The sequence below is a fragment of the Rathayibacter sp. AY1A5 genome (assembly GCF_002930875.1).
In the GTDB taxonomy this organism is placed as follows: Bacteria; Actinomycetota; Actinomycetes; order Actinomycetales; family Microbacteriaceae; genus Rathayibacter.
Genome location: NZ_PSTM01000003.1, coordinates 114,385 through 171,116, shown reverse-complemented (window position 1 = coordinate 171,116; position 56,732 = coordinate 114,385). Strand labels below are relative to the sequence as shown.

Genomic DNA, 56,732 nt, shown 5'->3' with positions numbered 1-56,732 from the left:
GTGCACGATCGAGACGCCCTTGGCCTTCGTGAGCGCCACGACCAGCGGCTGCTGCCAGTCGGTCATGAAGCCGGGGTGCACGTCGGTCTCGATGATGACCGGCTTGAGCTCGCCGCCCGGGTGGTAGAAGCGGATGCCGTCCTCGGCGATCTCGAACGCGCCGCCGACCTTGCGGAAGACGTTGAGGAAGGTGGTCATCTCCTGCTGGCGGGCGCCGCCGACGAAGATGTCGCCGTCGGTCGCGAGGGCCGCGGCCGCCCAGGAGGCCGCCTCGTTGCGGTCGAAGAGCGCGCGGTGGGAGTAGCCGGTGAGCCGGTCCACGCCCTCGATGCGGATCACCCGGTCGGTGTCGACCGAGATGATGGCGCCCATCTTCTGCAGGATGTTGATCAGGTCCATGATCTCGGGCTCGATCGCCGCGCCCGAGAGCTCGGTGATGCCGGAGGCGCGCACCGCGGTCAGGAGGACCTGCTCGGTCGCTCCGACGCTCGGGTAGGGCAGCGACACCTTGGCGCCGTGCAGGCCCTCGGGGGCCGACATCCGGATGCCGGAGGGCAGCTTCTCGATCACCGCGCCGAAGTTGCGGAGGACCTCGAGGTGGTAGTCGATCGGGCGGTCGCCGATGCGGCAGCCGCCGAGGTCGGGGATGAACGCCTCGCCCAGGCGGTGCAGCAGCGGGCCGCAGAAGAGGATCGGGATGCGGCTGGAGCCGGCGTGCGCGTCGATGTCGGCGAAGTGCGCGGACTCGACGTTGGAGGGGTCGAGGATCAGCTCGCCGATCTCGGCGCCCTGCTTCACCTTGACGCCGTGGACTTCGAGCAGGCCCTTCACGACGCGGACGTCGCTGATGTCGGGCACGTCGCGGAGGGTGGAGGCGGTCTCGCCGAGCAGCGCCGCGACCATCGCCTTGGTGACGAGGTTCTTGGCCCCCTTGAGCTCGATCCGGCCCACCAGCGGTCGCCCGCCGTTGATGGTGATCCGCTCGGTCGTCATTCCCACCCGTGCTCCCGACGCCTTGGCGTCCTGCAGGGCCTTGGCGTCCTGAAGAAGTGTGTTCACGCTATTTCACCGGCAATGTCTTGGGCCGCCAGCTCTCGCGGCGGGTCTCGAATTCGGAAATGAGCGCTTCGTCGCGCAGGGTCAGGCCGATGTCGTCCAGGCCCTCGATCAGGCGCCATCGAGTGTAGTCGTCGATCTCGAAGTCGAAGGCCTCGCCACCGGCGGTGACCGTACGCGCAACCAGATCCACCGTCGGTTCTATTCCCGGGTTGCTCTCGATGATCTCCCACAGCCGCTCGACGTCGGGCTCCGAGACGACGGCCGCGAGCAGTCCCTGCTTGCCGGCGTTGCCCCGGAAGATGTCGCCGAAGCGGGGGGAGATGACGACCCGGAAGCCGAAGTCGCGCAGCGCCCAGACGGCGTGCTCGCGGCTGGAGCCGATGGCGAAGTCGGGGCCGGCGACGAGGATGCCGGCGCCGCGGTAGCGCTCCTGGTTGAGGACGAAGTCCGCGTCCTGCCGCCAGCCGTGGAAGAGCGCGTCCTCGAAGCCGGTCTTCGTGATGCGGCGGAGGTAGATGCCGGGGAGGATCTGGTCGGTGTCGACGTTGGCGCGCTTCAGGGGCGCGGCGATCGCGGTGACGGTCTCGAACTTCTGCACGGTCAGACTCCTGCTCTCTCGCGGACCGGCTCCAGATCGGAGGGACTGGAGAGGGTGCCGCGCACGGCCGTGGCCGCGGCGACGAGGGGCGAGACGAGGTGGGTCTTCGCCCCCTTGCCCTGACGACCCTCGAAGTTGCGGTTGGACGTGGAGGCCACGCGCTCCCCCAGGACGAGCTGGTCGGTGTTCATCCCGAGGCACATCGAGCAGCCGGCGAAGCGCCACTCCGCGCCGAACGCGGTGACGATCCGGTCGATCCCCTCGGCCTCGGCCTCGAGCCGCACCCGGGCGGAGCCGGGGACGACCATCACGCGGACGCCGGGGGCCTTGGTGCGCCCCTCGACGACGGCAGCGAAGGCCCGCAGGTCCTCGATCCGCGAGTTGGTGCAGGAGCCCATGAAGACCACGTCGACCGGGATCTCCTTCATCGGCGTGCCGGGCTCCAGCGCCATGTACTCCAGCGCTCGCAGAGCGCTGGCGCGCTCGTTCGGATCGTCGAGGACGTCAGGGTCCGGTACCGCCTGCGAGAGCGAGACGCCCTGGCCGGGGTTCGTGCCCCAGGTGACGAACGGCTCGAGCGCGTCGGCGTCGATCACGACCTCGGCGTCGAACACGGCGCCCTCGTCGCTCGGCAGCGTCCGCCAGTAGGCGACCGCGGCGTCCCAGTCCTCGCCCGCCGGAGCGTGCGGGCGGCCGTGCAGGTAGGCGAAGGTCGTCTCGTCCGGCGCGACCATGCCGGCCCGCGCACCCGCCTCGATCGACATGTTGCAGATCGTCATCCGGCCCTCCATCGAGAGCGCGCGGATCGCGGAGCCGCGGTACTCGAGGATGTAGCCCTGGCCGCCGCCGGTGCCGATGCGGGCGATGACCGCGAGGATGATGTCCTTGGCCGTCACCCCCTCCTTCAGCGTGCCCTCGACCGTGATCGCCATCGTCTTGAAGGGTTGCAGCGGCAGCGTCTGCGTCGCCATCACGTGCTCGACCTCGCTCGTGCCGATGCCGAAGGCGATCGCGCCGAACGCGCCGTGCGTGGAGGTGTGCGAGTCGCCGCAGACCACCGTGACGCCGGGCATCGTCAGGCCCAACTGGGGGCCGACGACATGCACGATGCCCTGCTCGACGTCGCCCAGGGAGTGCAGGCGGACGCCGAACTCGCCGGCGTTGCGGCGCAGCGCGTCGATCTGGGTGCGGCTGATCGGATCCTCGATGGGGCGTCCGATCTCGAGGGTCGGCGTGTTGTGGTCCTCGGTGGCGATGGTGAGGTCCGGCCGGCGCAGCGGGCGCCCCGCGGCACGCAGGCCGTCGAACGGCTGCGGGCTGGTCACCTCGTGCAGCAGGTGCAGGTCGATGTAGAGCAGGTCGGGAGCGCCGTTCTCGCCCGCGACGACGACGTGGTCGTCCCAGACCTTCTCGGCGAGGGTGCGCGGCTTCTCGGCTCTCCTGCCGGTCCCTGCTCCACTCGACGCGGGCGCGGCTGTGCCGGGTGTGGTCTCGATCATGACGGTTCCTTCTCCTCCTGGAGTCGCTGCTCGGCCGGGCGAGGCACCGCGACGAGGGAGGCCGTCAGTTCGAGGTCTCGTCGCGGCACGGAAGGAGGTGCGGGCCACTCAGCATGGACCGAGAATAGCACCGCGCTCCCCCGCCTCCCGGGCGGGCGCGGCACGGAGTCGCCCGGCTCAGGCGCGGGCGTCGAGCACGGCGTCGACGACGACGACGGTGACGTTGTCCCGTCCGCCGGCCTCGACCGCCGCACGCACGAGCGCCTGAGCGAGGTCGGCAGGGTCGCCGGAGTCGCGGCGGGCGAACAGGGCGGCGATCCGCTGGTCGGAGAGCTCCTTCGTCAGCCCGTCGGAGCAGAGCAGGTAGCTGGCGCGCGGCACGACGGGCAGCGTCCAGACGTCCGTCTCGACCTCCTCGTCGGCGCCGAGGGCGCGGGTGACGATGTTGCGGTCGGGATGCGACTCCGCCGACTCGGGGGTGAGCAGGCCGGCCGAGACGAGCTCCTGCACGGCGGAGTGGTCCACCGTCAGCTGCTGGAGTTCGGCACCGTCCCAGCGGTAGACGCGGGAGTCCCCGACGTTGAACAGCGCCCAGCGGGCCGGGCCCGCGGGCTCGGGGAGCACGAGCATCAGCCCGGTCAGCGTCGTGCCGCAGAGCGCACCGCCCACGTCGAGCGCGCGCACGGCCGTGTTGGCGCCCTCCACCAGGTCGAACACCGCGTCCACCGGACCCAGGCTCGTCGGCCGGTTCTCGCGCAGCGCCTCGACGGCGGCTGCGCTCGCGAGGTCCCCTCGTGCGTGCCCGCCCATCCCGTCCGCGACTGCCAGGAGCAGCTCGTCGGCGAGGAGGGCGTCCTCGTTGACACGGCGGACGGCGCCGACGTCGGTGCTGCTGCTGACGGCGAGCCGCAGCGCCCCCTGGGGCAGGTCGACCGTGGTCGTCGTCATCGCGGGATCACTTCTCCTCGGCGGAGGACCGGGCGTCGTCCGCGACGACCTCGGGGTGCCCGTCGTGCAGCTGGATGTGGCGGTGCTCGCGGCGCATCTTCGCCAGGCTCGCCAGCGTCGCCACGGTCATGCTCAGCACGATGACCACGAGCGAGGTGATCGTGTCGATGTCCCACACCGGCACCGGCTCGCCCCCGTTGAGGAAGGGCAGGTCGTTCTCGTGCAGGGCGTGCAGGACGAGCTTCACGCCGATGAAGGCGAGGATGAACGCGATCCCGTACTTGAGGTACTCGAGCTTGTCGATCAGCCCGCCGAGCAGGAAGTAGAGCTGGCGGAGCCCCATCAGCGCGAAGACGTTCGCGGTGAACACGATGAAGGGGCTCTCGGTGATGCCGAAGATCGCCGGGATCGAGTCGAGCGCGAAGAGCAGGTCGGTCGAGCCGATCGCGAGGAACACGATCAGCATCGGCGTGAAGTGGCGCGTGCCGTCGATCGTGGTGCGGATCCTGGAGCCGTCGAACGAGTCCGAGATCTTGACGCGGCGGCGCAGGAGCCGGATGAGCAGGTTGTCGGTGCCCTCGTCCTCGTCCTCCGCGCCGAACGCCTGGTTCCAGGCCGTGTAGACCAGGAACGCGCCGAAGAGGTAGAAGATCCAGCTGAAGCTCTCGATGAGCTGCGCGCCGAGCAGGATGAAGACGCCGCGGAAGACCAGCGCGATGATGATGCCCACCATCAGCACCTCCTGCTGGAGCTTCGCCGGCACCGCGAAGCGGCCCATGATGATGACGAAGACGAACAGGTTGTCGACCGAGAGGCTGTACTCGGTCAGCCAGCCTGCGACGAACTGGCCGGCCAGCTCGCCGCCGCCGAGGATCAGCATCAGCAGCGCGAACACGAGCGCCAGCGACACGTAGAAGCCGACCCACAGCCCCGACTCCTTCAGGCTCGGCACGTGCGGGCGCTTGTAGACCAGCAGCAGGTCGGCGGCGAGGATCAGGCTCAGGACGACGAACGAGCCGATCACGAACCAGACGGGCAGATCGAGCATGAGGGCCTTCCGAGTGGGTGGGGGCCGAAAGTCTCTCCCCGGGGAGCGGACGGCCGTGCCGGTCCGCGTCACCCGTCCCGCCCCCGGCGCCGCGCAGGGGCGGTGCGTACTGACGGGAGCGGAAAGGCGGGATACTCCCCTTCGCGGATGCGATCCTAGCGCCGATCCGGCGGGATGCGGCCCCGGGGAGGCGGAGCGGGAACGAGGCGATCGGCGCGATGCGTCGAGCGGGTGCCGCGTGGCGAGCACCCGGGTGTTAAACGAGAAGAACCCCCGGTCAGACCGGGGGTTCTTCTCGTGTTGCCGTGGTGACCCCAGCGGGATTTGAACCCGCGTTACCGCCGTGAGAGGGCGACGTCCTAGGCCGCTAAACGATGGGGCCGCGTTTTTGCAACTCGAAGAGTGTTGCACACGGATCCGCATCGACGCAAATCGAGCGCCCGGCCCATCCGGTCTCCGCTCGGCCCCGGCCTTGCCCGCCGCCCGCCGAGGCGGTTGGCTCGGGGCATGAGACTGACGAAACTCGAGCACGCCGCCGTCCTGATCGAGGAGGACGGCGCCCGGCTGGTGATCGATCCGGGGTCCTTCACCCGGCCCGTCGAGGGGACGACCGACACCGTCGCCGTGGTGCTCACCCACGAGCACGCCGACCACTGGACCCCGGAGCAGCTGCAGCGCCTGCGCGACGCGGCCCCGTCGCTGCGGATCCTCGGCCCGGCCGGGGTCGCCGCCGCCGCCGAGGGCTTCGACGTCGAGACGGTCGCCGACGGCGATGTCGTGACGGTGGGCCCGTTCGAGCTGCGCTTCTTCGGCTCCCGTCACGCGGTGATCCACCGCAGCATCCCCGTGATCGACAACGTGGGCGTCCTGGTGAACGGCCGGGTCTACTACGCCGGCGACTCGTTCACAGTGCCGGAGGGCGTCGATGTCGAGATCCTCGCTGCTCCCTCGGGAGCACCGTGGATGAAGATCGCCGAGGCGATGGACTACGTGCTCGAGCTCGCCCCGCGGCACGCCTTCGCGACCCACGAGCAGGTGCTCTCGGAGGCGGGGCGCTCGCTCGGCCACGACCGGCTCGGCTGGGCGGTGCGCGAGGGCGGCGGCGAGTACCACGCCCTCGAGCCGGGCGACGTGCTGGAGCTCTGACGGCGGGACTCGCCCGCGATCACTCGTACCATCCGGGCGCCCGCTCCTCGTGCCGTGGCTCACCGGACCGGCGGAGCCGCCGTCGCCCGAGCGCGAGAAGCAGCAGGGAGAGGCCCCGAGCGAGGATGCTCGGCGGGACGGCGACGAGGAGCGCCGGGCCCGGAGCGACCGCCTGCAGGACACTGCTCGCGCTCGGCTGCCCGTCGGCCACGCCGACCACGAGCGCTATCGACGGCGACACGACGATTAGGGCTGCCAGCCACGCTGGAACCAGGACGAGGGCCGGAGCGAGCGACGGTGTCGACGTCGATCGCCGAAGTGCCAGCGCCGCACACGGGAGGACGAAGACGAGCGCTCCAGGAAGGAGCCCGACCGCCGCGAGGAAGAGGAGGAGGGAGGCGAAGCCGGGTTCCACGAGCGCTCCGAGTCCCGCCAGCGCCGCCGTCACGCCGACCGGGAGGAGGGAGACGGCTGCGGCCCACCCGAGAACGCGCAGCGCGCGGGGCTCCGCGCCATCGGAGACGTCGATCACGAGGTCCTCGAGGGGGCCGGCGAGCGTCGGCCGCCGGTGAAGCGAGGGGTCGACGACCCCTCACGGCCTGCTGGAGTCCTGGCGGTGCAACGACGACGGCCGGGCCGGGGGCGCGCCCCGGCCCGGCCGTCGATCCGATCCCTCACCGGATCAGTAGTACTCGCCCTGGCGGTAGTCCCAGGAGTTGAACTGCTCGGCGAGGTTCAGCATGATGCGCTCGTAGTCGAGGCCGCGGCGGATCAGCACGGGGCCCGGGGTGATCGAGCGCTCGCCGCCCTGCACGGGGATGAGGGCGCCCGAGGCGTCCACCATCGAGACCATGACGCCCTGCTCGTGGCGGGAGTCCTCGTCCTTGTCCGGCTGGATCGAGGAGACGTAGGAGTCGGCCGAGACGATGACGTCGGCCTCGTTCTCGATCCGCTCGCCGATGTTCGCGACGCGGCCGCGGTTGCCCACGCCCGAGGGGTTGGCCGAGCTGGCGAAGGTGAGGGTGCGGTCGCGCTCCCACATGGTGGCGACCAGCTGCTCGGCCGGGCGGCCGAAGCGGATGACGAAGCAGCTGGTGCCCCGTCCGTCGCGGACCAGCTCGCGGGCGTCCTCGTCGATCAGGTCGACGGCCTCGGCCTTCCACGGGAGGATGCAGCCGAGCAGGACGTCCTGGTCCCAGTGCTTCTGGTAGAAGGCGAGGACCTCCTCGTTGAGCTCGGCGAGCTCGGTGAGCTGCTCGATGCTGGAGCAGAGCACGACGCCCGGCTTGTTGCGGTTGCGCTGCTTGGCCGAGAACTTGCGCTCGAGGCCCGCTCCGTCGGTCGTCATCAGGATGTAGCCGACCTTGGTCGCGCAGACGACCAGTCCACCGGGGGCGTAGAGCGCGTCCACCGCTTCCGCAGGAGCCTGCTCACGCCATTCGATCACCGTCGTGCTGGTCATTCTTTCCCTTTCGTGGTGTCCAGAGACGCCATGGGCGGGGCCCCGGCCGAGCGGAAGCCTAGCGGATCGCCTCCCGTCGTCCGCGGCGGTGATGCCGCGAACGGACGCGCACCGGGCTCCGGATCGACTCCGGTGCCCGGTGCGCGCCCGTCCGCGCCGCGCGCGCCGACGGGACGGCTCAGGCGAGGGCCGTGAGCGAGCCTCGCGCGAGCGTGTTGACGGTCAGATGGAAGCCGACCAGCGAGGCCGGAGTCGACTCGTCGACCGGCAGCGTCGGCACTCCGAGCGCGTGCACCGTGAAGAGGTAGCGGTGCGGGCGGTCACCGGGCGGCGGGGCCGCACCGGCGTAGGCGAGCGACCCGAGGTCGTTGAGCGCCGGGCGCCCCACTTCCGTCGAGCCGGCGGCCAGCTCGGTGACCTCCTTCGGGATGTCGACCAGGACCCAGTGGTGGATGCCGCCGAGGGTCGGCGCATCGGGGTCGAACACGGTCACGGCGTACGACTGCGTGCCCTCGGGGCCGGCGCTCCAGCGCAGGGACGGGCTGGTGTCGCCGCTCCCCTGGGCCTCGGCGAGCCGCTCGCCGTCGGTCACGTCGTCGCTGGACACCTCCAGGGGCGCCGTCGCGGGCAGGAAGTCGAGCGGGTGCGGGGGCGTGCTCCTGGTCAGATCGGTCATGTCGTTCTCCTTCTCTCTCAGTCGGTGACTCGGCCGCGGACGCCGTCGAGCCAGTAGTCGGAGTGGCGGTCCGCGGTCGCCGCGTCGCGGAACGAGTACGTCTTCAGCAGCCAGCGGAAGCGGGTCTTGTCGCGGTCCTGGACGTCGACGAGCTGACGGCTGTGCAAGCCGTCCTGGTTCGCGATGATCAGCAGGTCCGCGTCGCGGATCCGGTGGTACTGCTCGCTGACCTTCGAGAGCGCATCGCGGAACTGCCAGAGCGCCCACAGGTGCGGCAGGTCGTCCGGGTCGGCCGGCACCGTCCGGGTGTCGTAGTAGCGGAAGCTGTGCTCGTTCTCGAGCAGAGCGTGCTGGTCCGACACGATCTGGTTCTTGTTCTGGGCGCGCGAGAGCTCGTCGAACGGGGTGATGTAGACCGCCTCGCGCAGGAGCGCCTGGTTCTCGGGTGAGATGAAGCGCAGGATCTCGCGGCCGTCGACGTACTTCGTGTAGACGAGGTCGGTCTCGGGCGTGCGCAGTCCCAGGAGCGAGATGAAGTCGGCGCGCACCGGGTGCGCGGTCCGCTCGTTGTGCCAGTACAGCTCGCCGTCGGTCTTCTGCGTCTGGGTGTTCGAGAAGCGGTTGTCGGCGTAGACGTCCTGGAAGAAGTCGCCGTTGTTGCGGGTGGCGTACGCGAGCAGCGGCGAGCCGAGGTACTGCGACTGCAGCTCGAGCAGGCCCTCGCCGACGAACGTCAGCTTCTTGCGGTACTTGTCCTCGAGCGCGTCGTCCTGGTCGAGCCAGGGGATCTCGTCGTCGACCGGGTTGTTCGAGATCAGGTGCGCGTAGGTGATCTTCTCGTCGCGCTCGCGCCGGATGCGGGCGAGCGCGTCGACGAAGCCCTGCGGGACGTCGCCGCTGTCGATCAGCGCGGCGATCGCGTCGCGGAAGCGGTCGTAGTCCTTGTAGGGGTCGATGGCGACCGCCAGCAGCGACTGCTGGAGGGTCGATCTGTCGGAATCGGAGAACGTGTAGATGGGCTGCATTGCTTCACTCCTTGCACGTGGATGAGGGATGCCGCCGGCGGGCTCGTCCCGGACTTCCTCTGTCACTCCGCTTCCGCGGTGACGGCCCTCCTCTCCTGTCGTCGCATCGAGACGGCCCCGATCGTCTGCGCGAGGACCGCGAGGACGACGAGGACGATGAGGGTCGGCGCGGTCCCTCCCGTGAGGGGGACGAGTATCCCGGCGCCGACGAGCAGGACGGCCTGGAGGATCCCCTGGTTGCGCTCCAGTCCGCGCATCACCGCGACCCGGGCGCCGTCCTCGAGCCCGTTCATCGCCGGCGCCAGGGCGATCATCGTCGCGGGCCGCACGAAGCCGCCCGCGATCCCGAGCAGGGCCAGGCCGGCGATCGCGGCGCCGAGCACCCCGAGGGTGGTCAGGGCGAGGCCCAGCACCTGGGTGAGCGCCGTCAGCCGGAAGACCAGGGGCGTGCCGGCGATGAGCGGCGAGAGCCGGGCGGCGGCCAGGCCGGCGAGCGTGTAGAGGCCGAGCACCAGGCCGAACGCGGGCAGCGTCAGACGCAGCTCCTGGAACAGCAGCAGCGGGATCACGAAGGTGTAAGCGGCGAGCAGGACGGCGCGGTTCACGGAGTAGTAGAGGGACCAGAAGCGCACCGCGGCGGGCAGGACGGCCGGCCGCACGGCGCGCGCCGCCACTCCCGAGGCGGCGCTCGCGCCGAGCGGCAGGCGGGCAAGGAGCACCACGGCCAGCGCGGCGCACGACACGAGCGCGCTGAGGAGGAACGGCAGCCGGTCCCAGAGCGCGAGCGAGGCGGCCCCGAGCACTCCCGCGCCGAAGGAGGCGAGGAACATTCCGCTCTGCACCCGCGTCTCCTGGCGGCGAGCATCGGCTCCGGCGCGCAGCGAGGAGGCCAGCGCGGCGTCCCGCCCGGCCGTCAGCGAGAAGCCGCAGCCGGCGAGCAGCTGGCTGATCACGACGGCGACCGGATCCGCGTCCAGCACGATCACGACGAGGCCCAGTGCCTTCACGCCCTCGCCGACGACGAGCGCGCCCGCCGAGGACAGGCGGCGTGTGAGCGGCGAGAGCGGGCCGTCGGCGAGCGCCGCCACCACTCCGTAGAGCGCCAGCAGCAGCGCCACGGCCAGGATCGGGTAGCCCCGCGCCAGCAGGAACACCGCGACCACGGGCAGGTGGAAGTAGGCGCGCGAGACGATCCGGTAGACCGTGATCAGCCCGGCGGCGCTGCGGCCGCGCGGGGCGTCCCCGCGCCCGAGGTCAGACAAGGGAGGGCACGACGACGCGCAGTGCGTCGGCGCCCACGTCGCCCTGACGGACGATCGACGCGCCGCCCACGAGGGAGACGATCGTGCTGCTCATCGTGGAGTCGGGGGCGGTGGTGCTGCGGATCAGGTAGTCGCTGTCGCCGCCGAGGTGCTCCGCGGCGAGGTCGAAGTCGACGAGTCCGGTCGACACCGTGCCGCTGATGTTGGCGGAGGTGGCCGCGAGCGGCAGGCCCGCGAATATCGAGAGCAGGTTGATCGGGGCGCTGAGGTTGTGCACGACCGACACCGTGTCCTGGCCCGAGGTGACCCAATCCGGGACGACGGGCTTGCGGCGCAGGATGACGTTCAGCGGCCCCGGCCAGAACGCTGCGACGAGCGCGTCCATGTCGGCCGTCTCCGGGGCGAAGGCCCAGGTCGCCCAGTCGCGGGGCGCGGAGACGAAGAGGGTGAGCGGCTTCGCGCCGTCCCGCTTCTTCATGTCGTAGAGGCGGAAGCAGGCGCTGCGCGAGAAGGGGCTGGCGAACACGCCGTAGTTCGTGTCGGTCTGCGCGATGACGGTCGCGCCCTCGCGGAGCTCCTGCCCGACGCGCCGGAGCTCGTCGAGATCGGTCGCGTCGATGATCTGTGCCGTCATGGGTAGTGCTCCTGCTGCGCTCGGGCGCGTCCGGGCGGGGCCGGATCGCGTCGCTGTCGTGTGGCCCGCTGACGGCGGCGCCCCACGGAGGGCGCCTGGCGGGTCGGACGGCGGAGGCCGTCCGGATGCGGGTGACCACGGAGGAGAGATGCGGCTGCGTCCTCCCCCCGAGGACGTCTGCCCGGTGAAAGTAGCAGGGTGCGCATCCGGCCCGGGTGTTCGCGACGCTGCATGACGAAAGAAGTCGTCGACGTCGGGGAGCAGGGTCGGGGATCGGTATGTTCCGCTGACGCGCCGCATCTCCGCGGCGTTCTCCCGGCTCCGCGGATCCGCGCGATCGTCCGTCTGGCGGCGCACCACGGCCGGGGCTGGACGGCTCGCGGCGACCCGGTCTCCGGGCCCTCCCGCTCCTCGACAGAAGGACCGCCCATGACCGACTACTGGCCCGTGCTCCTCATCCTGCTCACGATCGTGGCCGTCGTGGTCCTGATCGTCGTGCTGAAGGTCGAGCCGGTGATCGCCCTCCTCGTCTCGGCCCTCGGGCTCGGCCTCGTCTCGGGGCAGGGCGGCGAGGGGACGGTGACCGCGATGACGTCCGGATTCGGCGCGGTCCTCGGCGACATCGGCCTGCTGATCGCGCTCGGCCTGCTGCTCGGATCGCTCCTGGAGGCGCTGGGCGTGGCCCCGCTGCTCGCCCGCTGGCTCGTGAAGCGCTTCGGTCGGCGCGCGCTCCCGGTCGCCTACGCGCTGACCCTGGGCGTCGCCTTCCCCTCGATCTACTCCGACGTGCTGGTCGTGATGAGCGCACCGCTGACTCGTCTGGCCTCGCGGGGGCTCGGTGCCGGTGGCTACGGGCTGCTGGCCGGCTCCTCCATCGTCGGGATGATCGTGGGCGTGGTCTTCGTCGTCCCCGGAGCCGCCGCGCTGGCCACGGCAGGCATCGCGGGCGCTCCCCTGCCGTCGATGGTCGCCATCGGCGCCCCGCTGGGCATCGTCACCATCGTGCTGACCGTGCTGGTGTACAGCGCCCTGGTGAAGCGCGGCGGCTGGCGGGACGAGCGCGACCTCGAGGGCGGGGCGGTCCCGGGGCCCGCTCTCGAGCCCGAGGCGGGCGCGGCCACGGGAGGCACGGCGCTCGCGACGCGGCGGGTGCCGCTCGCGCTGGCCGTCGCTCCGATCGCCCTCACCATCGTGCTGATCGCCGCGAACTCGCTCACCCAGCTGGCCGAGCTCGACGTCCCCCTCCTGCGGTTCCTCGGCGACGCGCACATCGCGCTGCTGGCCGGCTTGGTGCTGGCCTACGCGACGGCACTGCGGACGCTCCCGAAGGGCGCCGTGGCCACGGCACTGGGCGGAGCACTGACCCGCAGCGGCCCGATCGTCGTCCTGACCGGGGTCAGCGGCAGCCTCGCCGCCGTGGTCGGAGGAACCGGGGTCGGCGACGCGCTCGCCGGCGCCTTCGACGGGCGGGCCCTCTCGCCGATCCTGCTCACCTGGGTCGTCGCGGCCGTGCTGCACGCGGCGATCGGCTCGGTCTCGACGGCCGCGATCACCGCGGTCGGCATCGTCGCCCCGCTGATCCCCGTGCTCGACGTGAACCCGGCGCTGATCGCCCTGGCCGCCGGCTCCGGCGCGCTCTTCCTCGGGATGGTCAACGCCAACGCGTTCTGGCTCTTCAAGTCCGTGCTCGGCCTCACCGTGCGGGGCACGTTCACCGCCTACTCGCTGACGCTCTCGATCGCCTCGGTGATCTCGCTGCTGGCGCTGCTGGTGGCGGGAACGTTCGTCTGAGCGTCGGCCGGCCCCCACGAGGCCACGCTCGCGAGGTCGGCGCCGAACTCGACCCGGAGGCGCACGGGCGCGCCCCCGCGCAGCACGCCCGGCAGCCAGAGGCGGGCGTCATCCCACATCCGCTCGAACGGCACCTCCTCGACCGGGACGAAGGCGGCGGCGAGCTCGCTCGACTCGGTGACCTCGCCGGTGACGCGGCGGCAGAGGAAGACGTGCGAGCGCTGGCTCCAGGCCGGCCGGTGCGGGAAGGAGTAGTCGAGCACGCCGCGCGGCTCCAGATCGGCCGCTCGGGCGACGAGCCCGGCCTCCTCCTGCAGTTCGCGGACGGCGGCGGCGACGGGCGACTCGCCGGGCTCGAGCTTGCCGCCGGGAGCGACCACGCGCCCCTCGCCGAGGCCGCGGCGCTTCCGGCCGAGCAGCACCTCCGCGCCCCGCGGGCCCTCGCGGAGGACGTAGACGACGCACACCTCGGGCAGTCCCACCGCGCACCTCCGCTCGCCGGGGCCGGGAGCCCGGCACCGCCGTCGTAGGCTAGCCCGGTGACGACGACCGCGCTCGAGCGCTTCCAAGCCCTGCTGCGCGTCGAGACGGTGTCCCACTCGGACGAGACGGCCACCGATTGGAGCCGCTTCGAGGCGTTCCGCACGCTCGTCGCCGAGCTCTACCCGGCACTGCACGCGGCCCTGGACTTCGAGACAGTCGCCGGGCACTCGCTCCTCTGTCGCTGGCGCGGCGAGGAGCCGGGCGAGCCGGCCGTCCTGATGGCGCACTACGACGTGGTCAGTGTCACTGCCGCGGAGTGGTCGCACGCCCCCTTCGCGGCCGAGACGGTCGTCGGAGCCGACGGGCGCACCTCCGTGGTGGGCCGCGGCGCCCTCGACGACAAGGGCTCGCTCGTCGCCCTCCTCGAAGCGGTCGAGGCGGCCGTGCTGCGGGGCGAGCGGCCCCGCAACGACGTCTACCTGCTCTCCACCCACAACGAGGAGACGGCGGGCGACGGCGCCCCCTCGGTCGTCGCCCTGCTGGGCGCGCGCGGGGTGCGGCCCCGCCTGGTGCTCGACGAGGGCGGGAACGTGCGGCGCGGCATCCTGCCCGGAGTCACGACCCCCCTCGCCGTGATCGGGGTCACCGAGCGCGGGATCATGAACCTCGAGCTGACCTGCCGCGACGCCGGCGGCCACGCGTCCGCCCCGCCGCCCCCGCCCGGCCTGCTGGCGACCCAGCGGCTCGCCCGGGCGATCCACCGCCTCACCGAGAACCCGTTCCCCTCCACCCTCCCCGAGCCGATCGCCGAGCTGGTGCGCGCGGCCGCCGACCACGCGGACGCAGCCCACGCCGTCTGGTACAGCCGGCCCCACGAGCATCCGGACGCCGTCATCGGCGCGCTCGCCGCCCACTCCAACCGCTCGGCCGCGATGCTGCGGACGACCGTCGCGATCACCGAGCTGCGCGGCAGCACCGGCGCGAACGTCCTCGCCTCCAGCGCCAGCGCGACGGCGAACGTGCGGATCAACCCCGGAGGCACGGTGGCGGGCGTGGTCGAGCGCATCCGCGCCGTGATCGACGACCCCGAGGTCGAGGTCGAGGTGAAGGTCGCCCACGAGCCCTCCCCCGTCTCGCCCACCGGCGAGCGCGGCGACGGCGGACCCTACGACCTGCTCCGCGCGGTCGTGCAGGAGTCGTTCCCGGAGGCGGTCGTCGCTCCGTACGTGCAGACCGGCGGCAGCGACGCGCGGCACTTCCACGCGATCAGCGACCACGTCTACCGCTTCATCCCGTTCGAGATCAGCCCGCGGCAGCAGCTCGGGATCCACGGGGTCGACGAGTCGGTCGAGGCCGACCAGTTCGAGCGCGCCATCGAGTTCTACGCGCGGCTGCTCGCCCGGCTCTGATCGCGGCGGTCCTCCGGGGTCCGGGAGGACCGCGCAGCGACCGGCAACCTGGGAGAACCGTTCGATGACGCGCCGACCGGTGTTGGCCCGGAGTTCACCCCGCGATGATGGACTGATCGCAGCGGGGTCGCCTCCGCTGGAGCAGTGCGCAAGTGCCGACGCCGGGTCGCGTGATCCGGCTCCCGCCGATCGTGGAACCCGAGGATCATGTCCCTCCGCCAGGCCGAGTACCCCCGGCCCAACCACTTCATCCTTCACCTGAGCGACACCCACTTCATCGCCGGAGACGGCGGGCTGTACGGCTCCGACGTCGACAGCGAGGCCCAGCTGCGGCTCCTGTTCGACGAGCTGGAGGCGTCCGGCGGCCGGCCCGAGGCGATCGTCGTCACCGGCGACCTGGCCGACAAGGGCGAGCCGGAGGCGTACGCCAAGCTCCGCGCGGTCGTCGAGCCCGCGGCCGCCCGCCTCGGCGCCGAGGTGATCTGGGTGATGGGCAATCACGACGACCGTGCCGCGTTCCGCTCGGGCCTGCTCGACCAGCTCCCGACGACGCAGCCGATCGACCGGGTGCACGACGTGAACGGGCTGCGGATCATCGCGCTGGACTCGACCGTCCCGGGCGCCCACTACGGCGAGATCTCTGGTGCCCAGCTCGACTGGCTCGCGGAGGAGCTCTCCAGCCCCGCTCCGCACGGCACGATCCTGGCGCTGCACCACCCGCCGGTGCCGAGCGTGCTCGACCTCTCGGTGCTCGTGGAGCTGCGCGACCAGACCGCCCTCGCGGAGGTGCTCGAGGGCTCCGACGTCCGCAGCATCATCGCGGGCCACCTGCACTACTCGTCGACGGCGATGTTCGCCGGCATCCCGGTCTCGGTCGCGTCGGCCACCTGCTACACCCAGGACCTCAACGTGCCGATGGGCGCGACCCGCGCCCGCAACGGCGCCCAGGCGTTCAACCTGATCCACGTCTACGACGGCACGGTGCTGCACTCGGTGGTGCCGATCGGCGCCTCGACCGAGGTGTCCTACGTCTCGGCGAACGAGACGCAGCGGATCCTCGCGGACCACGGCGTCGAGATCGCCGCGGCGACGGCGGCCCCGGTCGCCCGGGACGAGGAGCTCTACCCGCCGCTCGTGGAGCGGGTGGGCGTCAGCGCGTAGCGACGCGACGGGGCGTCGGGGTCGCCCCGACGCCACCGGGCGCCGCGTCGACCGCGTCCTCGGACACGGCCGGCGGTGTCAGCGCCCGCCGGCGCGGTCCCGCGCGAACAGCCATCCGGCGAAAGCCAGCGCCGCGGCCAGCGCGACGCCCACGCCGACGCCCGCTCCCACTCCGATGCCCGGGAACACGAGCGAGCTCGCCAGGCCGAGCAGCAGCCCGGCCACCGCTCCCCCGACGGCCCAGCCCACGGTCAGTCCTCGCGCTCCCACGGAGCCGGGATCGGGTAGTACTCCTCGAGGAACCCGATGACGGCCTTGGTGCGCGCCTCCGCCGAGATCTCGGGGAAGCTGCCATCGTTGAGGCAGAAGAAGTCGACTCCGCGGTTCTTGAGGAGCTTGCGCATGTCTTTCAGCCCCTGGTGCATCGTCGTGTCGACGTACTTCACCGAGGCGTTCTCCTGCACGACCGCGCGGCCGGTCATCAGCGCGTAGTAGTGGTAGAGCGAGTTGGTGACGGAGACGTCGCTCGCGGAGCGGAAGCGGCTCGCGGCGGTCGCGGTGAACTCCGGCTCGAACTCGGCCTCGAGCTCGGCCATCACGGTCTTGCGGAGCGGCGTGGCGGCGTGCTCGAGGTGACGGGTCGTCATCGCGCCGAAGCGCTCGCGGAGCAGGCGCCGGTTGACGCGGGCCGCGTTCTCGAAGCCGCTGCGGGAGGCGTTGGAGTCGCCCATGCCGATGCGCGTCGTCGCCTCGATGAACTTCGTGATGCCCCCGGGCGAGAAGAAGATCGACGGGTCGACCGGGCGCCCGAAGAACATGTCGTCGTTGGAGTAGAGGAAGTGCTCCGCCAGCCCCGGGATGCGGTGCAGCTGGCTCTCGACCGCGTGGGAGTTGTGCGTCGGCAGCACCGAGAGGTCGCGGAAGTGGTCCTCGCTGCGCACGAGGGTGACGTCCGGGTGCTCGTCCAGCCAGCGCGGGCGAGGGGAGTCGGTGACGATGTAGATGTGCCGGATCCACGGCGCGTACATGTAGACGCTGCGCAGGGCGTACTTGAGCTCGTCGATCTGGCGGAAGCGCGCCGGAGCGTCGTCGCCCTCGCCCACCACGTAGCTCGCCATGCGGGCCGCACGGGCGCGCTGGAACTCCAGGTCGGTGCCGTCGACCCACGAGAAGACGATGTCCACCTCGAAGCGGATGTCGCTGACGAGCGGCTCGAACATGCCCTCGAACGTCGGCCAGGTGCGGCCGTACGCCTCGACGTGGGCGTCGATGGCTTCGGCGACGGGGAGGCTGTTGCGCATGAGCGCGTTCTCGGCGGGAGTGATGATCTCCTCCTCGCCCACCTTCCACAGCTCGAGGCGGACGCCGCTGCGGGCGCCGTAGCGCAGCGATCCCGTGGAGGAGACGCGCGGGCGGAAGAGCTTGAAGACGGAGGCGCGCGGATACGGCGCGAGCACGCCCTCGGCCAGGAGCTGCGGCGGGGTGCCCCGCTTGTCGACCGTCTTGGCGTAGAAGGGCTCGGTCGCGAAGGCGCGCGCCAGCAGCGTCGCCAGCTCGGCGCCGAGCACGCGGTCCACCGCGAGGAAGGGCGAGCCGTCGGTGCCGCGGATGAGGCGGTAGGGGAATTCGGCGGCGTCGAGGACCTCGCCGATGGCGATCAGATCCTCGGTCCAGGCCGCACGGGGCGTCGTACTCGAGTTCACCAGCGAGAACAGGCCGGCATGGACCACGACGTCGTCGCGGTCGAAGTGGCGCGGGCGCAGGAGCGGTGACGGAAGAGCACGGACGGAAGGCATGATTCACATTATCCGCCGTGGATTTCGTCCGTGTGACCGGGCCGTCGGCTTGACAGCGACCGCGGGGCCGCACGGTCAGCGCGAGAGCGACCCCAGACGGTCCCCCGCCTTCTCCGCGGCCTTCGCGGCCCGCCTGGCGCGGTGCCGCTCCTCGGCGGCGACGACCCCCAGCGCGAAGGCTCCCTCCCCGCTGCGATCGGCCTCCTCCAGGATCAGCGCACGGGCGGCGAGCGCGTCGCGCTCCTCCCCCAGGGCGTCGGCGAGGTCCTCTCCCGCCTCGGCGAGCGAGCGGCGCCGGGCGCCGACGGCCTCGGGGACGACCGCCCGCCACGCCTCCACGGTGTAGCGGAGCCGCTTCGCCGCCTTCCGCAGGTCGTGACGAGCCTCGAGCGAGCCGCCGGCCGCTGCGGAGCCCGCCGCGGAGATGCGCGCGAGGTCCTTCGCGACGGAGCGGCGCACCAGCGCCGTCGCGCTCGAGCCCGCCCGCGCGGTGCGGGGCGGATCCGCGAGCAGGGCGTCGAGCGAGGCGAGGAGCGCGAGGTAGCGGCCGCCGCGCAGAGTGCGGTCGACGCGGCGCAGCGCCGAGGCGTGCCGGTGCTCGATCTCCTCCAGCAGGGCGGTGGGGGTGCTCGGGGCGCCCTCGACGGCCGCCAGGGAGGTGCGGAACCGCTCGGCGAGCACCTCCTGGTCGCGGGCCGCGCCGAGGACCCCTCCCAGCCAGCGCAGCTCGTCCCGCACGGGGTCGGTCGCCGCACGGTCGAGCACGGAGCGGGAGGCGGCGAGGACGGACCGGAGCCGGCGCGCGAGCACGCGCATCCGGTGCAGGGCGTCGTCGGCCTCGAGGCGCACCCGCGGGTCGACGGCGCGCAGCTCTCGCAGGAGCGAGCGGACCGCGGCGAGCGCCGCCTCCCCGCCGTTCCGCGGATCCGGGACCGTCTCCTCGATCGGGCCGCCGGTGGCCCGGGCGAGCTTGGAGGCGCTGGCGGCCGGGCGGGCGCCCGCGGCGAGGAGGCGCTGCTCGATCGCGTCGAGGACCCGCTCGCCCTCGTCGCCCGGGACGTCGACGAGCTCGACCTCCCACTCCCTCCAGCGCCGCTCGCGGCCGGTGCGCTGGTCGCGCGCGGTCACCAGGTCGTCGGCGATCTCGGCGAGCTCCCGCCCGTGGGAGTCGAGGGCGCGGGTGATCGAGCGGACCGTCTCGAGCAGCGCCAGCGGCTCGAGCGGCGCGCGCCCCACCTGCCCGAGCACCGGCTCGCGGACGGCGGACGGGACCGTGCGCGAGGCCGTGAGCTCCGCGTGGATCTCGGTGCGGCCGGAGGAGCCGGGCAGCTTGACGTGCCAGCCCTGGTCGGATCCGCCCTCGCGGCGGCGCAGCGTGATCCGCGCCCGGGACAGAGCGCGCTCGGCGGTGTCGAAGTACTCGGCGCGGAGGGTCACCGGCTCCTCCGTGCGGACGCTCGCGACGCTCGCGGTGCCGGACAGGTCGGGCAGCCGGGTGCCCGCGTCGACGTCGTACTTGCGCTCGACCTCGGTCTGCACTCTCCGCGCACCGCCCGCCCGGGACGTCGCCGACTCGTTCTCCGCACCGCTGGCCATGCTCCATTGTGATCACGCCCGGCGCCGCTGCGGCACCCCGGGCGGCCAGGGGCGCCCTCGCCCTAGGGTGGAGCGATGACCGCGCCCGTTCCGCCCGTCGCCCGCCGCGTCCCCCTCGAGCGCCGCCACCACGGCGACGTGGTGGTCGACCACTACGAGTGGCTGCGCGAGAAGGAGAGCCCCGAGGTGATCGCGCACCTCGAGGCCGAGAACGCGTACACCGAGGCGGTGCTGGCTCCTCTCGCCCCGCTGCGCGAGCGCCTGTTCGAGGAGATCCGCTCGCGGACGAAGGAGACCGACCTCTCGGTCCCCGTCCGGGAGGGCTCCTGGTGGTACTTCTCGCGCTCCTACGAGGGCCGCCAGTACGCCGTGCACTGCCGGGCGCCGATGAGCGGGCCGGACGACTGGACGCCGCCGTCGATCGCCGAGGGCGGCCCGCTCGAGGGCGAGCAGGTCGTCCTGGACGGCAACGCGGAGGCGGAGGGACACGACTTCTTCTCGCTCGGCAGCTTCGACGTCTCGGCGGACGGCCGACGGCTGCTCTTCGGCACCGACGTCGAGGGCGACGAGCGCTACACCCTCCGCATCCGCGACCTCGAGACCGGCGAGGACCTGCCGGACGTCATCGAGGGGACCGGCGGCGGAGCGACCTTCGGCGCGGACGCGCGCTTCGTCTTCTACCCGACCGTCGACGAGTCCTGGCGCCCCGACACGATCTGGCGGCACGAGGTCGGCGCCGGGACTCCGGACGAGGTCGTCTTCGCCGAGCCCGACGAGCGCTACTGGATCGGCGTGGGCCTCACCCGCAGCCGCCGCTTCCTCGTCATCGAGATCGGGAGCAAGATCACGAGCGAGTGCCTGCTGCTGGACGCGTCCGACCCGACCGGCTCCTTCCGCTCGGTGTGGCCGCGCCGCGAGGGCGTGGAGTACGAGGTCGAGCACGCCGTCGTCGACGGGCGCGACCGCCTGCTGATCGTGCACAACGACGGCGCCCTCGACTTCGAGATCGTCGAGGAGCCGGCCGACCTGTCGCTCGACGCCGACGCCCGGGCCCGCGAGCGCCGCGTGGTGGTGCCGCACCGCGAGGGTCGCCGGATCGAGGGCGTCGACGCCTTCGCCGGGCACGTCGTCGTCTCGTACCGCGCCGACGGAGCCACCCGGCTCGGGCTCCTCCGCGAGGACGGCGCCGGAGCGCGGCTCGAGGAGATCGTCTTCGACGAGCCGCTCTACGACGCGGGCCTGGCGGGGAACCCGGAGTGGGAGCAGCCCTCCCTCCGCCTCGCCTACACCTCGTTCGTCACCCCCTCGACCGTGCTCGCGCTCGACGTCGCGACGGGCGAGCGCACGGTGCTCAAGCAGCAGCCGGTGCTCGGCGACTACGACCCCGCGCTCTACGTGCAGAGGAGGGAGTGGGCCGTGGCGGAGGACGGCACGCGGGTGCCGCTCTCGCTCGTCTGGCGCCGCGACGCCGCCGATCCGGACTCGGCCCCCGCGCCGCTCCTCCTCTACGGCTACGGCTCGTACGAGGCGAGCATCGACCCGGGCTTCTCGATCGCGCGCCTCTCGCTGCTCGACCGCGGCGTCGTCTTCGCCGTCGCGCACGTCCGCGGCGGCGGGGAGATGGGCCGCTCCTGGTACGAGAACGGGAAGACGCTGGCGAAGCGGACGACCTTCACCGACTTCGTCTCCGCGGCGCGGCACCTGGTCGACGCGGGCTTCACCACTCCGGACCGCCTGGTCGCGCAGGGAGGGTCGGCCGGCGGCCTGCTGATGGGCGCGGTCGCGAACCTCGCCCCGGAGGCGTTCGCCGGCGTCCTCGCGCAGGTCCCGTTCGTCGACGCGCTCACCTCGATCCTCGACCCGTCGCTGCCGCTCACGGTGATCGAGTGGGACGAGTGGGGCGACCCGCTGCACGACGCCGAGGTGTACGCCTACATGAAGTCGTACTCGCCCTACGAGAACGTCCGCGAGGGCGTGCAGTACCCCCGGATCCTCGCGACGACGAGCCTCAACGACACCCGGGTGCTGTACGTGGAGCCGGCGAAGTGGGTGGCCAGGCTCCGCGAGGTCGGCACTCCCGCGCTGCTGCGCACCGAGATGACCGCGGGACACGGCGGAGTGAGCGGACGCTACGAGCGCTGGCGCGAGATCGCGTTCGAGTACGCCTGGACGCTGGACGTGCTCGAGCTGGCCTGAGCGCCCCGCCGCAAGCCCCTCCGCCCGTCGTCCGCGGCCAGTAGGGTTCGGGGTGCCGACGGAGGGAAGACCATGAGCGCAGGCCTGTCGATCGACCGCATCGCCGCATGGGTGGCGGACCAGAGGTGGTACGCGAGCAAGGGGCGGCGCCCCGAGCTGGAGGTCCGCGGCGCCTGGTCGCTGCACCCCGGAGAGGCGGAGGTGGTGGACCACCTCTTCATCGACCGGGCAGGCACCAGCCCGGTGCTGTACCAGGTGCCGGTGACCGTCCACGCGGCTCCGGTGCCCGGGCTCGAGGACGCCCTCGTCTACTCCGACGACTCGCACTACGTGTACGACGCTCCGCGCGACCCGGTGTTCGCCCGCGCCCTGCTCGGGATGATCGCCGACGGCGGCCGCTCCGACGAGGACGGCGCTCAGGGCGGCGCCCGCGCCGAGGGCCACCGGCAGCCGGGTGCCGCGATCGGGGCGTTCGCGTCCTCGAAGGTGCTCAGCGGCGAGCAGTCGAACACCTCGGTGATCGTCCGCACCACCGCCGACGACGGATCCGACGCGACCCCGGTGATCGTCAAGGTCTTCCGCGCCCTCCACCACGGCGACAACCCGGACGTGACGGTGCAGTCGGCGCTCAACGCCGCCGGGAGCGCCCTCGTCCCGCCCGTGATCGGCAACGTGACCGGCGAGTGGGACGACGAGGGCGAGGAGACGGGCCGCGCCTTCGGGCACCTCGCCTTCGCGCAGGAGTTCCTCCCCGGGGTCCAGGACGCGTGGCGCGTCGCCCTCGAGGCGGTCGCCGCCGACTCCGACTTCACCGGACCCGCCCGCGAGCTGGGCCGCGCCACCGCCGAGGTGCACGCGACGCTGGCGGAGGTCATGCCGACCGAGGACACCACGTCCGAGGTCGTCGAGCGGATGGTCGCGGCCATGCGCCGTCGCCTGCGCATCGCCTCGGCCGAGGTCCCCGTGATCGCCGAGGACTCGGAGGCGATCGAGGCCGTGTTCCGCGCCGCCGAGACCGCGCCGTGGCCGAGGCTCCAGCGCATCCACGGCGACTACCACCTCGGGCAGGTCCTGTCCGTGCCCGATCGCGGCTGGGTGCTCCTCGACTTCGAGGGCGAGCCGCTGCGGCCCATGCACGAGCGCCGTCTTCCCGACGTGGCGCTGCGCGACGTGGCGGGGATGCTGCGCTCCTTCGACTACGCGGCGGGTGCGCACGAGCAGGCCGAGCCGGGCGCCTCGAGGGCGGCGTGGGCGGCGGCGAGCCGTGCCGCGTTCCTCGAGGGCTACGCCGAGCAGGCGGGCGACGCGGTCACCGCGCACCGGGCGGTGCTCGACGCGTTCGAGCTCGACAAGGCCGTCTACGAGGCGATCTACGAGGCGCGCAACCGGCCGGAGTGGCTGTCGATCCCGGTCGCCGCGGTGCAGCGCCTCGCCGGACGCTCGTAGGGTGGCAGGCATGAGCGACGACACCGACGACAAGAAGCCCCTGGACCCGCTGAGCGACTTCAGCATCCCGGGCGACACCGATCTGCACACGACCGGCGATGCCTCGGGCGCGGACGGCGACGAGGTCGCGGAGCCCGAGCGGACGAGGACTGAGCCGCCTGCTCTGCGGGGCCGGCCGTCGGCTCCGCGGAGCCGACGGCCGGCCTAGCGCAGCGGGGCGAGCGGCTCGACCGCCGGCCCCTCCAGCACCGTCCCGTCGGCTGCGAAGCGGGAGCCGTGCAGCGGACAGTCCCAGCTGCGCTCCGAGTCGTTCCAGGTGACGATCCCGCCCAGGTGCGGGCACACCGCCGACACCGCGCAGCGCCGCCCCTCCACGGTGGAGACCGCGACGGGCTGCAGGCCGTCGCGGGCGAGCGAGCCCTGGCCCTCCGCCGGCACCACCCCGGCCGAGCGGGGCGCGCGGAGCGCTGCCGACCAGCCGCGGGCGTACCAGGCGCCCACCGCCAGCCCGGCGCCGAGCCCCTCCGCCATCACCCGCGGCAGCGTGGGCCGGCGGTGCAGCGTCCTCGCCCAGGCCGGCGTCGCGCCCTCGAGGTCGGCGACGAGCGTCAGCGCGGCCTGCACCGCGTTGGTCATCCCCCACTTGTCGTAGCCGGTCGCCAGGAAGATCCGTCCGCGGCCCCGCGGCAGCCAGCCCACGAACGGCACGCGGTGGAACGGCTCGTAGTCCTGGGCGCTCCACTGCGCGACCGGCTCCGCCCCCGGGAAGGACCGCCGCGTCCAGGCGACCAGGTCGTCCACCGCCTCCGAGGTGACGGGCCTGCGCCCCACCGGGTGGCCGTTGCCGCCGATCAGGAGGAGCCGCTCGCCGTCGCGCTCGGCGTCGCGCACCGAGCGGGACGGCTCGTCGACCGAGAGGTACATGCCGTCGGGGATCGGCGCGTCGGTGCGGAACGCGACCGCGTACGAGCGCAGCGCGGCGATCTTGGCGAAGTAGAGGCCGCGGTCGAGGATCGGCGCCCCCGTGAGCAGGTAGGCCCGGTCCCCGGTCACCGGGCCCGCGCTGGTGCGGACCCGGACGGGAGCGGTCGCTCGCATCCCGAGGGCCCGGACGCCCTGCACCAGGCTGCCCCCGGCGGCGCGGAAGTCGGCGGCGAGCGCGGTGAGGACGTCCATCGGGTCGAACTGGGCCTGGTCGTCGAGGGTGACGGCCGCCGTGCTGGGGAACGGCACGTCGAGCTCGCCGACGAGGCGGGTCGCGAGGCCGAAGCGGCGCGCGGTCGCGTGCTCCTTCAGGACGGCGTCCACGCCCTCGGGCGTCTGCGCGTAGCTGTAGGCGGTGCGCCTCTGCACCGGCACGCCCGCGCCCTCGCAGTAGTCGAGCAGCCAGCGGAAGCCCGCGAGGTTCGCCGCGACGTAGGCCTCGGTCACCGCGGGGATGTTGCGCTCCGAGATCCGGGAGAGGTGCGCTCCCTGCAGGAGGCTGAGCTTCGCCGTCGTGTTCCCGGTCGTGACGGCGCCGACCTCCCGCGCCTCCAGCACCAGCACGCGCCGGCCGGTCCGCTGCAGGAGGAGCGCGGTGACCAGCCCGGTGAGCCCGGCGCCGACCACGACGTCGTCGTAGTGCGCGCCCGGGACGAACTCGTCGGAGGGGATCGGAGCCGCGCCCGCCCGCCAGAGGGAGCGGGGCCGCGGGGCCGTCGTGGTCGTGTCCTCCGGAGTCATCGGGAGTCCCTCCGTTCAGGGGCCGGACGGCCCGCGAGCGACGCTACGCGGAGCCTCCGGGACCGTCACGGTGTTGACACGTCGCGGGACGCGGGCTCAGAGCCAGCCCCACCGCTTGAAGAGCCGGTGCAGCACCACGCTCGAGGCGAGCATCGCCGCGAGCGCCGCCGGGTACCCCCACGCCACGTGCAGCTCGGGCATCACGTCGAAGTTCATGCCGTAGATGCTCGAGATCATGGTCGGCGCGAAGAAGATGGCCGCCCAGGCGGAGATCCGCTTGACCTCGTCGTTCTGCTGGTTGCCCACCTCCGCGAGCTTCTTCATGTCCTCGTTCTGGCGCTGGGCGACGAGGGTCGCGTTCACCGCCAGGATCTCCCGCAGCGTGGTGCGGAAGCCGTCGACCCGCTCGGTGACGAGCGCGACGTGGTCGGCGACGTCGCGGATGTAGCGGCGCAGCTCCACATCCGACTGGAACACCTCGAAGTCGGTGACGAGCCGCCCGAGCATGCCGGTCAGCGGAGCGACCGCACGCTGGAAGTCCAGCACCTCCTGGCTGAGCTCGTAGATGCGTCGGGACACCGCCGGGTCGCCCTCGAAGACCTGCGCCTCGATCTCGTCGATGTCGTTCTCGAGACCGGCGACGACGGGCGAGTACTGATCCACGACGGCGTCGAGGATCGCGTACAGCACGGCGACCGGGCCGACGCGCAGCAGCTCCGGATCGGCCTCCATCCGCCGCCGCACCAGCGAGAGGTCGGGCTTCTCGGAGTGGCGGACCGTGACGACGAAGTTCGACCCCACGAACAGGTGGAGCTCGCCGAAGTCGACCTCCTCGCGCTGGTCGGAGTAGCTGGCGGCGCGCAGCACCACGAACATGTCGCTGCCGTACCGCTCGAGCTTGGGCCTCTGGTGCGCGCTGATCGCGTCCTCGAGGGCGAGCGGGTGCATCGAGAACTCGTCCTCGAGCGCGGCGAGCTCGGCCGCGTTCGGCCGGTACAGCCCGATCCACGCCATCGCGTCGGGCAGCTTCTGCAGGGCGGCGAGCGCCTCCGGGATGCTGCCGGGTGAGACGACCCGGCGGCCGTCCTGGTAGATCGCGTTGTCGACCGTGCTGGTGCGGGCCGGCTCGTCGTCCGGGCGCAGACGCTGGATGGGAGCGGTGTCCTCGGCGGCGGCGCGGGTGCGCGAGCCCAGACCCAGGATCGTCGCGGGGACGCGGGGCAGCTTCACGACCATCTCCTCTGCTCGACCGACGCCCTATTGTGCACCTCCCGGTGAACGGGAGGTGTCCGCTGCGCCGCCGGTGTCGGAGGGCCTCACTAGCCTGGAGTCGCTCCCCCGGACGACGCAGAGGAAGGACGACCGTGAAGCTGCTGCACACCTCGGACTGGCACATCGGCCGCACCTTCCACGGGCACTCCACGACGGCGGCGCTCGCGACCGTGCTCGAGGCCCTGGTCGAGACGGTGCGGGCCGAGCGCGTGGACGCGGTGCTGATCGCCGGCGACGTCTTCGACTCCGCCGTGCCCGCCGCGGAGCACTACACCCTCCTCACCCGCACGCTCGAGGCGATCCGCGCGGCCGGCGCCGAGGTCGTCCTCACCAGCGGCAACCACGACTCCCCCGCCCGGCTCGGCTTCCAGGCGGGGCTCCTTCGCGGAGCGGGCGTCCACGTCCTCACCGACCCCGAGGCGTACGCCGAGCCGGTCGTGCTGCGCGACGCGTCCGGGCTCGAGGTCGGCGTCCACGGCATCCCCTTCCTCGAGCCCGCCCTCTACCGCCACCGGCACCCGGAGGAGCAGCTGCGCCGCCACGAGGACGTGCTCGCCTTCGCGATGGCGCGGGTGCGCGCCGCCGCCGAGGCGGCGGGCCGTCCCTGGGTCGTGCTCGCGCACTGCTTCGCGGTCGGAGCCCCGGCCGCGGTCCTCGAGCGCGACATCACGGCGGGCGGGCTCGACTACGTCTCGGTCGAGCACTTCGCCGCGGCCGACTACGCGGCGCTCGGGCACATCCACGGACGCGCCGAGCTGCTGCCGGGCGTGCGCTACTCCGGAGCGCCGCTGCACTACTCGTTCGGCGAGGCGTCGAAGCCGCGCGGCGCCTGGCTGGTGACGATCGGGCCCGAGGGGCTCGAGGGCGTCGAGTGGTCGCCGCTCCCCGTGCCGAGGAGGCTCAGCGTGATCGAGGGCGAGCTCGAGCAGCTGCTGCGCGATCCCTCCCTGGCCGAGGTGGAGGGCGACTGGGTCTCGGCGGTGCTCACCGATCCCGTGCGCCCGCTCGACGCGATGGCGCGCCTGCAGTCGCGCTTCCCCGGCTGCGCCACGCTCGAGCACCGGCCCCCGCACGCCGCGGCCGAGCCGCGCGCGTACGCCGAGCGGATCCGCGGGCGGAGCGACGTGGAGGTCGTCGACGACTTCCTCGCCCACGTCCGCGGCGGTCACGGCGCCACGGAGACCGAGCGCGCCCTCACCCTCGACGCGCTCGCGGCCGTCGAGGCCGAGGCTCTGCGGTGAGGATCCGCCGACTCGCCTTCGCCGGACTCGGACCGTTCCGCGCCGAGCAGTGCGTCGACTTCGACCGGCTCGAGGACGTGGGCGTGTACCTCATCGCCGGGCGCACCGGAGCGGGCAAGTCGACGATCCTCGACGCGATCGCGTTCGCGCTCTACGGCTCGGTCCCCCGCTTCGACGGCACCGCCTCGCGCCTCCGGAGCGACCACAGCGGCCCCGAGGACGAGACCTTCGCCGAGCTCGACTTCGAGGCGGCGGGGCGCGTCTACCGCGTCCGGCGCTCGCCCGAGTACGAGCGGCCGAAACGGCGCGGCACCGGCACCACGACCCAGCCGGCGAAGGTCGAGCTGCTGGAGCAGGTCGACGGCGCCTGGGTAGGGCTCTCGTCGAGCGCGAAGGAGGTGGGCGCCGACATCGGCCGGATCGTCGGCCTGACGAAGGACCAGTTCCTCCAGGTGATCCTGCTGGCGCAGAACCGCTTCCACGAGTTCCTGCTCGCGAAGAACGACGACCGGCAGCGGCTCCTGCGCACGCTCTTCGCGACCGAGCGCTTCGATCTGCTCCGCCGCCGCCTGCTCGAGCAGCGCGACGCGAGCGCCGTCGGGCTCGAGGAGGAGCGCGCGGCCGTGACGGCGCTCGCGGACGAGGCCGTCCGGCTCCTCGATGACGGAGCCGAGCCGCCTCTGCCGGACGCCGCCTGGTTCGCCGGGCTGCCGGCGCGGCTCGCCGCTCCGCTCGAGGCGGCCCGGGCCGGCTCCGCCGCGGCCGACGCGGCGCACGAGGCCGCGGGCACCGCTCTCGACGAGGCACGGCGCATCGCCCGGGGCCAGGAGCGGCGCCGGCGCGCCCTCATCGAGGCGGAGGAGCTCGTGGTCGCCGAGGCGCACGTCGAGCAGCAGCGGGCCGCGATCGAGCGCGCGCGCCGGGCCGACGGCGTGCTGCCGCTGCTCCGCTCCGCCCGGGCAGCCGCCGAGAAGGAGCGGGCCGCCCGGCAGCAGCGCGACCTCGCCGCCGACGCCTACGGGGACGCGTCCGGGGGCCCGGCCGCCGAGACGGCCGAACGGCTCGCCGCTGTCCTCGGCGCCCTCGCCGAGGCGCTGGCAGAGGAGCGCCGGCTCCCCGACGCGGAGCGCGTCACCGAGCGGTCCGCACGCGCCGAGCAGGCGGCGGCGACCGCGCTCGCGGGGATCGAGGCGGAGCTGCGCGAGCTGCCCGCCCGCGTCGACGCGCTCGCCGCCGAGGAGGAGTCCCTGGCCGGGGAGGCCGCCGCTGTCCCCACGCGCGTCGACGAGCTCGCCGCGCTCGAGCGGAGGATCGCCGCGGCCCTCGAGCGCGATCTCACTGCGGCGGGTCTGCAGCGGCTCCGCACGGCCTACGCCGACGCGGCGCGCGTCCACGGCGAGCGCGCCGCGGAGCAGGCCGCCCTGATCGCGCGCCGGTTCGCCGGGTTCGCCGGGGAGCTCGCCGAGCGGCTGGAGCCGGGCGAGCCCTGCCCCGTCTGCGGCTCGTGCGAGCACCCCCGCCCGGCCGAGCACGACGGCCCGACGACGGTCGGCACCGACGACCTCGACCGGGCCCGCGTCGCGGTGGAGCGCGCCGCCGCCGCCCTCGACGGCGCCCGCGAGCGCGAGGGAGCCGCGGCTCGGGCTCTCGCGGCGCTCGAGGAGCGTGTGGGCGAGGACGCGGATCCGGAGTCGCTCCGCCCGGCGCACGAGGAGCGGCTCGCCTCGGCGCGCCGCGCCGCCGCCCGCATGGAGGAGCTGCGGCGCGAGCGCACCCGGCTGCGCACCCGGATCGACGCTCTCACGACCGGACGGGACGCCGCTCGCGAGGAGCACCGCGCCCGCGCCGACGAGTCCGCCCTCGCCGCTGAAGCGCTGCGGCTGCTGCGGGAGCGCGTCGAGGCCTTCCGCGACGGCGCGACGAGCGTCGCCTCGCGGGTCGAGCAGCTGAGTGCCCAGCGCCGCCGTGCCGTCGCCCTGGTCGAGGCCGAGGAGGCGGCCGTCTCGCGGTCCGAGGCCGCCGCCGCCGCCCGGGAGGAGCTCGCCGAGGTCCTCGCCGAGCGCGGCTTCACGACCGCCGAGGAGGCCGAGTCGGCCGCGCTGGCCAGCGGGGACCGGGCACGGGCCGAGGCCGTCGTCGCCGAGCACGAGCGACGGCGGAGCGCGACGGAGGCGGTGCTGTCCGACCCGGAGCTCCGCGGACTGCCGGGCACGGCCGTCGACCTCGCCGCCGCCGAGGAGCGCTCGCGCGAGGCCTCCGCCCGTCGCGACGAGGCGCGAGCCGGCCTCTCCGTGCTCGAGCACCGCTCGGAGCGCCTGGCCGAGCTCACCGCGACGGCCGCGGGCCGCCTCGCCGTGCTGGGTGAGCGTCTCCACCGCCACGAGGAGCTGCGCGCGCTGGCCGAGACCGTCTCCGGCCGGGGGCAGAACACGCGCCGGATGGACCTCGAGGCCTTCGCCCTCGCCGGACGCCTGGAGGAGATCGTGACCGCGGCGAACCTCCGCCTCGACGCGATGACCAGCGGCCGCTACGCCCTCGCCCACGACGACTCGCTCGCCTACCGCGGTGCCGCCTCCGGCCTCGGGATCGACGTGCTCGACGCCTTCACCGGCGTCCGCCGGCAGCCCGCCTCGCTCTCCGGCGGCGAGACGTTCCTCGCCTCGCTCGCCCTCGCCCTCGGCCTCGCCGACGTGGTGACGGCGCAGTCCGGCGGCATCTCGCTCGAGACCATGTTCATCGACGAGGGCTTCGGCTCGCTCGACGCCGAGACGCTCGAGACGGCGCTCAGCACGCTCGACGAGCTGCGGTCGGGCGGTCGGACGATCGGCCTGATCAGCCACGTCGACGCGATGCGCGAGCGGCTGCCGATCGGCCTCCGCGTCGCGGTGGGGCCGCGCGGCGACTCGACGATCCTCACCGGCTGAGCGGCCGCTCCCGGGCGAAGGGGCGACGACGGCCCGCTCCCTCCTCTCGCACTGCAGCAGCGAGCGCGCCCGCGCCCGCTGCTAGGGTCGTGCGCAGTGACACGGGGTGCCCGCCAGGGCTGAGAGAAGACCCGTTGAACCTGATCTAGTTCGTACTAGCGAAGGGATGTCGCGAATGAGCATTCGCACGCCTGTCCACCCGACCCTCCCCGCCGACACGGCGCCCGACCCGGCGTCCGTGGGTCGCGATCTCGCCGAGCTCCGCGCCGCCGGGCCCCTGGTGCAGTGCATCACGAACGCGGTCGTCACCGGCTTCACCGCCAACAGCCTCCTGGCCCTCGGCGCCAGCCCGGCGATGTGCGACCTGCCCGGCGAGGCGGGCGTCTTCGCGGGCCTCGCCTCCGCGGTGCTCGTCAACCTCGGCACGCCCGGAGCGGAGCAGCGCGAGGGTGCTCGCGAGGCGGTCGCCGCGGCCGGACGCGCCGGCACCCCGTGGGTGCTCGATCCGGTCGCCGTGGGCCCGCTGCCCGTCCGCACCGCTCTGGCGGTGGAGCTGCTCGAGGCGCGGCCCGCGATCATCCGCGGCAACGCCTCCGAGATCCTCGCCCTCGCGGGAGCCGGTGCGGGCGGCCGCGGCGTGGACGCCGTCGACACCGCCGAGCAGGCGCTCGACTCCGCCCGCGTCCTCGCCCGCCGCACCGGAGGCGTGGTCGCCGTCTCGGGAGCGGTCGACCTCGTCACCGACGGCGAGCGGATCGTCCGGGTCACGGGGGGCCACCCGCTGCTGACCCGCGTGACCGGCGGCGGCTGCGCGCTCGGCGCCGTGATGGCGGCGTTCCTCGGCGCGGGCGCCCGCCCGCTCGACGCGGCCGTCAGCGCTTCCGCGGTCTGGGGCCTCGCCGCCGAGCGGGCCGCCGCCGCGAGCAGCGGTCCCGGATCCTTCGCCGTCGGCCTCATCGACGCCCTCGCTGCCCTCCAGCCGGCCGACGCCGAGGCCGGGGCGCGGATCGCATGAGACTCGACCTCTCGCTCTACCTCGTCACGGACACCGCCCAGTGCGGCCCGCGCGGCGTGCCCGCGGTGGTCGCCGCCGCCGTCCGGGGCGGAGTCACGACCGTGCAGATCCGCGATCACGACGCCCCCGCCGCCGAGCTCGTCGCCCTGACCCGGGCCGTCGCCGCCGTCCTCGACGAGCGCACGACCCTGCTGGTCGACGACCGCGTCGACGTCGCCCTCGCCGCCCGCCTCGCGGGCGCCCGCGTCCACGGCGTCCACCTCGGGCAGTCCGACCTCCCCGTCACCGCCGCCCGCTCGCTGCTCGGACCCGACGCGGTGATCGGGCTCACCGCGAACACCCCCGAGCACCTCGCCGCCGTCCGCGCCCTGCCCGCGGGGACGGTCGACTACCTCGGCGTCGGCGTCATCCGGCCCACCGCGACCAAGCCCGACCACCCCGCTCCCCTCGGTGTCGACGGGTTCGCCGCCCTCGCCGCGGCCACGGCGCTGCCCTGCGTCGCCATCGGCGGAGTCGGAGCCGCGGACGCGGTGCCACTCCGCCTCGCCGGTGCGGCCGGCCTCGCGGTCGTGTCGGCGCTCTGCACGGCCGCCGACCCCGCGGCGGCCGCCCGCCTGATCCGAGCGGAGTGGGACCGGTGACCGCCGGCGCCCGCGTCCCCCGTGTCCTCAGCATCGCCGGCACCGATCCGACCGGCGGTGCCGGCGTCCAGGCCGACCTCAAGTCGATCGGCGCGCTCGGCGGCTACGGCATGGCGGTCGTCACCGCGCTCGTCTCGCAGAACACGCACGGGGTCCGCTCCGTGCACCTGCCGCCCGCCGCGTTCCTCCGCGAGCAGCTCGACGCGGTGAGCGATGACGTCACGATCGACGCGGTGAAGATCGGGATGCTCGCCACGGCCGAGTACGCCGGAGTCGTCGCCGAGTGGCTCGATGAGGTCCGCCCGCCCGTCGTGGTCGTGGATCCGGTGATGGTCGCGACCAGCGGTCACCGGCTGCTCGCTCCCGAGGCGGAGGACGCCGTGCGCGACCTGCTCCGCCGCGCCGACCTGGTGACGCCGAACCTCCCCGAGCTGGGCGTGCTGGCCGGAGAGCCGACCGCCTCCGACTGGCCGGCCGCGCTCGCGCAGGGGGCGATGCTCGCCCGCGCCCTCGACGCCGCCGTGCTGGTGAAGGGCGGCCACCTCGACGGCCCCGCCACCCCGGACGCGATCGTCACCCCCGACGGCCTCGTGCGCGAGGTCCCCGGCGAGCGCGTCGCCACCTCGAACACGCACGGCACCGGGTGCTCGCTCTCGTCCGCGATGGCGACGCTCCTGGCCGGGCGCGACGCCTCCTCCGACGCCCTGGTCGAGGCGCTGACGGAGGCCAAGGAGTGGCTGACCGGCGCCCTGCGCGCCGCCGATGCTCTCGAGGTCGGCTCCGGCAACGGCCCGATCGACCACTTCCACCGGCAACGTCCTCCGGCGTTCTGCGCGGACGTCTGGGAGCGGACGCGGACCCTCCGCGACGAGATCGACGCGCTCCCGTTCGTGCGGGCCCTCGGCGACGGCTCCCTCGGGCGGGAGGACTTCGAGTGGTACCTCGAGCAGGACGCTCTCTACCTCACCGAGTACGCCCGCGTCCTGGCCGTGGCGGCGCAGCGCGCGCCGACCACCGCCGAGCAGGTCTTCTGGGCCGAGGGCTCGGCGTCCGCCCTCGCGGCGGAGGCGCAGCTGCACCGCGACCGGCTCGGGACCCGGGACGCGGCTCCCGCGCCCGTGACCCGCGGCTACACCGACCACCTGCTCGCGGTCGCCGCGGGCGGCGGCTACGGCGAGATCGTCGCCGCCCTGCTCCCCTGCTTCTGGCTCTACGCCGACGTCGGGTCGCGCCTCGCCGCCTCCGGGCACCCCGAGCACCCCTACGCGGACTGGCTGCTCACCTACGGCGACCCGGTCTTCGCGACGGCCACCGAGCGGGCGATCGAGTTCACGGAGCAGGCCGCCCGCGACGCCTCACCGAGGGAGCGCGCCGCGATGAGGGACGCGTTCCTGCGGTCGAGTTCGTTCGAGAAGGACTTCTTCGCCGCACCGCTCGCCCGGACCGGCTGAGCTCTCAGCCGGCCCGGCCGGGTGCGCTCAGCCGGCCCGGCCGGGTGCGCTCAGCCGATCGCCTCGCGCAGGACGTGCATGAGGGCGTCCAGCTGCACCGTGTCGGCCGAGGCCGTCTCGGCGTCCGCGCCGTCGAGCGCCCGGGCGGCGAGACCGGCCTTGGCGTCGATGAGCTCCGCGATCTTCGCGTCGATCGTGTGCGCCGCGATGATCCTCCACGCCGTCACCGGCTCCTCCTGGCCGATGCGGTGCACGCGGTCGATCGCCTGCGTCTGCTCGGCCGAGGTCCACGACAGCTCGGCGAGCACCACGTTGGAGGACGCCTGCAGGTTCACGCCGACTCCCGCCGCGGTGAGCGAGCAGACGGCGACAGAGACGTCCGGGTCCTCGTTGAAGGCGTCGATCTGCGTCTGGCGGAACGCCGCGGTCTGGTCGCCGCGGATGGAGACGGACGTCAGCTCGCGCTTCTCGAAGGTGTCCTCCGCCTGGTCCATCACGTCGATGTGCTTCGCGAAGAAGACGACCTTGCCCACCGAGCGGGCCAGCTGCGAGGCGTAGTCGGCGGCCAGCGCCGCCTTGGCCTGGCCGATCCGGCGCACCATGGTGAAGACGTTCTCGCCGGTCTTGGCCGACTTCGACTCCTCGAGCTCGCTCTGCGCCACGATGCGGATGAACCGCTCGCGCTCGTCGTCGTCGAGCTCGTGCGTGATCGAGGAGGTGACCGCCCTGAAGCGCTGCAGCATGCGGGCGCCGAGCTCGCGCTCGGCCTTCTGGATGGAGCGGCCGAGGTCGTCGTCCAGCTCGACGGGCAGATCGACGATCCGCTTCGACGGCAGGTCGGCGGCGACGTCGATCTTCTTGCGCCGGACGATGCCGAGGTCGATCACGGCCTCGCGCGCCTCCGGGTAGAAGCCCGTGTCGGCGGGGGTGAGGCCCGTCTCCTCGAGGCGGCCCATCAGCTCCGGTCCCGGCTTGGTCTCGTCGATCCAGCCGAGGAAGCGCCAGATGGCGCGGAAGTCGTCGACGTCGTTGATCAGCGGGGTGCCGGTCAGCGCGATCATCAGCGGATCGTGCCCCGGAGTGGTCTCGCGGATCCTCGACGCCAGCGCGAGCACGCTCTGCGAGCGCTGCGAGCGGAGGTTCTTGATGAAGTGCGCCTCGTCGACGACCATGCCGCGGAAGCCCAGGCTCCCGAGCCAGCCGATGTGCCGGTCGAGGATGTCGTAGTTGACGATGACCACGTCGGCGAACGCGTCGAGCGTGCCGCCGTCTCCGTGGATGACCGTGGCGCGCCGCTGCGGCGTCCAGTGCTCGACCTCGCGCGCCCAGTTCATCTTGACCACGTTCGGCACCACCGCGAGCAGCGGGTACGCCCCGACCACCGAGGCGGCCAGGAGGCTCTGCGCGGTCTTGCCCAGACCCGGCTCGTCGGCGAGCAGGAAGCTGCGGTGCCCCTCGCGGGCGCTCTCGATGAAGCGCGCCTGGTGCGGCATCAGCTCGAGGCCGCGCGGCGAGACCCGGTCGAGCTTCGGCGGCTCCGGGAGCTCCATGCTCGCGGCCCGTCCGCCCGCTCCGTACTCGAACGCCTTGAAGAGCGGCCCGAGCAGCTCCCAGTCGTCGAGCCTGCGGCGCGGCGCCGGAGCCGAGGCCTCGGCGATCGAGAAGTCCGGCGGGAGGAAGGGGTTCGCCAGCTGGCGGGCGCGCACCGACTGCGGCACGACCTGGTTGACCGGCACCTCGGGCTTGGGCTCCGGCTCGGTCACGATGAGCAGCTCGTCGGGGCTGAGCTCCGCGCCCGCCTCGAGCAGCCAGTCGCGGCGGAGCTTCTGCGCGGCCGCCGTGACGCCGGCCTCCGATTCGAGCAGCGCGATCAGGCTGGTGTCGCGGGCGGCCGTCTTGGCCAGGATCGTGGCGATGCCGTCGAGGCGCTTCATCTCCTCGGCGCGCTGCGCGTCGCTGAGCGAGGGATCGACCTTGACCCGCTTGCGCTCCTCGCGCATCAGGAGGGCGATAACCAGGAACTTCGTCCGGTTGGTCGGCCCGACCTTGCCGGTCTGGGCCTTCGCCTCCACCTCGCGGACGCGGCGGGCGAGGATCGGGATGATCCCCGCGTTGTCCACGCCGCGCGAACGCGATCGGGGTCGGCTCCCGGCGGCGTTCGACGCTCGTCGCGTCTGACCGGACTGACGCTGGCCGCTGCGAGCCATGCTCCTCCTCGATGTGTGACGGGGGGCGGAGGAAGGGTTCCCGCGCGCTGCCGTCGCCGTGCATCCGCCGGATCGCCTCCGGGGAGGCGTCGGGCGTCGGTGCATCCGGTGGCCGTCGAGAGCTCCGAGCAACGGGTCTGGGACCCGGTCGCAGCATCCCCGGCGTGCGGGTGCGGCGCCAGTCTACTCCTCGGGGCGGTCCGGTCGGCGCTCAGACGCGCGGACGGTCGCGCTCGTCGTCATTCCGGGGTCGGGACGCGGATGACGAGGCCCGCCGCCACGAAGACGCCGACCGCGGCGAGGCTCAGCGAGGACCAGATCGCGTCCGGGAACGCGAACGGCAGCACCGGGTTCCACAGCACGAGCACCGGGACGAGCCCGATCAGCCAGAGGAGTGCGCGCGCCTGGATCGCGAACCAGCCGATGACCGCCGCGAGGATCGCGACCGGGTAGCGGATGAAGTCGTAGGCATCGGAGCCGACGAGGGCGAGCCCGGCCAGCAGCACGATCGCGCCGAGGATCCCGGGCGCGAGCGCCATGCGGGCGCGGTCGCGCGAGGGGTAGCGGGCGGCGGTCGCGCGGGACGGCTTGCGGGTGCTCACCCCTCGATCGTAGGCGCGCGCATACCCCGCCCGGGTACCGCCCGCGGCGCGTAGGCTGGAGGAGTGATCGAGGACCTCAAGAAGCGCTCGCTGCACCGTGCCCGGATCCTGGGCGGCCAGATGCGCGGCCTCGAGCGGATGATCGAGAACGAGGACTACTGCGTCGACATCGTCACGCAGTCCCTCGCGATCCAGAAGTCGCTCGGCTCGCTCAACAAGCTCATCGTCGAGAACCACCTCCGCACGCACATCACCGCGATGTTCGAGGAGGGCGGAGACGCCCGCGAGGCGGCCATCGCCGAGCTCGTGAAGATCTTCGAGCTCTCCAACAACCGCTCGTGACCGCCGGCCTCGTCGCCGCGGCGCGGGTGCGCCCGCTGCTGCTCGACGGGGGCCTGGGCACGGAGCTGGAGGCGCAGGGCGCCGCGGTGGACTCCTCGCTCTGGAGCGCCCGGGTCCTGCTGGAGGAGCCCGGCCGGGTCGTCGCCGCGCACCGCGCCTTCGCCGAGGCGGGCGCCCGGGTCGCGGTGACCGCGAGCTACCAGGTGTCCGCGAGCGGATTCGCAGCCGCGGGGCTGGCCCCGGGCCTCGTCGAGCGCGCCCTCCAGGAGAGCGTCGACCTGGCCCGGCGCGCGCAGAGCGGCTGGGTCGCCGCCTCCGTCGGCCCTTTCGGTGCGAGCCTCGGCGACGGCTCCGAGTACCGCGGCGACGACGGCCTCACCGTCGGCGAGCTCGCCGCCTGGCACCGCCCGCGCCTGGAGACCCTGGCCGCGGCCGGGCCCGACCTGCTCGCCGTCGAGACCATCCCGTCGGTGCGGGAGGTGCGGGCCGTCGTGAAGGCCCTCGCGGGCTCCTCGGTCCCCGCCTGGATCTGCGTGAGCGGCCGTTCGGGCCGCACCGCGTCCGGCGAGCCCCTGGCCGAGGCGCTCGCCGTCGCCGCCGCCTCCGAGGAGGTCGTCGGCGTGGGAGTGAACTGCTGCCCGCCCGGCGACGTCGCCGAGGCGGTCCGCATCGCCCGCTCCGTCACCGGCAAGCTGGTCGTCGTGTACCCGAACAGCGGCGAGGAGTGGGACGCCGTCGAGCGTCGCTGGGCAGGCGACGCGGCCTTCGACCCCGTGCTGGTCGCCTCCTGGCGCGCGGCGGGAGCGGATCTGATCGGCGGCTGCTGCCGCGTGGGACCTGCGGCGATCGCTGCCCTCGGACGAAGCCTGGAGGAGGAGTCGTGACCACCCTGAGAGCCGTGCGCGGCGACCTCACCCGCAAGCACGTCGACGCGATCGTGAACGCGGCGAACTCGTCGCTCCTCGGCGGCGGCGGCGTCGACGGCGCGATCCACCGCGCGGGCGGACCGGAGATCCTCGCCGAGTGCCGCCGGCTCCGCGGGGCCGAGCTGCCGGACGGCCTGCCCGCCGGCTCCGCGGTCGCCACGACCGCCGGCCGCCTCCCCGCCCGCTGGGTCGTGCACACCGTCGGTCCCGTCCACTCGCGGTCGGAGGACCGCAGCGCTGTCCTCGCCTCGGCCTACCGCGAGTCGGTGCGCACCGCCGTCGGTCTCGGTGCGCGGACGCTCGCCTTCCCGGCCGTCTCGGCGGGCGTCTACGGCTGGCCGATGGACGACGCGGCGCGCATCGCGGTGGAGACGGTCCGCGAGGCGACCGCGGACGGCGCACTCGACGAGGTCCGGTTCGTCCTCTTCTCCGCGGACGCCCTCGCGGCCTTCGAGGCCGCCCTGGCCGCGGAATGACGGAAGGGGAGCCGACCCTGCGGTCGACTCCCCCTCCACGGTGCTGCGCTAGGCCGTCTTCGGCCGCGCGAACTCGTCGTAGGGCAGCGTGATCGGGCGGGTCCGCGGAGGCATCCGCACGACCGCCTCGAGCGCCGGGCCCAGTGCCTCGCGCCAGGCGCGGTAGCCGTCCTCGTTGAGGTGCAGGCCGTCCGGCGAGTACTGCTCGAGCAGTCCGCCGTCCTCGCCCGCGAGCACCGGCCACAGGTCGAGGTAGCCCGCGTGCGCCGTGGGCGCGAACTGCCACAGGTGGCGGTTGATCTCGCGGATCTGCGGCGCGAACTCGTGTCCGCGCGGCAGGACCGATGTCACCAGGATGCGCACGTCCGGGAGGTCGCGCCGGAACGTCGCGACGATCGTCTCGATGTTGCGCACGACGTGCTCCGTCGTGCGGTGCCAGGCGAGGTCGTTGGTGCCGATCAGCAGCACCACCGTGTCCGGCTCCTGCGCGACCAGCTCGGCGAGCCGCGCGACGACGTCCGCCGTGGTGGCCCCTCCGACTCCCTCGTCGACGACCGTCGACTCCGTCAGCCACTCGCCCCAGGCTCCCGCCTGGATGATGCTGTCCCCGATGAAGAGGACCTTCCCCAGCTGGAGTCCGCGCCCCGCGTCCGTGCTCGACCGTTCGCTCATCGTGCTCCTCTCGTCGGCGTCCCGGGCGGCCTCGCCGCCGCCGGACCCCTCCATTGTCACCGCTGCACCCGGCGCCCGCCAGGGGAGCGCTCGTCGCCGGAGTCCGGCAGGTCGGCCGCGGTGGCCGTGATGCGGTTGGCCATGCCGTTGAAGATGATGCCGTGGAAGGGCAGGATCGCGAACCAGTAGAGCCTGCCCGCGAGGCCCTGCGGGAAGAACACCGCGCGCTGCGTGTAGACCGAGCCGCCGTCTCCGGAGGGCTCGGCGCGCATCTCGAGCCAGGCCCCGCCGGGCACCTTCATCTCGGCGCGCAGGCGCAGGAGCTTCGGCCGCTCGATCTCCTCGACGCGCCAGAAGTCGAGGGCGTCGCCGGCGTGCAGGCGCGCGGAGTCGCGGCGCCCGCGCTGCAGGCCCACTCCCCCGACGAGGCGGTCCATCCAGCCGCGGATCACCCACGCGAGCGGGAAGGAGTACCAGCCGTTGGTGCCGCCGATGCCCTCGATGACGCGCCAGAGCTTGGCCGGGTCGGCCGGGGTGCGGCGCTCCTTGAGGTCCACGTAGACCGTGTGGCCGGCCCACTCCGGGTCGCTCGGCAGCGGATCGCTGGGAGCGCCGACGACCTCCGCGTTCTGCCAGCTCGTCTCGATCTCGCCCGCCTGCATCTTTCCCAGCGCGAGCCGGACGGCGCGGCGGTAGGAGGTCAGCCCGCCCTCGGGGTCGGGGATGAGCGCGCGGATGTCCTGCTCGTGCACGACGCAGTCGTACTGCAGCGAGGCGATGATGGGCACCGCGAGCGAGCGCGGGATCGGCGTGACCAGGTTGACCCACTGCGAGGCCAGCCACGGGGTGAACACCGGCAGGGACGCGATCGGCCGCTGCGGGAGCCCGGCCTCGACCGCGTAGCCGTTCATCATCTGGCCGTAGCGGAGCACGTCGGGCCCGCCGATGTCGAAGGTGCGGTTGAGCGTGGCGTCCTCGAGCGACGCGGAGCCGATCAGGTAGTGCAGCACGTCGCGCACGGCGATCGGCTGGATGAAGTTGCGCACCCACTGCGGCGCGGGCATGTACGGCAGCACGTCGGTGAGGTGGCGCACCATCTCGAACGAGGTCGACCCGGAGCCGATGATCACACCCGCCTGCAGGGCGATCGTCGGCACTCCCGACTCCATCAGGATCCGGCCCACCTCAGCGCGCGAGCGGAGGTGCTTCGAGAGCTCCTGGCCCTCGGGGTGCAGGCCGCCGAGGTAGACGATGCGGCCGACGCCGGCCGACCTCGCGGCCGTGGCGACGTTCTGCGCGGCGCGGCTCTCGACCTCCTCGAAGTGGGCGTGGTCGTTGCCCGAGCCCATCGAGTGGACGAGGTAGTAGAGGACGTCGACGCCCTCGACCGCGGCCTCCAGCGACTCCGGATCGCCGAGATCGCCCTGGGCGACCTCGACCTCCTCCGCCCACGGCACGTCGACCAGCTTGCGCGGGTCGCGCACCAGGACGCGCACCCGGAAGCCCGCCTCGAGGAGGCGCGGCGTCAGCCGGCCGCCGATGTAGCCGGTCGCGCCGGTGACGAGTGCGAGGGGGCGCGCCGAGTCGGAGGGAGTTTCGCTCATGCGGCCACGGTACGCCGATGGCCCCGGGACCTCTCCCGCTGGTGCGGGCCCGCGGCCCCTGCTAGGCGGCGGCCGGCATCCCGCTCAGTCGATGCCGAGGACCTCGCGGACCTGCACCACGTCGTGGTTCATCTGGCGGATGAGGGGCTCGACGCCCTCGTAGGCGACCTGGCCGCGGATCCGGCCGACGAACGCCACGTCGACCACGCGGTCGTAGAGGTCGAGGGTGTCGAGCGTCTGGTCGAGCACGTACGCCTCGACCTGCTTGGGCGGCACTCCGACGAAGGTCGGGTTGCTGCCGACCGAGATCGCGGCGGGATGCGTGACGCCGTCGGTGGTGAGCCGGCCCGCGTAGACGCCGTCGCCCGGGATCAGGCCCTGCGACTGCGGCGAGAGGTTCGCGGTCGGGAAGCCCAGCTCGCGGCCGCGCTTCGCTCCGTGCACGACCACGCCGCGGACGACGGGCTCGTGCCCGAGCAGGCGCGTCGCGTGCTCCACGTCGCCCTCGGCCAGCAGCTCGCGGATCCAGGTGGAGGAGACGCGGCGGCCGTCCTCGGGCCGCACGTCGTCGATCAGCTCCACCTCGAATCCGTGCTGCCCGCCGAGCACGCGCAGCAGGTCGACGTCGCCCGCTCCCCGGGCGCCGAAGCGGAAGTCGGAGCCGACGAGGACCACACGGGCCTCGAGCGCCTTTACCAGCACCTGCTCGACGAACTGCTCGGGTGAGAGCGCCCGGAACGCCTCGTCGAAGGTGAGCAGCAGCGTCGCGTCCACGCCGGTCCCGGCGAGGAGCTCGAGCTTCTGCTCGTTGCCGACCAGGACGGGCGGGCACTTCTCCGGCGCGATCACGCTGAGCGGATTGCGGTCGAAGGTGACGACGACGGCGGCGAGCCCCTGCTCGCGGGCCCGCTCGTGCAGCCGGCCGATGACGGCCCGATGCCCGGAGTGGACGCCGTCGAACTTGCCGATCGTGACGGCGGAGGGTCCGATCCCGGCCAGGTCGCCGGGGCGGGTCTCGACGCGCATCAGGCGGCCGCCCGGGCCGTGCGCCGCCCCTGCGCGCGGAGCCACCAGAGGCCGAGCACGGGCAGGACGAGCGGGATCAGCAGGTAGCCGGCGCCGAAGGCCGCCCACACCGTCGACTGGCGCCCGAACGGGTCGGCGCTCGCGAGCCCGAGGAGCTGCGGAGCGAGGAGGCTGAGCGCGCCGACCACGAGCACGCCCACCAGCTCGAAGGTGATCGTCACCCACGCGACGCGCTGCCAGGTGCGGCCCGGGACGATCAGGGCGACCGTCGCGACGATGTACACGACGGCCGAGAGCGCCGAGAGCGAGAACGCCAGCGGCGCCTCGTCGAACCGGTCGATGATCTGGAAGACGGAGCGCCCCGTCGCGGCGAGCGCGAGGATCCCGTAGACCACGACCAGGAGGCTGCCGATCCCGCGCGAGCGGGCGGAACGGGTCGGCTCTCCGCTCCCGGGGGCCGAGGGGACTGAGGGGTCGTGAGCGGCCCGTCCGGACGCATCGCTGGCTGGTTTCGACATCGCACGTCCATGCTAGGCGCTCGCCGGGCCGGGCCCGGTGGCGGGCCCGATCAGGCGCTCTGGAAGAACCAGATCTGGTGCATCCGGTAGACCATGACCGCGATCGAGAGGCAGACGACGCCCAGGATCACGGTGCTCCAGCGGCTCCGCTCGATGAGCGCCCAGAACCCGGCCGCGAGCGGCAGGAGCAGCGCCGAGATCAGGTAGATGTAGTACTCCGGCAGGCTCCCCGACGGGCGGTTGCCGACCAGCGGCGACACGATCGCGACCGCCAGCTGGACGATCAGCAGCAGCTCGACGATCGCCGTCGCGCCGACCGAGACGTCCGAGGGACGGCGGGCGAGCAGCCCGAGCACGAGGCAGAGCAGGCCGGCCGCGACGGCGATCCCCACCTGGAGGATCGTGAACCACTCGATCACGAGGCGGCCGTCCGCAGGTCCTCGGTCGGGAAGTTGACGACGCTCTTGAGCTGGGTGCCGCGCCGCTCGGCGAGGCCGATCAGCCGCTCCCCCGGGCCGACCGCGGCGAGGAGGCCCTTCGCGCCCGCCACCGCCTCCGGGGCCGGGATGCGCTTGCCGTTTGCGAGATCGCCCGCCTCCTGGGCGTCGAGGCGCAGCAGGGGGAACAGCTCGCCCGCCACGAGCGTCGGCGGCAGGAGCGCGGCGGGGACGTCGAGCTCGTCGATCTCGCCGGCCTGGGCCACGGAGAAGGGGCCGACCGCGGTGCGCCGCAGCGCGGTCAGGTGGCCGCCGACTCCGAGGGACGCGCCCAGGTCGCGGGCGAGCGCGCGGATGTAGGTGCCGGAGGAGCAGGTGACGCGCACGTCCAGGTCGAGGAACCCCTCGACCGGGCGGCTCGCCAGGACGGCGAACTCCGAGACGGTCACGGGGCGGGAGGCGAGCACGACCTCCTCGCCGTCGCGGGCGCGGGCGTAGGCGCGGCGGCCGTCCACCTTGATCGCGCTGACCGTGCTCGGGACCTGCTCGATCGCTCCGGTGAGGGCCGCGATCGCGTCGGACACCGACTCCGGGGCGAGGGCCGCGACGAGGGCGGGCTCCGCCGAGGCGAGCACCTCGCCCTCCTGGTCGTCGGTGGTGGTGGAGGAGCCCAGCCGGATCGTCGCCTCGTACTGCTTGTCGAGGCCGACGAGGTAGGTGAGCAGGCGCGTCGAGGGGCCGAGACCGAGGATCATCAGCCCGGTCGCCATCGGATCGAGCGTCCCCGCGTGGCCGACCTTGCGGGTCCCCGCGCGGCGGCGGGTCCGCGAGACGAGGTCGTGGCTGGTGATGCCGCCGGGCTTGTCCAGCAGGAGGATCCCGTTCGGAGCCGGGGCGGGGGTCTCGAGCACGGGTGCGAGGATACACGGACGGATCGGGAGTACCCCCGGGGTGGAGCCGGAGCCCTCGCCCGCCCGTCCTAGGCTGTCCGGATGAGGATCGCAGTACTCGGAGCAGGCGCCGTCGGCGGCACCATCGCCGCCCTTCTCGACCGCGCCGGGCACGACGTCGAGGTCACCGCCCGAGGCGACCACCTCACCGCGATCCGCCGGTCGGGGATCCGGCTCGACGGGGCGTGGGGCGAGCACACCGCCTGGGTCCGCTGCGGCGAGTCCCTCGACCTGGTGCCCGATCTCGCCTTCGTCTGCACGAAAGCGCAGGACGCCGAGGACGCGCTGCGCACCAACCGCCGCACGGTCGACGGCACCCTCGTCGTCGTCGTCCAGAACGGACTGGACGGGCTCACCGCGGCGGCCCGGCAGGTGCGCGACGCCCGGCTCGTGGGTGCTCTCGCCCTCTTCGCCGCGAGCCACCTCGAACCCGGCCGCGTCACCGTCACGGCTCCTGCCACGACCACGCTCGGCGTCCCCGGCCGCCCGGCCGACGACGACGTGCGACGGGCCGCCGCCGTGCTCGGCGAGGCGGTCCCCACCGCCGTCACCGACGACTTCACCGGAGCGCAGTGGACGAAGCTGCTGATCAACGAGGTCAACGCCCTGCCCGCGATCACCGGGCTCTCGGTCCAGGAGACGATCGACGATCCGGGGCTGCGGCGCGTCCTCGCCCGGTCGATGCGCGAGGCCGCCCGGACGGGCCTCGCGTCTGGCGTCCGCTTCGGCTCGCTGCAGGGACTCTCGAACACGTCCGTCCGCGCCCTGGCCGCCGCTCCCCTGCCCCTGGTCGAGCTGCTCCCCCGCCGGATGGCCGCGCGGATGGGCGAGGTGCCGAACCCCGGGTCGACGCTGCAGAGCGTCCGCCGCGGAGTGCCGAGCGAGATCGACCACCTGGCCGGGGCCGTGGTCCGCACCGCTCACCGCGGCGGGCGCGAGGCACCGGTCAACCAGCTGCTGGTCGACCTGGTGCACGAGGTCGAGCGGGCGGGCGCCTTCGTGCCGCCGGCGGAGGTCGTGCGCCGCGCCGCCCTGGTCTGAGCCCGCGGCCCTGTCGGACGGACGCCGCCCGCGGCGGCGGCCTCCGTCCCGAGGCTCAGCAGGAGTCGGCGAAGAGGCGCCGGGGCTGCTCCGGATCGCGGATGTCGACGAGGATCCCCGCCAGCCGGCGCGGGTCCGTCGTGGCGCGGTACGCCGCGTCCACCGGCGGCTCCTGCGTGTCGAGGCGGATGCTGGTGCTCCACGCTCCGCGCAGCTCCGGCCGGAGGGCGAACTCGCCGTCGACGAGCAGCACCGCGTCGCGGCCGGCGGTCCGCCAGCGCGCCTGCCGCGCCTCGTCGCGCACTGCGTCGAAGCCCGCGAGCACGAACCCGGTGCTGCCGCCGAGGGTGAACGGATCGAGCAGCACGCGGCGCAGGAGCTCGTAGTCGTACCCGGCCGCGTAGGAGCGCTGCTCCTCGGGCACGGCGGGGTCGTCCCGATCGGCGCGGGGACGTCGGAAGTCGGCGAGGTGCGCGACGATCGCGTCCTTGCCGGCCCGGCGGAGCGCCTCCGCGAGGTCGACCGCGAACGCCGCGCTCACCGCGGGGTCGTCGCCGTCGATCCCGACCTTGACCCGTCCGCGCCCGTAGTTGTGCAGCACCTCCGCCGCGAGAGCGTCGAGCACATCGGCCTTCTGCGGAGCCCACCTGGTCATCCGCCCACGATACGCGCCGCCGCCTAGTGTGGGCTGATGCCCTCCGACCCTCTCGCCGACGCGATCACCGCCTGGTTCCGCACGAGCGCCCGCGACCTGCCGTGGCGCCGCGAGGGCTTCCCCGCCTGGGGCACGCTCGTCAGCGAGTTCATGCTGCAGCAGACCCCGGTGGTCCGCGTCGTCCCGCGACTGGCGGAGTGGCTGGAGCGCTGGCCGACACCCTCCGCGCTCGCCGCCGTCCCGCCCGGCGAGGCGGTGCGCGCCTGGCAGTCCCTGGGCTACCCGCGGCGGGCCCTGCGCCTGCACGCCTGCGCCGTGGCGATCGCCGAGGAGCACGGCGACGTGGTCCCCGACGACGTCGAGACCCTCCTCGCGCTGCCCGGCATCGGCGACTACACCGCCCGCGCCATCGCCGTGTTCGCCTACGGGAGGCGGCACCCCGTGGTCGACACCAACGTCCGCCGGGTCCTCGCGCGCGCGGTCGACGGAGCGGCGGAGCCCGGCCCGCCCCGCGCGAGGGCCGACCTCACCGCGATGTCGGCGCTGCTGCCCGAGTCGCTCTCCGAGGCGGCGGCCTTCAACGCGGGCGCGATGGAGCTGGGGGCGGTCGTCTGCACCGCCCGCGCTCCGCGCTGCGACGAGTGCCCGATCCGCGACCTCTGCCGCTGGCGGGCGGAGGGGTACCCCGAGCACACCGGGCCCGTAAAGGCGAAGCAGAAGCGGTTCGAGGGCTCGGACCGCCAGGTCCGCGGCCTCATCCTCGCCGAGCTGCGCGCCGCGCACGGCCCGGTCACCGCGGCCGAGGTGGAGTCTCTCTGGCCGGACGCCGACCAGCGCGGTCGCGCCCTGGCCGGGCTCCTCGCCGACGGCCTGGCGACGGGCGGCCCGGAGGACGGCTACCTCCTCCCCGGCTCCTGAGGGCCCGTCGACCGCCGTCCGCGTCGGAGGAGGCGGGTAGGGTCGGCGCCGTGACCGGTCGCCGCCTCCGCCTCCCCCGCCCCGACGCCGCCGTCGAGCGCGCCCTCGACGTCGACCTCGCCCAGGACGTCCAGCGCGCCCTCGCCGCGGTCCGCGTCGAGAACGACCTGCCCGGCCCGTTCCCGCCGGCCGCGCTGGCCGAGGCCGAGCACGCGGACGCCGGAGCGGACGACGAGGACCGCGTCGACCGGACGGACCTCCCCTTCGTGACGATCGACCCGCCCGGCTCGCTCGACCTGGACCAGGCCCTCCACCTGGAGCGCACGTCGGAGGGCGTCGTCCTCCGCTACGCCATCGCGGACGTGCCCGCGGTCGTCCGCACCGGCGGAGCGCTCGACGCCGAGACGCGCCGCCGCGGCCAGACCTACTACCTCCCGGACGGCCGCGTCCCGCTGCACCCCGCGGTCCTCTCCGAGGGGGCCGCGTCGCTCCTGCCGGACGAGACGCGCCGAGCGCTGGTCTGGACGCTGACCCTCGACGAGCGGGCGGAGCCGCGCTCGGTGCACCTCGAGCGGGCGCTCGTGCGCAGCGTGGCCCGGCTCGACTACGAGGGCGTGCAGCGCAGCGTCGACGCGGGCGATCCGCACCCCTCCCTCGCCCTCCTCCCCTGGTTCGGACGCGAGCGCCTGGCGCGCGAGGCCGAGCGCGGAGGAGCGAGCCTGACGCTGCCCGAGGAGGAGATCGTCGCCGCCGACGGCGGCTACCGGGTCGAGCGCCGCGCTCCCCTGGCCGTCGAGGGCTGGAACGCCCAGGTCTCGCTGCTGACCGGCATGGCGGCGGCGACGATGATGCTCGACGCGGGGGTGGGCATCCTCCGGACCATGCCCGAGGCCGACCCCGCCACCGTCGCGGCCTTCCGCTCCCGAGCCGCGGCGCTCGGCGTCCCGTGGCCCGAGGAGGAGGCCTACGGCGCCTACCTGCGCCGCCTCGACACCGACGACCCCGCCCAGCTCGCCATCATGTACGCCGCGGCGAGCCTGTTCCGCGGCGCCGGCTACACCGCCTTCGACGGCGCCCCGCCGGAGCATCCCGCGCAGGCGGCCCTCGCCGCGCCGTACGCGCACGTCACCGCGCCGCTGCGGCGCCTGGTCGACCGGTTCGGCCTCGCCGTCTGCCTCGCGGTGTCCCGGGGCGGAACGATCCCGTCGCAGCTGCGCGAGGCGCTGCCCCTGCTCCCGCCGCTCCTCGCCGCGAGCGACCGCCGGGCCGGAGCCGCCTCCCGTGCGGCGACCGCGATCGTCGAGGCCGCCGTCCTCCGCGGCCGCGAAGGAGCCTCCTTCAGCGGGATCGTCGTCTCCTCGGCGCGCACCCGCTCCTCGGTCCAGCTGCTCGACCCGGAGATCACCGTCGACGTCCCGGCCCCGCTCACGCCGGGAGCCCGTGTCGTCGTCGTCCTGGAATCGGTCGACGTCGCCACGGGCTCCGCGGTGTTCGGGCTCGGCGCCTAGTCCTCGTCGTCCTCGCGGGGCTTCACATAGGGGTCGGCGTCGCCGGCGTAGTCCGCCTGAGCGGCGAGCGACTGCACCTGCGAGTCCTGGCTGCGCGCGGCGGCGAGCAGGTCCTCGATGTGCTTCGCGTTCTCGGGCACCGCGTCGAGGATGAACTCGAGCGACGGCGTGAGCCGGGACGTGATGTTCCTGCCCACCTCGGTGCGGAGCATTCCGGTGGCGGCCTTGAGGGCCGCGGCCGAATCGGCGCGCTCCTCGTCGGTGCCGTAGACCGTGTAGAACACCGAGGCGTGCTGCAGGTCGCCGGTCACCTGGACATCGGTGATGGTGACGAAGCCGAGGCGCGGGTCGCGGAGACCGCGCTCGAGCCGCTTCGCGACGATCACCTGGATACGTTCGGCGAGCTTCCTCGCCCGGGCCGGATCTGCCATGGCTGGTCCTCACATCTCTCTCGGCGAACCGTTCAGCTCGCCATTCAACCACTCTCCGCCCGGACGACCGGTCGCGTCCGAGGGGGCCTTGCTTCTGGGGCGTGATGCCCCTCGACTGCGCGTCTGCGACGGCGCGGGTGGGGTGCCTCCTCGCGGCTCCCTCCCGCGGGCCTGCGGCCCGCCCGCCAGGCCCGGCCAGGAGCCGCGAGGAGGCACCCCACCCGTGCCCGCGATCGGAGGGGGTGCGGGTCCGCCCCCCCGGATCCTCGGGGACCGGGGTGGGAAGGCTCAGGTGCTGGATCGGGAGCCGGACGTCGCCCGCAGGCGCGCTGCTCGCGAGCTGCTCGTTCAGCGGGCGCACCCACCGAGACAGGAGCGCCTGATCGGGGTCGGTCTCCCGCACCCGGGGGTGCGGAAGCGCACGCTGGAGGGTGCGCACCTCCGGGACACGGGCGGCCCCCGATTCCTCCCGCAGGGCGCGAGAGGACGAGAGTCCCCTCCCGATCCCGCACGAACAGCGCCGTGAGACGCCGGAAGGCCCGGGCGGACCCGGGCCTTCCAGTGGAGCGGATCAGCCTCGCGGCTTCTCCTTCATCTCGATCGTCTCGATCTCGTCGCCGATCTGGATGTCGTTGTACTTTCCGAGTCCGATACCGGCCTCGTAGTCCGTACGGACCTCCGTGACGTCGTCCTTGAAGCGACGCAGCGACTCGATGGCCAGGTTGTCCCCGACCACGACGCCGTCACGGATGACGCGCGCCTTCGAGTTGCGGGTGATCGTGCCGGAGCGGACGATGACACCCGCGATGTTGCCGAACTTGGAGGAGCGGAACACCTCGCGGATCTCGGCGACACCGGACTGGACCTCCTCGAACTCGGGCTTGAGCATGCCCGTGAGCGAGTTCTCGACCTCTTCGATCGCGTTGTAGATGACCGAGTAGAAGCGGATGTCCACTCCTTCTCGAGCAGCGCGCTCGCGGGCCTTCGGGTCGGGGCGGACGTTGAAGCCCACGATGATCGCGTTGTCGATCGTCGCGAGGTTGACGTCCGACTCCGTGATCGCACCGACACCGCGGTGGATGATGCGCAGCTGCACCGAGTCGTCGACCTCGATCTTGACGAGCGACTCCTCCAGCGCCTCGACGGCACCGGACACGTCGCCCTTGATGATGAGGTTGAGCGACTCGACCTTGCCCTCCTCGAGAGCACGGGTGAAGTCCTCGAGCGAGATGCGCTTGCGGGCCTTGGCCAGCAGGGCGTTGCGCTGAGCGGCTTCGCGCTTCTCGGCGATCTGACGGGCCGTGCGGTCCTCCTCGGTGACGAGGAAGGTGTCGCCGGCGCGGGGCACGGACGAGAGTCCCTGCACCTGCACCGGACGCGACGGCACGGCTTCGAGGACGGCGTTGCCGTTCTCGTCCGCCATCGCACGGACGCGGCCGTAGGCCGTTCCGGCGACGATCGCGTCTCCGACGCGCAGCGTTCCCGACTGGATGAGCACGGTCGCGACCGCACCGCGTCCCTTGTCGAGCTTCGCCTCGATCGCGACTCCGCGCGCCTCCTTGTTGGGGTTGGCGCGCAGGTCGAGACCGGCGTCCGCGGTGAGCAGCACGGCGTCCAGGAGGTCCTGGATGCCGGTGCCCGCGCGAGCCGACACGTCGACGAACATGACGTCTCCGCCGTACTCCTCGGCGACGAGCCCGAACTCGGTGAGCTGCTGGCGCACCTTGGCCGGGTTGGCGTCGGGCTTGTCCACCTTGTTCACCGCGACCACGATCGGCACGTTGGCCGCCTGGGCGTGGTTCAGCGCCTCGATGGTCTGTGGCATGATGCCGTCGTCCGCCGCGACCACGAGGATCGCGATGTCCGTGACCTGGGCACCGCGGGCTCGCATGGCGGTGAACGCCTCGTGACCCGGGGTGTCGATGAAGGTGATCGGGCGCTCGATGCCCTCGTGCTCCGCGACGACCTGGTACGCACCGATGTGCTGCGTGATGCCGCCCGCCTCGCCGGCGACGACGTTGGCGTTGCGGATCGCGTCGAGCAGGCGCGTCTTTCCGTGGTCGACGTGACCCATGACGGTGACGACGGGGGGACGGATCTCGAGGTCCTCGTCCGTCTCGTCGTCGAGCTCCTGCTCGAGGTCGAGACCGAAGCCCTCGAGGAGCTCCTTGTCCTCGTCCTCGGGCGAGACGACCTGGATCTTGAAGCCGAGCTCGGAGCCGAGCACCTCGAAGGTGGCCTCGTCGAGCGACTCGGTGGCCGTCGCCATCTCGCCGAGGGCGAAGAGGACGGTGACCAGGTTGCCGGGGGGCACCGGCACGCCGGTCATGGCCTCGATCTTGTCGGCGAAGTCCGAGATCGACGCGCCGCGGCGCAGACGGATGACCGTCCTGCCGTCGCCGCGGGGGACGCTGACGCCGCCGAGCGACGGGGCCTCCCTGAGCTCGAACTCCTGACGCTTCGTGCGCTTGGACTTCCGGGCCTTGCTCTTGCCGCCGCCGCGACCGAAGGCTCCTGCGGTTCCACCGCCGGGGCCGCGACCGCGACCGCCGCCGCCACCGGGACGCGGGGCGAAGCCGCCACCGGCACCGGGAGCGCCGCCGGGGCGCTGGAAGCCGCCGCCGGCCGGACGACCGGCACCGCCGGGACGTCCTGCTCCGCCGCCGGGTCCGCCGGGACGCTGGCCGAAGCCGGCGGGGCGCTGGCCCATGCCGGGTCCGCCGGGTCGGGGCGCGCCGGGGCGCGGAGCAGCCGGGCGGGGGATGTTGCCCGGGGTCGGACGCGATCCCATGCCCTGCGAGCTGGCGAAGGGGTTGTTGCCGGGGCGCGGGGCGGCGGGACGCTGTCCCATGCCCTGGTTGCTGGCGAACGGGTTGTTGCCCGGGCGCGGGGTGCCGCCGGGGCGGTTGGAGCCGCCCGAGGCGCCGCCGGGGCGCGGGGTGTTCGCGGCGGGAGCCGGACGCGGGGTCACGGGCTTGGGTCCGCCGGGGGTCGCGCCGGACGCCGGCTTCTCGGCGGCGGCCGGAGCCGCGGGGGCCTCGGTCGGAGCCGGAGCGGCGGCCTCGGCGGGCGCGTCCTTGGCTGCCTGAGCGCGCTGAGCGGCCGCGGCCTCCTGGGCGGCCTGAGCCTGGGCCTGGCGCTCGGCGACAGACATCGGCGGTGCCGGCGCCGGAGCGGGCGGCTTGGCCGGTCCGGGCGTGGGCGCGGACGGACGCGCGCCGGAGGGGCGCGGGGCCCCGGGACGGGCGCCGGCGGCGGGGGCGGCCGGGGTCGCCGACGCTCCCGCGGAGGAACCGCCCTGGCCCTGGAGGGCCTGGCGGAGCTTGCGCGCCACCGGGGGTTCGATGCTCGAGGACGGGCCCTTGACGAACTCGCCGAGCTCCTTCAACTTCGCAAGTGCGACCTTGCTATCGACACCCAGTTCGGATGCGATCTCGTGTACGCGTGGTTTTGCCACTTCTCTCCTGTCTTGGGCCTGCACCCAAGACGGGGGCAGGCGTCACGAACGGACGGGTCTCATTTCGAGCCGCTCATCAGTCTTCGCTCATGATCAGTTCACGGGCCGTTCTGCCTGTTCTCTATGGTGTGATCGTGCGCTGCTCCGGCCCCTCCGGTCGAGGGGCCGAGCCGGTCGGATCGTGCGATGTACTGCTCCAGCTCGCTCGCGTCCACGCTCTCGCGCGTCCGGAACGCTCTTCCGAACGCGCGGCGCTTGACCGCGAGCTCGTAGCAGTCGGCTGTGTCGTGGAGCCACGCTCCCCGACCAGGACGGACGGCACGCGGGTCTACCGCGAGGACGTTCGAGTGGAGGACCAGCCTCAGAAGAGAGGCCCGGGGGGCGCGCAGACGGCAGCCGACGCACGTTCTGACGGCTTCCACTCTACTCCCTCCCCTCCGGGACCGCTCCCCCGCACGGCCGATGCTCGGGGATCACTCCCCGTCCATCACCGAATCGGGCTGGATGTCGATCTTCGCGCCGGTCAGCTTGGCGGCGAGGCGGGCGTTCTGGCCCTCCTTGCCGATGGCGAGCGAGAGCTGGTAGTCGGGGACGAGCGCGCGGACGGCCTTGAGGCTCTGGTCGATCACGAACGCGCTGGTCACCTTGGCGGGCGAGAGCGCGCTGGCGACGAAGGTCGGCAGGTCGGAGGAGTAGTCGACGATGTCGATCTTCTCGTTGTTGAGCTCGGCGGTCACCGCGCGCACGCGCTGGCCGAGCTCGCCGATGCAGGCGCCCTTGGCGTTCACGCCGGGCTCGGTCGCGCGCACCGCGATCTTGGTGCGGTGGCCCGCCTCGCGGGCGAGGGAGACGATCTCCACCACGCCGGACGCGATCTCGGGGACCTCGAGGGCGAACAGCTTGCGCACCAGCGACGGGTGGGTGCGGGACACCTGGACCGACGGGCCCTTGGGTCCGCGGCCGACGCTCGTGACGTAGACGCGGATGCGGCGTCCGTGGCTGTAGTCCTCGCCGGGCACCTGCTCCTCGGGCGAGAGGATCGCCTCGATGGAGCCGAGGTCGACGTGGATCATCCGCGGGTTGGGGCCCTGCTGGATGACGCCGGCGACGATGTCGCCCTCGCGGCCCTTGAACTCGCCGAGCACGTGCTCGTCGGCGATGTCGCGCAGGCGCTGGTTGATGACCTGCTTCGCGGCGAAGGCGGCGATGCGGCCGAAGTCGCGCGGGGAGTCCTCGGCCTCGCCCACGACGGCGCCCTCCTCGTCGAGCTCGGGCACGAAGACCGAGACGTGACCGGTCTTGCGGTCGAGGTGCACTCGCGCGTCGACGGCGGTGGCCTTGTCGGCGTCGTCGGCCTGGCCGATGTGCTTGAGGTAGGCGGTCAGGATCGCCTGCTCGATGATCTGCACGAGTTCCTCGAAGGGGATCTCGCGCTCGCGCTCCATGAGTCGCAGAACGCTCAGGTCGATGTCCACGGGCGGGCCTTTCTCTCTATTCACTTGGATGCCGCGGTGGTGACCGCGGTCGTTCGCCTGCCGGGCTCTCACCCGGATCAGCCCTCAAGGGTACCCGACGCGGCCCGGGGTTCCACCCGCGGATCCCGCCGAGGCACGGAGGACCCCGCCTGCCGCGGGACGCGGTGGCGGGGCCCTCGGCGTGTCGGGTCTAGGCGCCCAGCCGGGCGAGCGCCTCGGCGACCGGGAGCTGCTCGCGCTCGCCGGACCGGCGGTCCCACAGCTCGACGATCCCGTCGGCCGCTCCTCGCCCCGCGATGACGATCACGGGCACCCCGATCAGCTCGGCGTCGCCGAACTTGACGCCGGGCGAGACCTTCGGGCGGTCGTCGATCAGCACGTCGCGGCCGGCGGCCTCGAGGGAGGCGGCGACCGACTCGGCGAGCTCGAGAGCCGCCGCGTCCTTGCCGGTCGCGATGACGTGCAGGTCGAACGGCGCGACGTTCGCGGGCCAGAGCAGTCCTCGGTCGTCGTGGGTGGCCTCGGCGATGATGGCGAGGATGCGGGTCACGCCGATGCCGTAGGAGCCCATCGTGACGGTGACGAGCTTCCCGTTCTCGTCGAGCACCTTCAGCCCGAGGACGTCGGCGTACTTGCGGCCGAGCTGGAAGACGTGGCCGATCTCCATGCCGCGGGCGGTCTCGATCGGGCCCGAGCCGTCGGGCGCCTCGTCGCCGGTGCGGACGTCCGCGACCTCGACGGTGGCGTCGCCGTGGAAGTCGCGGCCGGCGACCAGGTCGAGGACGTGCTGCCCGGAGACGTTGGCCCCGGTGATCCAGGCGGTGCCGTCGACCACGCGCGGGTCGAGCAGGTAGCGGACGCCGGTCGCCGACTCCTCGCCCAGGACGGCTCCCTCGGCCGACCAGGGTCCGATGTAGCCCTTGACCAGTCCGGGGTGCTTCGCGAAGTCCTCCGCGGTGGCGGCCTCGACCTCGGCCGGGGCGAAGGCCACTTCGGCGCGCTTGAGGTCGACGTCGCGGTCGCCGGGCAGGCCGACGATCACGAGCTCGCGGGTGCCGTCGAGCGCGGTGAGCGCGAGGACGACGTTCTTCAGGGTGTCGGCGGCGGTCCAGGCGCGGCCGTCGGGGCGGGGCTGCGTCGCGTTCGCCAGGTCGACCAGGGTCTGGATGGTCGGGGTGTCGGGCGAGTCGAAGACGCGCGCCTCGGGCAGGCCCTCGACGGGCAGCGCCGCGGGGACGGGCGTGCGGTACGCCTCGACGTTCGCCGCGTACCCTCCCGCCGACCGGACGAAGGTGTCCTCGCCGACGGGGGTGGGGTGCAGGAACTCCTCGCTCCGGGAGCCGCCCATCGCTCCGGCGTCGGCCTGCACGATCACGTACTCCAGGCCCAGGCGGGCGAAGATCCGCTCGTAGGCGTCGCGCTGGCGCTGGTAGCTCGCGTCGAGGCCGGCGTCGGTGTAGTCGAAGGAGTACGCGTCCTTCATCGTGAACTCGCGGCCGCGCAGGAGGCCCGCGCGGGGCCGCGCCTCGTCCCGGTACTTGTCCTGGATCTGGTAGATCGACAGGGGCAGGTCCTTGTAGGAGGAGTAGAGGTCCTTCACGAGCAGCGTGAAGAACTCCTCGTGCGTGGGAGCCAGCATGTAGTCGGCGTCCTTGCGGTCCTTCAGGCGGAACACGCCGTCGCCGTACTCGGTCCAGCGGCCCGAGAGCTCGTAGGGCTCGCGGGGCAGGAGCGCGGGGAAGTGCACCTCCTGGGCGCCGGCCGCCTCCATCTCCTCGTGGATGATCCGCTCGATGCGGCGCTTGACGCGCAGGCCCAGCGGCAGCCAGGCGAAGACGCCGGGCGCCTGACGGCGGATGTAGCCCGCGCGGACGAGGAGGCGGTGGCCCGCGACCTCGGCGTCGGCGGGATCCTCCCGGAGCGTGCGGACGAACAGATGCGAGAGACGGGTGACCACGAGGGACGATCCTATCCGCTGCGCTCCCCCGGCTCGCGAGGGCGCCGGGAGCCTCAGTCGGGGATCCGCGAGAAGACGACCGCTCCGCCCGTGCCGTCCAGCAGCACGTCGTCGGGGGTGCCGCCGATCGTCATCGGGCCGGAGAGGAGCGCCCGGAGCCGGATGGCCTCGGGGCTCGGCGTGTCGGAGCAGGTGTCGGAGCCGGTCACCTCGTCGCCGGGGATCAGCACGCCGTCGTCGATCCGGTAGGCGGCGCTGACCACGAGGCAGCCGGTGCCGACGACCAGGGTCGGCGCACCCCCGACGCTCTCGGAGCGGAGGCGGACGCGGGCGCCCTCGACCCAGGCCGTGTACGGGGTCTCCCCCTCGGCCGCGGTCAGCACCCAGCGGTCGCAGCCGAAGGGGTCCTGCGGGGTGCGGCTGTCGATGCACTCGCCTGCCTCGGAGGACGGGCCGCTGCGGAGCGCGGCGACACCGGAGGCGAGGAGCGCGGCGGCGACGACCACGAGCGCGAGGCGCAGTGCGGGGCGGACCACGTCGATCCGCCCCGCGCCGTCAGTTCGCGCCGACGGTGACGACCGGGGCTCCGGTCGAGGTGTCGTCGGCCGGCATCTCGGCGGCCAGGCGGTTGGCCTCCTCGATGAGGGTCTGGACGATCTCGGCCTCGGGGACGGTCTTGATGACCTCGCCCTTGACGAAGATCTGGCCCTTGCCGTTGCCGGAGGCGACGCCCAGGTCGGCCTCGCGGGCCTCGCCGGGTCCGTTGACGACGCAGCCCATGACGGCGACGCGCAGCGGGACGCTCATGCCCTCGAGGCCGGCCGTGACGTCGTTGGCGAGCGTGTAGACGTCGACCTGCGCGCGGCCGCAGCTGGGGCAGGAGACGATCTCGAGCTTGCGCTCGCGGAGGTTCAGCGACTGGAGGATCTGCAGGCCGACCTTGACCTCCTGCGCGGGCGGGGCCGAGAGCGACACGCGGATGGTGTCGCCGATGCCCTCGCCGAGGAGGATGCCGAAGGCGGTGGCGGACTTGATGGTCCCCTGGAACTCGGGGCCGGCCTCGGTGACGCCGAGGTGGAGGGGCCAGTCACCGCGCTCGGCGAGCTGGCGGTAGGCCTTCACCATGACGACGGGGTCGTTGTGCTTGACCGAGATCTTGAAGTCGTGGAAGTCGTGCTCCTCGAAGAGGCTGGCCTCCCAGACGGCGCTCTCGACGAGGGCCTCGGGGGTGGGCTTGCCGTACTTCTGCAGGATGCTCGGCTCGAGCGAGCCGGCGTTGACGCCGATGCGGATCGAGACGCCGGCGGCCTTCGCGGCGGCGGCGATCTTGCCGACCTGGTCGTCGAACTTGCGGATGTTGCCGGGGTTCACGCGGACCGCGGCGCAGCCGGCGTCGATCGCGGCGTAGACGTAGTTGGGCTGGAAGTGGATGTCGGCGATGACCGGGATCTGGCTCTTCTTGGCGATGATCGGCAGCGCCTCCGCGTCGTCGCGGCTCGGCACCGCGACGCGGACGATGTCGCAGCCGGACGCGGTGAGCTCGGCGATCTGCTGGAGGGTCGCGTTGATGTTCGTCGTCGGTGTGGTGCACATCGACTGGACGCTGACCTGCGCGTCACCGCCCACGAGCACCTTGCCCACCTTGATCTGGCGGGACTTGCGGCGGGGGGCGAGGGTCATGGGGACCTTGGGAAGACCCAGATTCACTGCTGGCACGCGCCCCATCGTACGCGCGCCGCGGGACCCCTCGTCCGCTCGCCGCACCTTCCCAGCCGCCGCCCCTCCTGCGCGCCTCGGAACCCGTCCACCGCACCTGCTCTCAGCCCGAGACCGCACGACGATCCGCGGTCGCCTCGCTCCCGAGCCGAACCGCCGATCCCGTCCGAGCGACCGGCCCCAGCCGCCCGCACCCTGCTCCACCCACACCCCACCTCGCAGAGCCGACCGCACCACGCCGGGCGAGGCCCGTCCTGCCACCCGCGAGGCGAACGGGTGAATCGCGTCCCAGCGATTCGCCCCAGCCGCC

The 56,732-nt window shown here is 73.3% G+C and carries 51 protein-coding genes, 1 tRNA gene and 1 riboswitch (1 of these 53 running past the window's edge); of the genes, 18 read left to right on the top strand and 34 right to left on the bottom strand.

The window, feature by feature from the left end; translation table 11 throughout:
- The 6 genes from murA to C5B98_RS03185 all read right to left on the bottom strand — a co-directional run.
- Positions 1-993: the 5' portion of a UDP-N-acetylglucosamine 1-carboxyvinyltransferase gene (gene murA, locus C5B98_RS03210; protein ID WP_181065448.1), read on the bottom strand. It extends 330 nt beyond the left edge of the window; 993 of the gene's 1,323 nt are visible here — the first part of the coding sequence; the start codon lies at positions 991-993; the stop codon falls past the left edge of the window.
- A gap of 67 nt (positions 994-1,060) precedes the next feature.
- A complete protein-coding gene (gene leuD, locus C5B98_RS03205) occupies positions 1,061-1,657 on the bottom strand; it encodes a 3-isopropylmalate dehydratase small subunit (RefSeq protein ID WP_104327300.1) in 597 nt (198 codons plus the stop codon).
- Positions 1,658-1,659: 2 nt separating this feature from the next.
- Positions 1,660-3,156 (bottom strand): 3-isopropylmalate dehydratase large subunit, encoded by a 1,497-nt coding sequence (gene leuC, locus C5B98_RS03200; protein WP_104223088.1) that lies wholly within the window; start codon positions 3,154-3,156, stop codon positions 1,660-1,662.
- 177 nt (positions 3,157-3,333) lie between these two features.
- A complete protein-coding gene (locus tag C5B98_RS03195) occupies positions 3,334-4,104 on the bottom strand; it encodes a PP2C family serine/threonine-protein phosphatase (RefSeq protein WP_104223087.1) in 771 nt (256 codons plus the stop codon).
- A gap of 7 nt (positions 4,105-4,111) precedes the next feature.
- On the bottom strand, positions 4,112-5,152 hold the full coding sequence (locus C5B98_RS03190) for a TerC family protein (protein WP_104223086.1): 1,041 nt from the start codon (positions 5,150-5,152) through the stop codon (positions 4,112-4,114).
- Between the two features lie 306 nt (positions 5,153-5,458).
- Positions 5,459-5,534 (bottom strand) — tRNA-Glu (locus tag C5B98_RS03185).
- Positions 5,535-5,659: 125 nt separating this feature from the next.
- Here C5B98_RS03185 and C5B98_RS03180 point away from each other — a divergent pair.
- Positions 5,660-6,298 (top strand): MBL fold metallo-hydrolase, encoded by a 639-nt coding sequence (locus C5B98_RS03180; RefSeq protein WP_104225619.1) that lies wholly within the window; start codon positions 5,660-5,662, stop codon positions 6,296-6,298.
- 19 nt (positions 6,299-6,317) lie between these two features.
- On the opposite strand, the gene C5B98_RS03175 is transcribed toward C5B98_RS03180, so the two are convergent.
- The 6 genes from C5B98_RS03175 to C5B98_RS03150 form a co-directional block, all read right to left on the bottom strand.
- A complete protein-coding gene (locus C5B98_RS03175) occupies positions 6,318-6,830 on the bottom strand; it encodes a hypothetical protein (protein ID WP_104327299.1) in 513 nt (170 codons plus the stop codon).
- 150 nt (positions 6,831-6,980) lie between these two features.
- The gene (locus C5B98_RS03170; protein ID WP_104223084.1) at positions 6,981-7,760 is read right to left on the bottom strand and encodes an L-threonylcarbamoyladenylate synthase; all 780 of its coding nucleotides are present in this window, start codon (positions 7,758-7,760) and stop codon (positions 6,981-6,983) included.
- A 178-nt stretch (positions 7,761-7,938) separates the two neighbouring features.
- Positions 7,939-8,436 (bottom strand): YbhB/YbcL family Raf kinase inhibitor-like protein, encoded by a 498-nt coding sequence (locus C5B98_RS03165; protein ID WP_104223083.1) that lies wholly within the window; start codon positions 8,434-8,436, stop codon positions 7,939-7,941.
- 17 nt (positions 8,437-8,453) lie between these two features.
- Positions 8,454-9,461, bottom strand: coding sequence for a TauD/TfdA family dioxygenase (locus C5B98_RS03160; RefSeq protein WP_104223082.1), 1,008 nt, complete (start codon positions 9,459-9,461; stop codon positions 8,454-8,456).
- Positions 9,462-9,523: 62 nt separating this feature from the next.
- Positions 9,524-10,723 carry a hypothetical protein gene (locus C5B98_RS03155; RefSeq protein WP_104225617.1) on the bottom strand — a complete coding sequence of 400 codons (1,200 nt, stop codon included), beginning with the start codon at positions 10,721-10,723 and terminating at the stop codon, positions 9,524-9,526.
- Positions 10,716-11,357 carry an L-threonylcarbamoyladenylate synthase gene (locus C5B98_RS03150; RefSeq protein WP_104225616.1) on the bottom strand — a complete coding sequence of 214 codons (642 nt, stop codon included), beginning with the start codon at positions 11,355-11,357 and terminating at the stop codon, positions 10,716-10,718. Before C5B98_RS03150 ends, C5B98_RS03155 begins: the two co-directional genes overlap by 8 nt.
- Before the next feature lie 429 nt (positions 11,358-11,786).
- On the opposite strand from C5B98_RS03150, the gene C5B98_RS03145 reads away from it, so the two are divergent.
- Complete coding sequence (locus C5B98_RS03145) at positions 11,787-13,148, top strand: GntP family permease (RefSeq protein ID WP_181028702.1); 1,362 nt, start codon at positions 11,787-11,789, stop codon at positions 13,146-13,148.
- Here the strand turns inward: C5B98_RS03145 and C5B98_RS16810 are convergent.
- On the bottom strand, positions 13,076-13,630 hold the full coding sequence (locus tag C5B98_RS16810; protein ID WP_181065444.1) for an 8-oxo-dGTP diphosphatase: 555 nt from the start codon (positions 13,628-13,630) through the stop codon (positions 13,076-13,078). The two genes, C5B98_RS03145 and C5B98_RS16810, sit on opposite strands and share 73 nt — an antisense overlap.
- Before the next feature lie 57 nt (positions 13,631-13,687).
- On the opposite strand from C5B98_RS16810, the gene C5B98_RS03135 reads away from it, so the two are divergent.
- Together C5B98_RS03135 and C5B98_RS03130 are read left to right on the top strand one after the other, a co-directional pair.
- The gene (locus tag C5B98_RS03135; protein WP_104327297.1) at positions 13,688-15,040 is read left to right on the top strand and encodes a M20/M25/M40 family metallo-hydrolase; all 1,353 of its coding nucleotides are present in this window, start codon (positions 13,688-13,690) and stop codon (positions 15,038-15,040) included.
- 207 nt (positions 15,041-15,247) lie between these two features.
- Positions 15,248-16,201 (top strand): phosphodiesterase, encoded by a 954-nt coding sequence (locus tag C5B98_RS03130; protein ID WP_104327296.1) that lies wholly within the window; start codon positions 15,248-15,250, stop codon positions 16,199-16,201.
- A gap of 78 nt (positions 16,202-16,279) precedes the next feature.
- Here the strand turns inward: C5B98_RS03130 and C5B98_RS16805 are convergent, their stop codons facing one another.
- From C5B98_RS16805 to C5B98_RS03120, 3 genes are all read right to left on the bottom strand, one after another.
- A complete protein-coding gene (locus C5B98_RS16805) occupies positions 16,280-16,450 on the bottom strand; it encodes a hypothetical protein (RefSeq protein ID WP_159939285.1) in 171 nt (56 codons plus the stop codon).
- 2 nt (positions 16,451-16,452) lie between these two features.
- Positions 16,453-17,997 carry a stealth family protein gene (locus C5B98_RS03125; RefSeq protein ID WP_104233778.1) on the bottom strand — a complete coding sequence of 515 codons (1,545 nt, stop codon included), beginning with the start codon at positions 17,995-17,997 and terminating at the stop codon, positions 16,453-16,455.
- A gap of 75 nt (positions 17,998-18,072) precedes the next feature.
- Entirely contained in the window at positions 18,073-19,593 is a 1,521-nt protein-coding gene (locus tag C5B98_RS03120; protein ID WP_104223074.1) for a CYTH and CHAD domain-containing protein, read from the bottom strand.
- Between the two features lie 75 nt (positions 19,594-19,668).
- On the opposite strand from C5B98_RS03120, the gene C5B98_RS03115 reads away from it, so the two are divergent.
- The 3 genes from C5B98_RS03115 to C5B98_RS03105 all read left to right on the top strand — a co-directional run bounded on the left by C5B98_RS03115 (position 19,669) and on the right by C5B98_RS03105 (position 23,443).
- Positions 19,669-21,789 carry a S9 family peptidase gene (locus C5B98_RS03115; RefSeq protein ID WP_104327295.1) on the top strand — a complete coding sequence of 707 codons (2,121 nt, stop codon included), beginning with the start codon at positions 19,669-19,671 and terminating at the stop codon, positions 21,787-21,789.
- A 72-nt stretch (positions 21,790-21,861) separates the two neighbouring features.
- Positions 21,862-23,235 (top strand): phosphotransferase, encoded by a 1,374-nt coding sequence (locus C5B98_RS03110; protein WP_104223072.1) that lies wholly within the window; start codon positions 21,862-21,864, stop codon positions 23,233-23,235.
- Between the two features lie 10 nt (positions 23,236-23,245).
- Positions 23,246-23,443 (top strand): hypothetical protein, encoded by a 198-nt coding sequence (locus C5B98_RS03105; protein ID WP_146076877.1) that lies wholly within the window; start codon positions 23,246-23,248, stop codon positions 23,441-23,443.
- Here the strand turns inward: C5B98_RS03105 and C5B98_RS03100 are convergent.
- On the bottom strand, positions 23,440-24,960 hold the full coding sequence (locus C5B98_RS03100) for an FAD-dependent oxidoreductase (RefSeq protein ID WP_104327293.1): 1,521 nt from the start codon (positions 24,958-24,960) through the stop codon (positions 23,440-23,442). The two genes, C5B98_RS03105 and C5B98_RS03100, sit on opposite strands and share 4 nt — an antisense overlap.
- A 96-nt stretch (positions 24,961-25,056) precedes the next feature.
- Entirely contained in the window at positions 25,057-26,196 is a 1,140-nt protein-coding gene (locus tag C5B98_RS03095) for a magnesium and cobalt transport protein CorA (RefSeq protein ID WP_104223070.1), read from the bottom strand.
- 128 nt (positions 26,197-26,324) lie between these two features.
- Here C5B98_RS03095 and C5B98_RS03090 point away from each other — a divergent pair, with 128 nt between their 5' ends.
- The 5 genes from C5B98_RS03090 (at position 26,325) to thiD (ending at position 33,504) form a co-directional block, all read left to right on the top strand.
- Positions 26,325-27,473, top strand: a complete 1,149-nt coding sequence (locus tag C5B98_RS03090) for an exonuclease SbcCD subunit D (RefSeq protein ID WP_104223069.1) — start codon at positions 26,325-26,327, stop codon at positions 27,471-27,473.
- The gene (locus C5B98_RS03085; RefSeq protein ID WP_104223068.1) at positions 27,470-30,397 is read left to right on the top strand and encodes an AAA family ATPase; all 2,928 of its coding nucleotides are present in this window, start codon (positions 27,470-27,472) and stop codon (positions 30,395-30,397) included. The genes C5B98_RS03090 and C5B98_RS03085 overlap by 4 nt, the downstream gene beginning before the upstream one ends.
- A 92-nt stretch (positions 30,398-30,489) precedes the next feature.
- A riboswitch (TPP riboswitch) is annotated at positions 30,490-30,581 on the top strand.
- Positions 30,573-31,412 carry a hydroxyethylthiazole kinase gene (thiM, locus tag C5B98_RS03080; protein WP_104223067.1) on the top strand — a complete coding sequence of 280 codons (840 nt, stop codon included), beginning with the start codon at positions 30,573-30,575 and terminating at the stop codon, positions 31,410-31,412. (Overlaps the previous riboswitch by 9 nt.)
- A complete protein-coding gene (thiE, locus tag C5B98_RS03075) occupies positions 31,409-32,053 on the top strand; it encodes a thiamine phosphate synthase (protein WP_104327292.1) in 645 nt (214 codons plus the stop codon). Before thiM ends, thiE begins: the two co-directional genes overlap by 4 nt.
- Positions 32,050-33,504, top strand: a complete 1,455-nt coding sequence (thiD, locus tag C5B98_RS03070) for a bifunctional hydroxymethylpyrimidine kinase/phosphomethylpyrimidine kinase (RefSeq protein WP_104327291.1) — start codon at positions 32,050-32,052, stop codon at positions 33,502-33,504. The genes thiE and thiD overlap by 4 nt, the downstream gene beginning before the upstream one ends.
- A 50-nt stretch (positions 33,505-33,554) precedes the next feature.
- Here thiD and C5B98_RS03065 read toward each other — a convergent pair whose 3' ends face one another.
- Both C5B98_RS03065 and C5B98_RS03060 read right to left on the bottom strand, forming a co-directional pair.
- A complete protein-coding gene (locus C5B98_RS03065; protein ID WP_104327290.1) occupies positions 33,555-35,711 on the bottom strand; it encodes a DEAD/DEAH box helicase in 2,157 nt (718 codons plus the stop codon).
- A 239-nt stretch (positions 35,712-35,950) separates the two neighbouring features.
- A complete protein-coding gene (locus C5B98_RS03060) occupies positions 35,951-36,313 on the bottom strand; it encodes a DUF6804 family protein (RefSeq protein ID WP_244229446.1) in 363 nt (120 codons plus the stop codon).
- Between the two features lie 63 nt (positions 36,314-36,376).
- On the opposite strand from C5B98_RS03060, the gene C5B98_RS03055 reads away from it, so the two are divergent.
- From C5B98_RS03055 to C5B98_RS03045, 3 genes are read left to right on the top strand one after another with little or no spacing between them, the layout of a single operon-like run.
- Positions 36,377-36,655 (top strand): metal-sensitive transcriptional regulator, encoded by a 279-nt coding sequence (locus C5B98_RS03055; protein ID WP_104223062.1) that lies wholly within the window; start codon positions 36,377-36,379, stop codon positions 36,653-36,655.
- On the top strand, positions 36,652-37,539 hold the full coding sequence (gene mmuM, locus C5B98_RS03050) for a homocysteine S-methyltransferase (protein WP_104327289.1): 888 nt from the start codon (positions 36,652-36,654) through the stop codon (positions 37,537-37,539). Before C5B98_RS03055 ends, mmuM begins: the two co-directional genes overlap by 4 nt.
- Entirely contained in the window at positions 37,536-38,057 is a 522-nt protein-coding gene (locus tag C5B98_RS03045) for an O-acetyl-ADP-ribose deacetylase (protein WP_104327288.1), read from the top strand. The genes mmuM and C5B98_RS03045 overlap by 4 nt, the downstream gene beginning before the upstream one ends.
- Positions 38,058-38,105: 48 nt before the next feature.
- Here C5B98_RS03045 and C5B98_RS03040 read toward each other — a convergent pair whose 3' ends face one another.
- The 6 genes from C5B98_RS03040 to truB form a co-directional block, all read right to left on the bottom strand.
- Positions 38,106-38,729 carry a GDSL-type esterase/lipase family protein gene (locus C5B98_RS03040; RefSeq protein WP_104225671.1) on the bottom strand — a complete coding sequence of 208 codons (624 nt, stop codon included), beginning with the start codon at positions 38,727-38,729 and terminating at the stop codon, positions 38,106-38,108.
- 56 nt (positions 38,730-38,785) lie between these two features.
- A complete protein-coding gene (locus C5B98_RS03035; RefSeq protein WP_104225599.1) occupies positions 38,786-40,333 on the bottom strand; it encodes an SDR family oxidoreductase in 1,548 nt (515 codons plus the stop codon).
- Positions 40,334-40,417: 84 nt separating this feature from the next.
- The gene (locus C5B98_RS03030; RefSeq protein WP_104327315.1) at positions 40,418-41,359 is read right to left on the bottom strand and encodes a bifunctional riboflavin kinase/FAD synthetase; all 942 of its coding nucleotides are present in this window, start codon (positions 41,357-41,359) and stop codon (positions 40,418-40,420) included.
- Positions 41,359-41,877, bottom strand: coding sequence for a hypothetical protein (locus C5B98_RS03025; RefSeq protein WP_258063425.1), 519 nt, complete (start codon positions 41,875-41,877; stop codon positions 41,359-41,361). The genes C5B98_RS03030 and C5B98_RS03025 overlap by 1 nt, the downstream gene beginning before the upstream one ends.
- 50 nt (positions 41,878-41,927) lie before the next feature.
- On the bottom strand, positions 41,928-42,296 hold the full coding sequence (locus C5B98_RS03020; protein WP_104327287.1) for a hypothetical protein: 369 nt from the start codon (positions 42,294-42,296) through the stop codon (positions 41,928-41,930).
- A complete protein-coding gene (truB, locus tag C5B98_RS03015; protein WP_104223057.1) occupies positions 42,293-43,225 on the bottom strand; it encodes a tRNA pseudouridine(55) synthase TruB in 933 nt (310 codons plus the stop codon). Before truB ends, C5B98_RS03020 begins: the two co-directional genes overlap by 4 nt.
- A gap of 81 nt (positions 43,226-43,306) precedes the next feature.
- On the opposite strand from truB, the gene C5B98_RS03010 reads away from it, so the two are divergent.
- Entirely contained in the window at positions 43,307-44,305 is a 999-nt protein-coding gene (locus C5B98_RS03010; protein WP_104249600.1) for a ketopantoate reductase family protein, read from the top strand.
- A 55-nt stretch (positions 44,306-44,360) separates the two neighbouring features.
- Here the strand turns inward: C5B98_RS03010 and C5B98_RS03005 are convergent, their stop codons facing one another.
- Complete coding sequence (locus C5B98_RS03005) at positions 44,361-44,960, bottom strand: hypothetical protein (protein ID WP_146076876.1); 600 nt, start codon at positions 44,958-44,960, stop codon at positions 44,361-44,363.
- Positions 44,961-44,996: 36 nt separating this feature from the next.
- Between C5B98_RS03005 and C5B98_RS03000 the strand changes: the two genes are divergently transcribed.
- Together C5B98_RS03000 and C5B98_RS02995 are read left to right on the top strand one after the other, a co-directional pair.
- A complete protein-coding gene (locus C5B98_RS03000; protein ID WP_104327285.1) occupies positions 44,997-45,878 on the top strand; it encodes an A/G-specific adenine glycosylase in 882 nt (293 codons plus the stop codon).
- Positions 45,879-45,928: 50 nt separating this feature from the next.
- Positions 45,929-47,386 (top strand): ribonuclease catalytic domain-containing protein, encoded by a 1,458-nt coding sequence (locus C5B98_RS02995; RefSeq protein ID WP_104327284.1) that lies wholly within the window; start codon positions 45,929-45,931, stop codon positions 47,384-47,386.
- Here the strand turns inward: C5B98_RS02995 and rbfA are convergent.
- The 7 genes from rbfA to ispG all read right to left on the bottom strand — a co-directional run bounded on the left by rbfA (position 47,383) and on the right by ispG (position 56,422).
- Entirely contained in the window at positions 47,383-47,817 is a 435-nt protein-coding gene (gene rbfA, locus C5B98_RS02990; RefSeq protein WP_104246571.1) for a 30S ribosome-binding factor RbfA, read from the bottom strand. The two genes, C5B98_RS02995 and rbfA, sit on opposite strands and share 4 nt — an antisense overlap.
- A gap of 571 nt (positions 47,818-48,388) precedes the next feature.
- Positions 48,389-51,274 (bottom strand): translation initiation factor IF-2, encoded by a 2,886-nt coding sequence (infB, locus tag C5B98_RS02985; protein WP_104246572.1) that lies wholly within the window; start codon positions 51,272-51,274, stop codon positions 48,389-48,391.
- Positions 51,275-51,372: 98 nt separating this feature from the next.
- Positions 51,373-51,696, bottom strand: a complete 324-nt coding sequence (locus C5B98_RS02980; protein WP_104225593.1) for a YlxR family protein — start codon at positions 51,694-51,696, stop codon at positions 51,373-51,375.
- A 51-nt stretch (positions 51,697-51,747) separates the two neighbouring features.
- Positions 51,748-52,749, bottom strand: a complete 1,002-nt coding sequence (gene nusA, locus C5B98_RS02975; protein ID WP_104225180.1) for a transcription termination factor NusA — start codon at positions 52,747-52,749, stop codon at positions 51,748-51,750.
- Positions 52,750-52,939: 190 nt separating this feature from the next.
- Positions 52,940-54,706: a proline--tRNA ligase gene (locus C5B98_RS02970; protein WP_104327283.1), complete on the bottom strand. Its 1,767-nt coding sequence runs from the start codon at positions 54,704-54,706 to the stop codon at positions 52,940-52,942.
- A gap of 53 nt (positions 54,707-54,759) precedes the next feature.
- Entirely contained in the window at positions 54,760-55,242 is a 483-nt protein-coding gene (locus C5B98_RS02965) for a hypothetical protein (RefSeq protein ID WP_104327282.1), read from the bottom strand.
- A gap of 19 nt (positions 55,243-55,261) precedes the next feature.
- Complete coding sequence (ispG, locus tag C5B98_RS02960; protein ID WP_173244694.1) at positions 55,262-56,422, bottom strand: flavodoxin-dependent (E)-4-hydroxy-3-methylbut-2-enyl-diphosphate synthase; 1,161 nt, start codon at positions 56,420-56,422, stop codon at positions 55,262-55,264.
- Positions 56,423-56,732 lie beyond the last annotated feature (310 nt).

Bases quoted from the DNA above. Each gene is read 5' to 3' on its own strand.
- leuC (WP_104223088.1), bottom strand. From the start codon at position 3,156: ATGATCGAGACCACACCCGGCACAGCCGCGCCCGCGTCGAGTGGAGCA.
- C5B98_RS03195 (WP_104223087.1), bottom strand. From the start codon at position 4,104: ATGACGACGACCACGGTCGACCTGCCCCAGGGGGCGCTGCGGCTCGCC.
- C5B98_RS03190 (WP_104223086.1), bottom strand. From the start codon at position 5,152: ATGCTCGATCTGCCCGTCTGGTTCGTGATCGGCTCGTTCGTCGTCCTG.
- C5B98_RS03180 (WP_104225619.1), top strand. From the start codon at position 5,660: ATGAGACTGACGAAACTCGAGCACGCCGCCGTCCTGATCGAGGAGGAC.
- C5B98_RS03170 (WP_104223084.1), bottom strand. From the start codon at position 7,760: ATGACCAGCACGACGGTGATCGAATGGCGTGAGCAGGCTCCTGCGGAA.
- C5B98_RS03165 (WP_104223083.1), bottom strand. From the start codon at position 8,436: ATGACCGATCTGACCAGGAGCACGCCCCCGCACCCGCTCGACTTCCTG.
- C5B98_RS03160 (WP_104223082.1), bottom strand. From the start codon at position 9,461: ATGCAGCCCATCTACACGTTCTCCGATTCCGACAGATCGACCCTCCAG.
- C5B98_RS03150 (WP_104225616.1), bottom strand. From the start codon at position 11,357: ATGACGGCACAGATCATCGACGCGACCGATCTCGACGAGCTCCGGCGC.
- C5B98_RS03145 (WP_181028702.1), top strand. From the start codon at position 11,787: ATGACCGACTACTGGCCCGTGCTCCTCATCCTGCTCACGATCGTGGCC.
- C5B98_RS03130 (WP_104327296.1), top strand. From the start codon at position 15,248: ATGTCCCTCCGCCAGGCCGAGTACCCCCGGCCCAACCACTTCATCCTT.
- C5B98_RS03125 (WP_104233778.1), bottom strand. From the start codon at position 17,997: ATGCCTTCCGTCCGTGCTCTTCCGTCACCGCTCCTGCGCCCGCGCCAC.
- C5B98_RS03120 (WP_104223074.1), bottom strand. From the start codon at position 19,593: ATGGCCAGCGGTGCGGAGAACGAGTCGGCGACGTCCCGGGCGGGCGGT.
- C5B98_RS03115 (WP_104327295.1), top strand. From the start codon at position 19,669: ATGACCGCGCCCGTTCCGCCCGTCGCCCGCCGCGTCCCCCTCGAGCGC.
- C5B98_RS03110 (WP_104223072.1), top strand. From the start codon at position 21,862: ATGAGCGCAGGCCTGTCGATCGACCGCATCGCCGCATGGGTGGCGGAC.
- C5B98_RS03105 (WP_146076877.1), top strand. From the start codon at position 23,246: ATGAGCGACGACACCGACGACAAGAAGCCCCTGGACCCGCTGAGCGAC.
- C5B98_RS03100 (WP_104327293.1), bottom strand. From the start codon at position 24,960: ATGACTCCGGAGGACACGACCACGACGGCCCCGCGGCCCCGCTCCCTC.
- C5B98_RS03095 (WP_104223070.1), bottom strand. From the start codon at position 26,196: ATGGTCGTGAAGCTGCCCCGCGTCCCCGCGACGATCCTGGGTCTGGGC.
- thiM (WP_104223067.1), top strand. From the start codon at position 30,573: ATGAGCATTCGCACGCCTGTCCACCCGACCCTCCCCGCCGACACGGCG.
- thiE (WP_104327292.1), top strand. From the start codon at position 31,409: ATGAGACTCGACCTCTCGCTCTACCTCGTCACGGACACCGCCCAGTGC.
- C5B98_RS03065 (WP_104327290.1), bottom strand. From the start codon at position 35,711: ATGGCTCGCAGCGGCCAGCGTCAGTCCGGTCAGACGCGACGAGCGTCG.
- C5B98_RS03040 (WP_104225671.1), bottom strand. From the start codon at position 38,729: ATGAGCGAACGGTCGAGCACGGACGCGGGGCGCGGACTCCAGCTGGGG.
- C5B98_RS03035 (WP_104225599.1), bottom strand. From the start codon at position 40,333: ATGAGCGAAACTCCCTCCGACTCGGCGCGCCCCCTCGCACTCGTCACC.
- C5B98_RS03030 (WP_104327315.1), bottom strand. From the start codon at position 41,359: ATGCGCGTCGAGACCCGCCCCGGCGACCTGGCCGGGATCGGACCCTCC.
- C5B98_RS03025 (WP_258063425.1), bottom strand. From the start codon at position 41,877: ATGTCGAAACCAGCCAGCGATGCGTCCGGACGGGCCGCTCACGACCCC.
- C5B98_RS03010 (WP_104249600.1), top strand. From the start codon at position 43,307: ATGAGGATCGCAGTACTCGGAGCAGGCGCCGTCGGCGGCACCATCGCC.
- C5B98_RS03005 (WP_146076876.1), bottom strand. From the start codon at position 44,960: ATGACCAGGTGGGCTCCGCAGAAGGCCGATGTGCTCGACGCTCTCGCG.
- C5B98_RS03000 (WP_104327285.1), top strand. From the start codon at position 44,997: ATGCCCTCCGACCCTCTCGCCGACGCGATCACCGCCTGGTTCCGCACG.
- rbfA (WP_104246571.1), bottom strand. From the start codon at position 47,817: ATGGCAGATCCGGCCCGGGCGAGGAAGCTCGCCGAACGTATCCAGGTG.